Source organism: Azospirillum sp. A29 (assembly GCF_042604625.1).
Classification (GTDB): Bacteria; Pseudomonadota; Alphaproteobacteria; order Azospirillales; family Azospirillaceae; genus Azospirillum; species Azospirillum palustre.
The window spans coordinates 57672-115342 of sequence record NZ_CP170463.1 but is presented as its reverse complement, the minus strand read 5'-3'; the positions used below and the strand labels follow the sequence as shown (position 1 = coordinate 115342).

The 57671-nt window shown below is 67.3% G+C and carries 42 protein-coding genes (2 of these 42 cut by a window edge); 22 read left to right on the top strand and 20 right to left on the bottom strand.

Going from position 1 to position 57671, the window contains the following annotated elements; all coding sequences use genetic code 11:
- Positions 1–517, top strand: partial view of an MBL fold metallo-hydrolase gene (locus ABNQ38_RS09120; protein ID WP_377807159.1) — the 3' portion only. 116 nt of this gene lie to the left of the window's left edge; only the last 517 of its 633 coding nucleotides appear in the window; its start codon lies beyond the left edge, outside the window; its stop codon occupies positions 515–517.
- A gap of 15 nt (positions 518–532) precedes the next feature.
- Here ABNQ38_RS09120 and ABNQ38_RS09115 read toward each other — a convergent pair whose 3' ends face one another.
- Both ABNQ38_RS09115 and ABNQ38_RS09110 read right to left on the bottom strand, forming a co-directional pair.
- Positions 533–1354, bottom strand: a complete 822-nt coding sequence (locus tag ABNQ38_RS09115) for a ParB/RepB/Spo0J family partition protein (RefSeq protein WP_377807158.1) — start codon at positions 1352–1354, stop codon at positions 533–535.
- Between the two features lie 139 nt (positions 1355–1493).
- Positions 1494–3644 (bottom strand): methyl-accepting chemotaxis protein, encoded by a 2151-nt coding sequence (locus ABNQ38_RS09110; RefSeq protein WP_377807157.1) that lies wholly within the window; start codon positions 3642–3644, stop codon positions 1494–1496.
- Between the two features lie 386 nt (positions 3645–4030).
- Between ABNQ38_RS09110 and ABNQ38_RS09105 the strand changes: the two genes are divergently transcribed.
- Both ABNQ38_RS09105 and ABNQ38_RS09100 read left to right on the top strand, forming a co-directional pair.
- Positions 4031–4507 carry a class I SAM-dependent methyltransferase gene (locus tag ABNQ38_RS09105; RefSeq protein WP_377807156.1) on the top strand — a complete coding sequence of 159 codons (477 nt, stop codon included), beginning with the start codon at positions 4031–4033 and terminating at the stop codon, positions 4505–4507.
- A 12-nt stretch (positions 4508–4519) separates the two neighbouring features.
- On the top strand, positions 4520–5842 hold the full coding sequence (locus tag ABNQ38_RS09100; RefSeq protein ID WP_377807155.1) for a class I SAM-dependent methyltransferase: 1323 nt from the start codon (positions 4520–4522) through the stop codon (positions 5840–5842).
- 40 nt (positions 5843–5882) lie between these two features.
- On the opposite strand, the gene ABNQ38_RS09095 is transcribed toward ABNQ38_RS09100, so the two are convergent.
- Both ABNQ38_RS09095 and ABNQ38_RS09090 read right to left on the bottom strand, forming a co-directional pair.
- Complete coding sequence (locus ABNQ38_RS09095) at positions 5883–8042, bottom strand: malate synthase G (RefSeq protein WP_377807154.1); 2160 nt, start codon at positions 8040–8042, stop codon at positions 5883–5885.
- A gap of 159 nt (positions 8043–8201) precedes the next feature.
- Complete coding sequence (locus ABNQ38_RS09090; RefSeq protein ID WP_377807153.1) at positions 8202–9437, bottom strand: hypothetical protein; 1236 nt, start codon at positions 9435–9437, stop codon at positions 8202–8204.
- Between the two features lie 207 nt (positions 9438–9644).
- Between ABNQ38_RS09090 and ABNQ38_RS09085 the strand changes: the two genes are divergently transcribed.
- From ABNQ38_RS09085 to ABNQ38_RS09035, 11 genes are all read left to right on the top strand, one after another.
- Positions 9645–10706, top strand: coding sequence for a hypothetical protein (locus tag ABNQ38_RS09085; protein WP_377807152.1), 1062 nt, complete (start codon positions 9645–9647; stop codon positions 10704–10706).
- Positions 10703–11128, top strand: a complete 426-nt coding sequence (locus tag ABNQ38_RS09080; protein ID WP_109451849.1) for a phage holin family protein — start codon at positions 10703–10705, stop codon at positions 11126–11128. The genes ABNQ38_RS09085 and ABNQ38_RS09080 overlap by 4 nt, the downstream gene beginning before the upstream one ends.
- A gap of 11 nt (positions 11129–11139) precedes the next feature.
- Positions 11140–12129, top strand: coding sequence for a hypothetical protein (locus ABNQ38_RS09075; protein ID WP_377807151.1), 990 nt, complete (start codon positions 11140–11142; stop codon positions 12127–12129).
- A gap of 315 nt (positions 12130–12444) precedes the next feature.
- A complete protein-coding gene (locus tag ABNQ38_RS09070; RefSeq protein WP_377807150.1) occupies positions 12445–12915 on the top strand; it encodes an SUF system Fe-S cluster assembly regulator in 471 nt (156 codons plus the stop codon).
- 45 nt (positions 12916–12960) lie between these two features.
- Entirely contained in the window at positions 12961–14445 is a 1485-nt protein-coding gene (gene sufB, locus ABNQ38_RS09065) for a Fe-S cluster assembly protein SufB (RefSeq protein WP_200193224.1), read from the top strand.
- An 80-nt stretch (positions 14446–14525) separates the two neighbouring features.
- The gene (gene sufC / locus ABNQ38_RS09060; protein ID WP_377807149.1) at positions 14526–15278 is read left to right on the top strand and encodes a Fe-S cluster assembly ATPase SufC; all 753 of its coding nucleotides are present in this window, start codon (positions 14526–14528) and stop codon (positions 15276–15278) included.
- Positions 15278–16645: a Fe-S cluster assembly protein SufD gene (gene sufD, locus ABNQ38_RS09055; RefSeq protein WP_377807148.1), complete on the top strand. Its 1368-nt coding sequence runs from the start codon at positions 15278–15280 to the stop codon at positions 16643–16645. Before sufC ends, sufD begins: the two co-directional genes overlap by 1 nt.
- 2 nt (positions 16646–16647) lie before the next feature.
- A complete protein-coding gene (locus ABNQ38_RS09050) occupies positions 16648–17910 on the top strand; it encodes a cysteine desulfurase (RefSeq protein ID WP_377807147.1) in 1263 nt (420 codons plus the stop codon).
- The gene (sufU, locus tag ABNQ38_RS09045; protein WP_377807145.1) at positions 17907–18374 is read left to right on the top strand and encodes a Fe-S cluster assembly sulfur transfer protein SufU; all 468 of its coding nucleotides are present in this window, start codon (positions 17907–17909) and stop codon (positions 18372–18374) included. The genes ABNQ38_RS09050 and sufU overlap by 4 nt, the downstream gene beginning before the upstream one ends.
- A gap of 15 nt (positions 18375–18389) precedes the next feature.
- Positions 18390–18854 (top strand): iron-sulfur cluster assembly protein, encoded by a 465-nt coding sequence (locus tag ABNQ38_RS09040; RefSeq protein ID WP_377807144.1) that lies wholly within the window; start codon positions 18390–18392, stop codon positions 18852–18854.
- Between the two features lie 22 nt (positions 18855–18876).
- Entirely contained in the window at positions 18877–19221 is a 345-nt protein-coding gene (locus tag ABNQ38_RS09035; RefSeq protein WP_098738185.1) for an iron-sulfur cluster assembly accessory protein, read from the top strand.
- A 211-nt stretch (positions 19222–19432) separates the two neighbouring features.
- On the opposite strand, the gene ABNQ38_RS09030 is transcribed toward ABNQ38_RS09035, so the two are convergent.
- Positions 19433–20326 (bottom strand): pirin family protein, encoded by an 894-nt coding sequence (locus ABNQ38_RS09030; protein ID WP_377807143.1) that lies wholly within the window; start codon positions 20324–20326, stop codon positions 19433–19435.
- 34 nt (positions 20327–20360) lie between these two features.
- A complete protein-coding gene (locus ABNQ38_RS09025; protein ID WP_377807142.1) occupies positions 20361–20687 on the bottom strand; it encodes an antibiotic biosynthesis monooxygenase family protein in 327 nt (108 codons plus the stop codon).
- A 458-nt stretch (positions 20688–21145) separates the two neighbouring features.
- Between ABNQ38_RS09025 and ABNQ38_RS09020 the strand changes: the two genes are divergently transcribed.
- Positions 21146–24169 (top strand): EAL domain-containing protein, encoded by a 3024-nt coding sequence (locus ABNQ38_RS09020; RefSeq protein WP_377807141.1) that lies wholly within the window; start codon positions 21146–21148, stop codon positions 24167–24169.
- 24 nt (positions 24170–24193) lie between these two features.
- On the opposite strand, the gene ABNQ38_RS09015 is transcribed toward ABNQ38_RS09020, so the two are convergent.
- Positions 24194–25303 carry a branched-chain amino acid ABC transporter substrate-binding protein gene (locus ABNQ38_RS09015; RefSeq protein WP_377807140.1) on the bottom strand — a complete coding sequence of 370 codons (1110 nt, stop codon included), beginning with the start codon at positions 25301–25303 and terminating at the stop codon, positions 24194–24196.
- A 309-nt stretch (positions 25304–25612) separates the two neighbouring features.
- Between ABNQ38_RS09015 and ABNQ38_RS09010 the strand changes: the two genes are divergently transcribed.
- Complete coding sequence (locus ABNQ38_RS09010) at positions 25613–26512, top strand: MBL fold metallo-hydrolase (RefSeq protein WP_377807139.1); 900 nt, start codon at positions 25613–25615, stop codon at positions 26510–26512.
- 87 nt (positions 26513–26599) lie between these two features.
- Here the strand turns inward: ABNQ38_RS09010 and acnB are convergent, their stop codons facing one another.
- A complete protein-coding gene (gene acnB / locus ABNQ38_RS09005; protein ID WP_377807138.1) occupies positions 26600–29191 on the bottom strand; it encodes a bifunctional aconitate hydratase 2/2-methylisocitrate dehydratase in 2592 nt (863 codons plus the stop codon).
- Positions 29192–29393: 202 nt separating this feature from the next.
- The gene (gene rraA / locus ABNQ38_RS09000) at positions 29394–29921 is read right to left on the bottom strand and encodes a ribonuclease E activity regulator RraA (protein ID WP_377807137.1); all 528 of its coding nucleotides are present in this window, start codon (positions 29919–29921) and stop codon (positions 29394–29396) included.
- Between the two features lie 206 nt (positions 29922–30127).
- Between rraA and ABNQ38_RS08995 the strand changes: the two genes are divergently transcribed.
- Positions 30128–30502 (top strand): hypothetical protein, encoded by a 375-nt coding sequence (locus tag ABNQ38_RS08995; RefSeq protein ID WP_109050636.1) that lies wholly within the window; start codon positions 30128–30130, stop codon positions 30500–30502.
- Between the two features lie 410 nt (positions 30503–30912).
- Here the strand turns inward: ABNQ38_RS08995 and ABNQ38_RS08990 are convergent, their stop codons facing one another.
- Positions 30913–31821: a MurR/RpiR family transcriptional regulator gene (locus ABNQ38_RS08990; protein WP_377807136.1), complete on the bottom strand. Its 909-nt coding sequence runs from the start codon at positions 31819–31821 to the stop codon at positions 30913–30915.
- A gap of 411 nt (positions 31822–32232) precedes the next feature.
- Here ABNQ38_RS08990 and pflB point away from each other — a divergent pair, with 411 nt between their 5' ends.
- On the top strand, positions 32233–34503 hold the full coding sequence (pflB, locus tag ABNQ38_RS08985) for a formate C-acetyltransferase (RefSeq protein WP_377807424.1): 2271 nt from the start codon (positions 32233–32235) through the stop codon (positions 34501–34503).
- Positions 34504–34626: 123 nt separating this feature from the next.
- Entirely contained in the window at positions 34627–35400 is a 774-nt protein-coding gene (gene pflA / locus ABNQ38_RS08980; protein WP_377807135.1) for a pyruvate formate-lyase-activating protein, read from the top strand.
- 88 nt (positions 35401–35488) lie between these two features.
- Here pflA and ABNQ38_RS08975 read toward each other — a convergent pair whose 3' ends face one another.
- On the bottom strand, positions 35489–37051 hold the full coding sequence (locus ABNQ38_RS08975) for an MFS transporter (protein ID WP_377807134.1): 1563 nt from the start codon (positions 37049–37051) through the stop codon (positions 35489–35491).
- Positions 37052–37189: 138 nt separating this feature from the next.
- Between ABNQ38_RS08975 and ABNQ38_RS08970 the strand changes: the two genes are divergently transcribed.
- Entirely contained in the window at positions 37190–38083 is an 894-nt protein-coding gene (locus ABNQ38_RS08970; RefSeq protein WP_377807133.1) for a LysR family transcriptional regulator, read from the top strand.
- A gap of 30 nt (positions 38084–38113) precedes the next feature.
- Here the strand turns inward: ABNQ38_RS08970 and ABNQ38_RS08965 are convergent, their stop codons facing one another.
- The 6 genes from ABNQ38_RS08965 to nifJ form a co-directional block, all read right to left on the bottom strand.
- Positions 38114–39640 (bottom strand): FAD-binding oxidoreductase, encoded by a 1527-nt coding sequence (locus ABNQ38_RS08965; RefSeq protein WP_377807132.1) that lies wholly within the window; start codon positions 39638–39640, stop codon positions 38114–38116.
- A gap of 83 nt (positions 39641–39723) precedes the next feature.
- Positions 39724–40842 carry a serine hydrolase domain-containing protein gene (locus tag ABNQ38_RS08960; protein WP_377807131.1) on the bottom strand — a complete coding sequence of 373 codons (1119 nt, stop codon included), beginning with the start codon at positions 40840–40842 and terminating at the stop codon, positions 39724–39726.
- Between the two features lie 104 nt (positions 40843–40946).
- Positions 40947–42026, bottom strand: a complete 1080-nt coding sequence (locus ABNQ38_RS08955; protein ID WP_377807130.1) for a LacI family DNA-binding transcriptional regulator — start codon at positions 42024–42026, stop codon at positions 40947–40949.
- 33 nt (positions 42027–42059) lie between these two features.
- The gene (locus ABNQ38_RS08950) at positions 42060–42386 is read right to left on the bottom strand and encodes a hypothetical protein (RefSeq protein ID WP_377807129.1); all 327 of its coding nucleotides are present in this window, start codon (positions 42384–42386) and stop codon (positions 42060–42062) included.
- A gap of 66 nt (positions 42387–42452) precedes the next feature.
- Positions 42453–43958, bottom strand: a complete 1506-nt coding sequence (locus ABNQ38_RS08945) for a tagaturonate reductase (RefSeq protein WP_377807128.1) — start codon at positions 43956–43958, stop codon at positions 42453–42455.
- A 185-nt stretch (positions 43959–44143) separates the two neighbouring features.
- Positions 44144–47662, bottom strand: coding sequence for a pyruvate:ferredoxin (flavodoxin) oxidoreductase (gene nifJ / locus ABNQ38_RS08940; RefSeq protein WP_377807423.1), 3519 nt, complete (start codon positions 47660–47662; stop codon positions 44144–44146).
- An 854-nt stretch (positions 47663–48516) separates the two neighbouring features.
- Here nifJ and ABNQ38_RS08935 point away from each other — a divergent pair.
- Positions 48517–49800 (top strand): MFS transporter, encoded by a 1284-nt coding sequence (locus tag ABNQ38_RS08935; RefSeq protein WP_377807127.1) that lies wholly within the window; start codon positions 48517–48519, stop codon positions 49798–49800.
- Positions 49801–50089: 289 nt separating this feature from the next.
- Here ABNQ38_RS08935 and ABNQ38_RS08930 read toward each other — a convergent pair whose 3' ends face one another.
- A complete protein-coding gene (locus ABNQ38_RS08930; protein WP_377807126.1) occupies positions 50090–50260 on the bottom strand; it encodes a hypothetical protein in 171 nt (56 codons plus the stop codon).
- A gap of 237 nt (positions 50261–50497) precedes the next feature.
- Positions 50498–51196 (bottom strand): HAD family hydrolase, encoded by a 699-nt coding sequence (locus ABNQ38_RS08925; protein ID WP_377807125.1) that lies wholly within the window; start codon positions 51194–51196, stop codon positions 50498–50500.
- A 240-nt stretch (positions 51197–51436) separates the two neighbouring features.
- On the opposite strand from ABNQ38_RS08925, the gene ABNQ38_RS08920 reads away from it, so the two are divergent.
- The gene (locus tag ABNQ38_RS08920) at positions 51437–51931 is read left to right on the top strand and encodes a MarR family transcriptional regulator (protein ID WP_377807124.1); all 495 of its coding nucleotides are present in this window, start codon (positions 51437–51439) and stop codon (positions 51929–51931) included.
- Between the two features lie 50 nt (positions 51932–51981).
- Here ABNQ38_RS08920 and ABNQ38_RS08915 read toward each other — a convergent pair whose 3' ends face one another.
- On the bottom strand, positions 51982–57671 hold the 3' portion of the coding sequence (locus tag ABNQ38_RS08915; RefSeq protein WP_377807123.1) for a tandem-95 repeat protein. 11587 nt of this gene lie beyond the right edge of the window; 5690 of the gene's 17277 nt are visible here — the last part of the coding sequence; its start codon lies off the right edge, out of view — the gene reads right to left on this strand; the stop codon is at positions 51982–51984.

The following is a 57671-nucleotide window of genomic DNA, read 5'->3' as shown; positions in this document are numbered from 1 at the left end:
GGCCGCGGTGAAGGCGAAGGGCGTGACGCTGGAGAAGATCCTCGTCACCCACGGACACATCGACCATGCCGGCGCCGTCGCCGATCTGGCCGACAAGCTGTCGCTGCCCATCGAGGGTCCGCACCGCGACGACCAGTTCTGGATCGACGGCATGCCGATGCAGAGCCAGATGTTCGGCTTCCCGCCCGTGCGCTCCTTCACCCCCGGCCGCTGGCTGGAGGAGGGCGACACGGTGACCGTCGGCAACCAGACGCTGGAGGTGCGCCACTGCCCCGGCCACACCCCCGGCCACGTGGTGTTCGTCCATGTGCCGTCGAAGCTCGCCATCGTCGGCGACGTGCTGTTCCAGGGCTCGGTCGGCCGCACCGACTTTCCCAAGGGGAACCACGGCGACCTGATCGCCTCGATCCGCGACAAGCTGTTCCCCTACGGCGACGACATCGCCTTCATCCCCGGCCACGGCCCGATGTCGAACTTCGGCGAGGAGCGGCTGTACAATCCCTTCCTGAACGACTGAACCGGCAGCGCTCTCTCAATCCACCGCCGGATCGTCGCCCAGCAGCAGGTCGATGCGCCGGCGCAGGCTGATCAGCTCACGCCGCTGCATGTCGTCGACATAGGCGCGGTGCTCGCGCGGATCGCCCAGCCGGGCGGTCGCGCGGCGCAACGCGTCGAGGAAGCGGCCGACCGCCGACATGGTGCGCAGCGACGGTTCCTTGGCGGCGTCCTTGCGGCTGCGCGCCGCCTGGACCGTCCCGTCGCCAGCCTTCACCTGCTCCCACAGGGCGATCTGTTCGTCCAGATCCTTGATCCAGGCGATCTCGATCAAGGTGGAGCGGGACACGTCATGGTGGGCGGCGGCATATTCCCGCTTGATCGTCTCCGGCAGGCTGTTCAGCCGCAATGTGTGGCTGACGTTGCTCTGGCTCTTGCCGATGATGCGGCCCAGCTGTTCCTGGGTGTAGCCGAAGCGGTCGATCAGCCGCGCCAGCGCCTCCGCCAGTTCCAGCGCGTCCAGGTCGACGCGCTGCACATTCTCCACCAGCGTCAGCTCGTCCGGGTTGCCGGAGGTGACCAGCGCGTAAATGGTCGCTAGCCCCAGCATCTCGTGCGCCCGCAGCCGCCGCTCTCCGGCAACCAGACGGTGGCCGCCCACCACCTCCTGCACCAGCACCGGCTGCTTCAGCCCGTAATGCGCAATCGAGTCGGCCAGCCCCTGCATTTCCTGCGGATCGAAATGGCGGCGCGGCATGCTCGGGTTGCGCATGATCCTGGCGACGTCGAGTTCCAGCAGCCGGGGCGGCTTTCCCGTATCGTCGAACAGATCCGAGTGATCGGGTGCGAGCGTCGGCATGTCCTGGTCTGGTCCCCTGGTTCCCGGTCCTTCCGGCTCCGCAACGGTGCCCCGGCCGTTGCGGCTCTGTCAACGGCACAATGAGAAGAAAAGGAGAACAGGCCCTGCCGGCTTCGCTGCCGCCGGCAGGGCCGGTCCCTCAAGCGGCCTTGATGTCGGTCAGGAAGCGTTCGATCTCCGCCTTGAGATGCCCGGCCTGCCGGGTCAGATCCTGCGACGAGACCAGCACCTCGCCGGCAACCGTCTTGGTCGTGTCGGCGGACCGCGCCACCCCGTCGATGATCGCGGTGACCGATTGCGTCGCCTTGGCCGCCTGTTCGGCGTTGGCGGCGATGTCCATCGTCGCCGTGCCCTGCTCCTCGATGGCTCCGGCGACGATGCTGGAGATGCGGCCCATGTCCTCGATCACCGTCGCGATCTGGCCGATGGAGGCTGCGGCGCCGTCCGTCACCGACTGCATGGTGCCGATCTGGCTGCCGATCTCGTCGGTGGCCTTGGCGGTCTGCGCGGCCAGATGCTTGACCTCGTTAGCGACGACGGCGAAGCCCTTCCCCGCCTCCCCGGCCCGTGCCGCTTCGATGGTGGCGTTGAGCGCCAGCAGGTTGGTCTGCGCCGCGATGTCGTGGATCAGCTGAACGACCGTGCCGATGCGGCCGGCGGTCTCCACCACGGCGCGCATGGTTTCACCAGCCTGCGCGGCGGCGCCGATGGCGGCCTGGGTGATGCGGCCCGACTCCTCGATGTGGCGGCCGATGTCGCCGATGGAGGCGCGCAGCTGGTTGGCCGCCGACGCCACCGTCCCGACATTGCTCGCCGTCTGGTCGGCCGCCGCCGCGACGCTGGTCGCCTCGTGCAGCGTGCGGTCGGCGCCGTCGCTCATCGATCTGGCCGTCACCTCCAGCCCGCCGGCGGCGCTGGCCACCGCACGGACGATGCCGCCGACCCGAGCATCGAAGCCGTCGGTGACCCGTTCCAGCTGGCGTGTGCGTTCCTCGCGCAACGCGCGGACCCGCTCCTGTTCGGCATGAAGGTCGTCGGCCTTGATCAGCGCCTCCTTGAAGATCTGCATGGCCCCAGCCATCCGGCCGATCTCGTCATGGCGCTCCTGCGCCGGCACGGCCAGCGCACGCTCGCCCTGGGCCAGCCGCTGCATGGCGTCGCACATCGACGACAGCGGGCGGGTGATGCCGCGGGCGAACAGAATGCCGCCCAGGCAGATGACCAGCAGCAGAGCGGCCCCGGCGCCGATCATGTTGTCGCGCATCGACCTGACCGGCGCCAGAATCTCGTCAACGCCGGCCTCCGCCAGCACCAGCCACTGGATGCCGTTGTGCGTCATCGGTCGGTAGGCGGTCAGAGCGGGACCGTCGCCGGAGATGTTGGTCGCCTCGACCACGCCGGTGTGGTCGGGATCGCTTTTGATGACGCCCATGGCGCCGCCCTCATAGGGCTTCTGCACTGCCGGCCCCGTCGCGAATCGCGGCGTGCTGCGCAGCTTGCCGTCCTCGCCGACTAGGAAGGTGTCGCCACTGTCCCCCATGCCGCCGGTGGCGCGCATGATGCGGTCGAGCCCGCCCGGCTCGATGCGGAAAACCAGGGTCACCAGCATCTGCACGCTGCCGTCCGGCTGGCGCAGCGCCACCGGGGTGGCAAGGAAGGCCGAGGGGGCGCCGCCGGCCGGCGCATAGGCGCTGAAATCGGCGGCCCGCGCCTCGTCCGGCTTGGGATCGCGCTTCACCGAGTCGGCCAGCGCGGCAAGCGGACCGTCGGCGGCCGGCTTGCCGAAGTCGCCGCCCTTCGCGGCGCTGTAGAGCACCGTTCCATCCGGCGACAGCAGCAGGACGTCGGCCAGCCCGCGGCGCAGCATCAGGTCGGTCATCCAGGAATGGAGCCGCAGATGCGCCATGTCGTACATGGTGCTGCCCTCCGGCTTCTCCATCTTGTAGCGCTCGGCCGGCGGGTTGGGGTTGTCGTCGACATAGCGCTTGCGCAGGAGGGTGCCGGGGTCGCCGCGGTCGCCCTCGATCCGCCAGCCGTTGCCCAGCGCCACCGCCGCGTCCCGCATCGACCGTGTGTTGGCGGTGAGGACGATGTCGCCCTCCAACCCTTCCAGATAGGACTGGACGCTGGCGGCGCGGGCATCCGCCAGCGCCACCAGCTTGTCCTGTGCCGCGGTGCGCAGACGGTCGGTGGCCGCGGAATAGGCGAAGCTGCCGAGCAGCAGCGCCGTCAGCACCGCCGATCCGACCACCGCGCCGGGAATCTTGTGGCGCAGAAGCAATCTATTCAAGGTTGTGCTCCTCCCGTACAGTCCAAGGTGCCGGTTGGCCCGGCTTACTGGCGCAACAAGCGGCCGCTCCGTCCCGCGGGATGGTTCCCGACCGATGGAGCAGCCTGCCATGGCGCCGTACACATACAATCCTATTGGCGAACTGTTAACAAACAGACACACAAGTTTAATCGTTTTGTTAAACGATCGTTCAAAATCCATTCGGCTGGCGCAATGAAACGTAACTTAGTAGAAAGGGGTTATGCAGAGCCGAGGATTTTATCGGGCGTCTGTTGGGAGGTCGGTCGATGTCACTTGCTGAGCGCAAGCTTTTTGTCGAGCGCTGGATTCGCTCACCACTGAAGGTCGCGTCGGTAACTCCAAGTGGACCTGAACTGTGCCGGACGATGGCGAAAGCCGCCCAGTGCAGCCCCACACGGCGGGTGGTGGAGCTGGGGCCGGGCACCGGTCCGGTCACCTCGGCGCTGCTGGCCCATGGCGTCACGCCCGACAATCTGCTGATGGTGGAACTCGATCCCGCCTTCGCCGACCATCTGTCGATGCTGCACCCCAGCGCCACGGTGGTGCGCGGCGACGCGACGCGGGTTCACCGCATCGTCCAGGCCCATGGCTGGGAGAGCTGCGACGCTGTGGTTTCCGGCCTGCCGCTGATCGCCATGCCGCTGTCGGTGCAGGCACGGATCGTGCGCGGCGCCTTTTCCGTGCTGGCGCCCGACGGCGTTTTCGTGCAATTCACCTACGGTCCCTTCGCCCCGGTCAATCCGGAATTGATCCGGCGGCTGCGGTTGAAGCCGCGGCGCCATGCCTGGATCGCCCGGAACCTGCCCCCGGCGTCGGTCTGGACCTTCCGCAGGCTGCCCTGACGACGAGTCATTTTGACCGCTGATACCGTACTGGACGAGGCGCGCGCCCTGATCGACGCGCGCCGTTACCGCCCCGCCCTGCGCCTGCTTCGCGGCGCACCCGCGTCCTCCGGGATCGAGCGGCTCCATCTGCTGGGGCTGGCCCATCTCGGCCATCGCGGTCCGGCCGCCGCCGTCGCCTGCCTGCGCCGGGTGCTGGCCGACAGCCCCGGAGACGCCGACCGGCTGGCCATGCTCGCCAAGGCCCATCAGGCCGACAACGCCCCCTTCCCCGCCGTTACTTGGCTGGAACGCGCGCTGCGCGTTGCCCCCGGACGCCCCGATCTGACGGCGGCGCTGGCCGGAGCCTTGCGCCGCGACGCCCGCTACAGCGACGCGATTGCCGTGACGCGCGAGGCGTTGGCCGCCGGCGACCTTTCCCTCGACATCCGCTTCGAGGCTGCCACGGCCGCCGCCTATCTCGGGCGCGACGGGGAGGCGCTGGCCCATTTCGACGCGCTGCTGGCCGACGATCCCGAACATGCCGCGGCATGGTTCGGCAGCCATGCCCAGGCCCTGCACGATCATGGCCCCGACGAGGCCCTGCGCCGCCTGCGCCGCGCCACCCGCTGCGGCGGCGCCGCCGGCAAATACTGGGGCTATCTCGCCGCCACCCTGCGGCTGCTCGGCCGCGATGCCGAGGCCGACGCGGTGGAGGCGGCGGAGGTCGGCGACAACCCGAAGCGCCGCCCGCTGCCCAACGGGGTCAAGGCGCTGCTGCCGAAGCTCTCCGCCGACTTCCGGCTGTTCGGCAACAGCGGCCGGCTGTTGCGTCACGCGGTCGCATGCGCAACCACCCCCGGACTGGTGCTGGAGTTCGGCGTACGGCGCGGCACCTCGCTCGACCACATCGCCGACGCCGCAGGCCAGGAGGTCCACGGCTTCGATTCGTTCGAGGGCCTGCCGGAGGGATGGGTCAACTCTCCCCGCGGCGTGCTGACCACCGGCAGCCAGCTGCCGCCGGTGCGCGACAACGCCCGCCTTCATGTCGGCTGGTTCGAGGAGAGCCTGCCGCCGTTCCTGTCAGCCCATCCGGGGCCGGTGCGCTTTGTCAATGTCGACAGCGACATCTACGCCTCGGCCCGCACCGTGCTGACCGCGCTGGCGGACCGGGTGCGTCCGGGAACGATCGTCGTCTTCGACGAGTATATCGGCAACCGCAGCTGGCGCGACGACGAGTACCGGGCGTTCCAGGAATTCGTCGCGGAGAACGCGGTGCGCTACGAGTATTTCGCCGCCAGCCCCTACACCAAGCAGGTGGCGGTGCGGGTGCTGGGCATCGGCCACTCGGAATAAATGCTGCGGGGAGCGATGCCCCCCGCAGCGAAGACCGACCTCAACCGGCCGCCTTCACCTGACGGCGACGCGCATGCAGGACCGGCTCGGTGTAGCCGTTCGGCTGGACGCGGCCCTTGAACACCAGATCGCAGGCGGCCTGGAAGGCGATGCTGCCGTCGAAGTTGCCGGCCATCGGCTTGTACAGCGGGTCGCCGGCATTCTGCTTGTCGACGACGGCGGCCATGCGCTTCATGACCTCCATCACCTGGGCCTCGGTGCAGATGCCGTGATGCAGCCAGTTGGCGATGTGCTGGCTGGAGATGCGCAGGGTGGCGCGGTCTTCCATCAGCCCGACATCGTGGATGTCCGGCACCTTGGAGCAGCCGACGCCCTGGTCGATCCAGCGCACCACATAGCCGAGGATGCCCTGGGCGTTGTTCTCCAGTTCCTGCCGGACCTCGTCCTCCGACCAGTTGGGACGGTCGGCGAGCGGGATGGTCAGGATGTCGGACAGGGCGGCGGCCTGCCGCTTGGCCAGCTGGTCCTGCACCTCGGCCACATTCACCGCGTGATAGTGGGTGGCGTGCAGGGTGGCGGCGGTCGGCGACGGCACCCAGGCGGTGTTGGCGCCGGCCTTCGGATGGCCGATCTTGGCGACCAGCATGTCGGCCATCAGGTCGGGCATCGCCCACATGCCCTTGCCGATCTGGGCGCGGCCCTTCAGACCGGCGCGCAGCCCGACATCGACATTGTTGTCCTCATAGGCTGAGATCCACTTGGTGGCCTTCATCGCCGCCTTGCGGACGACCGGGCCGGCCTCCATCGAGGTGTGGATCTCGTCACCGGTGCGGTCCAGGAAGCCGGTGTTGATGAACACCACCCGGTCCTTGGCGGCGCGGATGCACTCCTTGAGATTGACGCTGGTGCGGCGCTCCTCGTCCATGATGCCGACCTTGAGGGTGTTGCGGGCGATGCCCAGCAGATCCTCGACGCGGCCGAACAGCTCGTCGGCGAAGGCGACCTCCTCCGGCCCATGCATCTTCGGCTTCACGATGTAGACCGAGCCGGCGCGGCTGTTGCGCAGCCCACCCTCAGCCTTCAAGTCGTGCAGCGCGATCAGCGAGGTGAAGACGCCGTCGAGGATGCCTTCCGGCGCCTCGCTGCCGTCGGACAGCTTGACCATGTCGATGGTCATCAGATGGCCGACGTTGCGGACCAGCAGCAGGCTGCGGCCATGCAGGGTGACGCTGCCGGTCGGCGTGGTGTAGACGCGGTCGGGATTCAGCTTGCGGACGACGGTCTTGTCGCCCTTGGGGAAGCTGGCCTCCAGCGTGCCCTTCATCAGGCCCAGCCAGTTGCGGTAGGCGACGACCTTGTCCTCCGCATCCACGGCGGCGACCGAATCCTCGCAGTCCTGGATGGTCGACAGCGCGGCTTCCAGCACGACGTCGGCGACGCCGGCGGCATCGTCCTTGCCGATCACGCTGCTGCGGTCGATGCGGATTTCGATGTGGGTGCCGTTCTGGACCAGCAGCACCGCCGACGGCGCCGACGCCTCGCCCTGCCAGCCGACGAAGGCGGCCTTGTCCTTCAGGCCGGTCTTGCGCCCGTCCTTCAGCGTCACCGCCAGCGCCTCGCCCTCGACCGCATAGCCGGCGGCGTCGGCATGGCTGCCGTCGGCCAGTGGAACGCTCTCGTCGAGGAACTTGCGGGCCCAGGCGATCACCTGCGCGCCGCGGGCGGCGTCATAGCCGCCGGCCGCCGGGGTGCCGGGGATGGCGTCGGTGCCGTACAGCGCGTCGTACAGGCTGCCCCAGCGCGCGTTGGCGGCGTTCAGGGCATAGCGGGCATTGGTGATCGGCACCACCAGCTGCGGGCCGGCGAGATAGGCGATCTCCGGATCGACGTTGCCGGTGCCGACGGCGAAGTCGCCGCCCTCCGGCACCAGATAGCCGATCTCGCGCAGGAAGGACTCGTATTCGGCCTGATCGAAGATCTTACCGCGGCGGGCGGTGTGCCAGCCGTCGATCTGCGCCTGCAGGCTGTCGCGCTTGTCCAGCAGAGCCTTGTTGCGCGGCGCCAGATCGTGCAGGAGCTGGTCGAGGCCGCTCCAGAGACGGTCGGCGTCGACACCGGTCCCCGGCAGCGCCTCGTCATTGATGAAGTCGTACAGCGGGCGGGCGATTTCGAGGCCGCCACGGCGGATCCAGTTGCTCATCTCGTTGCGTGTCCCATTCTCTTGCGCTCGGTTCGCAGACTCCTCTCCGGGAGTCTTTGTCATCGGTTATCGCGTCTTCCGCGCGAGCCGGTCAACACAATGTCGCACCGCAGCGTATGGAGAAATGGTAGCAGGCGGCCGGCACCGGACCGGCCGCGCTCACGCCAGCAGATTCAGCACCGCAGCCGATTGGGGGGCGGGCTGGGCAGCCGAGGCGGCGGCGGTCGACAGGGTCGGAACCTCCGCCCCCTCCGCGCTGCCGCCGAGCGCCTGCCCGAGTTCCTTGCTGGACCCGAGTGCTGCAACGCGCAGGGCGTTGACCTCCTTCTGGGCGGCTTCGACCATCTTGTCGTCGGCCTTGAAGCCTTCCCGCCGTTCGCGCCGCCGTTTTTCCGACTCGTCCAGCATGTTGGCGGCCTTCGCCTCACCGATGATGCGCTTGGAGGTGGCGAGCACCCCCTCCACCCGCTGGCCGAAGGTGTCGGCCTCGCGATAGCGCGACATCTTCGTGGCGTTGTCGGCCATCAGCTGCTGGATCATCGCGCTCCGCCCGCCGGGGCCGGCCGTCGGAGCGGCGGCCTGGCCGGCAGCGGAGTGGCCATCGGCCGGCTGGCCGGCAGCGGACGGATCTGCCCCTGACGGATCGGAGCCAGACGGGCTGGCCGCGGTCATCCCACCGTTGCCCAGGCCCGACAGCACATCCTCCACCATGCGGGCGATATCGGCGGGCAGTTTACCGTCCCGCATCTCCGCCGCGCCCGTGGACTGGGCGTCCGCATCGGCGCTGGCATCGGCCGCCATCAAGTCGGCGGCGCTCTCCGCGGAACCGGCGGCAGCCGACGCCCCCTCCCCCGTCGAGATGCCGATGGTCAGCGTCACTTCGGTCTGTTGCAGGGTCAGGCTGGTGGTGGTGCGGGTGATCGTCGTCTCCGACGACAGCATCGTGCCGCCGCCGGTGGCGGCGCTGCTGTCACCCGGCAGCCCCAACTCCGCCGCGGCCTTGATGCCGGCGCCATATTCCTTGGCGGCGCGCCCGGCCTCGCGCGCCAGCAGCGCCGCCTCCCGCGCCAGCGTCGCCAGCTTCTGCGGATCGCCCTGGGCAAAGCGCATCGCCAGCTTCAATTGCTCGATCTTGCGTTCGACCTGCTCAAGCCGCGCGGCAGCCGCCTGCTTGGGCCCGCCGACCCGCCTCGCCTCCTCCAGCGCCGCCTGGGCGCTGGCATGGTCGCTCTGCCATTTGGCGGCGGCCTGGGTCAGCGCCTGTGCGCGCTCCGACTTGTGGGCGAGCTGGCCGTGGGCGTCCTTGGCCTGCAGCTCCTTCTCCCACGGCTTCTTCGCTTGCTGCAGGCGGAAAAGTCCGGCCTGACCGTCGGCCACCACGCTGAAGACGCTCATGCCGCCACCCCCCGGTCCGGCCGAACCAACTTGTTCGCGGCAAAGTTTAGCACAATCGAAGAAACTGTCCATTTCGCGCGGTGCCTGCGTGGAACCCCGAAGGCTTGGGCGGTGTTTCACTTCCCGACACCCGCTTCCGCAACGGGCGGTTCGATACCGCAGGCGCGGAGCCACGGACTACCGGAATCCCCGAGGAGGAAAGACAAGATGCCGAACCGCGACATGACCGGCACCGGCGGACCGACCCCGACCGGCTCCACCACCGGAAGTTCAACCGCTGGAAGCTCGCCGACCGGAAATTTCGCTGCCGGCAGCTCCAGCATCGGCGGCAGCGTCGATGAGATGAAGAAGACCGTCAACCGCGCGGCCGACGACGTGATGTCCACCGGGCGCGAGACGCTGGGCAACGCCCAGGGCCGTATCCGCTCGCTGCTGGAACAGCAGACCGGCCGCGCCGCCGACCAGTTGGGCGGCGTCGCCCAGGCCCTGCACAAGGCCGCCGAGCAGCTGAATGAGGAAAATGGCGGCGTGGTCGCCGATTACGCCGAGCAGGCGGCCAGCCGCGTCGAGCGTGTCGCCGACATGCTGCGCGACGCCTCGGTCGACGACATCGTCGGCGAGGTCGAGGGCTTCGCCCGCCGCCAGCCCGAGGTGTTCATCGGCGCCGCCTTCGCCGTCGGCTTCCTCGCTGCGCGCTTCCTCAAAAGCTCCAACGACCGCCGCATGCACCGCGCCTCGACTTCGCTTCGAGGCAATGCGCACCCGTCGCAGACCGTGCGCACCGCCCGCGGCGCCTCCTACGACGCCGGTCGCGATACCGGCCGCGACCGCAATCGCGACATGAACCGCGGCGCCACCCCCAGCCGCGGCATGGCTGGCGGCATCGGCGAGTCCGTCAGCCGCAGCACCCCGTCCCACAGCGCCGACACCCCGACGACGGGTTCGTCCGGCGTGAACACCGGCCATCTGGCCGGCCGCATGGAGTCCGAACGCGGGTCGGAGCGTCTGGGTGAGCCGAAGCAGGCCGCCGGCCGCATCGGCATGCCGCTGTCCACCGCCCCGGCCTCGGTCACCGGCCACGGCGCCTCGCCGTCGGCGGACACCGCTCTCGGCACCAGCACCATCGGCGCGCCGGCCGGCGTGTCGGGTGCCGCCGGCGGCGGCGTGAACTCGGGCACCACCGGAATCGGCAGCGTCCAGGGCGGTAGCCAGGGCGGCCCTGCCGGGGCCACCTCCTCCACCTCCAAGCCGCAGGGTCAGCGTCCATGAGCGCCGCCGAGAACCGCTATGACGAGCCGCGGGATCCGCGGCAGGACCGGCCCCTCGCCGGCCTGTTCGCCGATCTCGCCCGCGAATCCGCCAACCTCGCCCGATCCGAGATCGCGTTGGCGAAGGCCGAACTGACCGACAAGGCCACCGAGGCCGCCGGCGGCGTGGCCTTCATCGCCGTCGGCGGACTAGTCGCCTTCGCCGGCGTCCTGGTCCTGCTTGCCTCCGCGGTTCTCGGCCTGTCCAACGTCCTGGCCCCGTGGCTGTCCGCGCTGATCGTCGGCGTGGTGGTTCTGGCGGTGGGCGGCATCCTGGCTTACGTCGGCAAGAACCGGCTGAGCCCCGCCAACCTCCGCCCCCGCCGCACCATGAACACGCTGGACGAGGACAAGCGCTGGGCGAAATCCCAGCTTGCCCGCTGAGGGGCCGGCCGATGACGGACGACGATCGTCAAACCAAGGATCTCGACGCCCTTGAGGGCGACATCCGCGCCAGCCGCGCGCGCATCGGCGGCACCGTCGATGCGCTGCGCGACCGGACATCCCGTCTGCGCGACAGTCTGACGCGGTGGTCTCCCCAATCCCTGATGGAGAATTCCATGAAGCACACCTATTCGCCGTCGACGCCGGACACTCCGTCCCAGCGCGCCAACCTGCACCAGACCGACCGTTACGAAAGCGGCCAGACCGTCCATTACAATCGCCGGCAGTCCCAGTCCTCAGGGTCAGTGCTTGACAGCGTCACCAGCAACCCGATTCCGCTGGCACTGGTCGGCATCGGGCTTGGCTGGCTGGCCCTGTCCAGCACCGGCTACGACCGCCGCATCGCCCGGTCCAGCACGGTCCGTTCCGCCCGAAACCGCATGGGCGACGCCGTGGACTATGCCCGTGAAACGCTGAGCGACGCCGGCGAAAGCGTCCGCAACGCCGCCAGCTCGGCCTATGATAGCGCATCCGGCACCGTCAGCGGCATGGTGGGCGGCTCGGACAATGACCATGGGTCTGGCCGGGGCGACCTTCATACCCAGCGCCAGTCGCAGGGTTATGTCAGCCGCGGTGTGTCGCGGCTGTCCTCGATGGCCCCGTCGACCGACCATCTGCGCCATCGTGCGCACGACATGTCGACCGGCTTCTGGGACCTCGTCGAGGATCATCCCATCGTCGCCGGCGCCATGGGCGTGGCGCTGGGTGCGGCCATCGGCGCCGCCCTGCCCGGCACCCGCTATGAGAAGCAGTGGGTCGGCGATTATGCCGACGAGGCGACCGAGCGGGCCAAGGCCATCGCCATGGACGCGCTGGACCGCGGCACCCGCGCCGCCCAGGCGGCCGCCCAGACGGTGGTCGAGTCGGCCAAGGAAGACGTCCGCGACGTCGTCACCGAAGCCACCAACGCCGCCCGCGAGGAAGTGAAGAAGCCCGGCTGACCGCCGCTTCCATCACCACAGGACCGACCCCGCGCCGCTCCCGGCGCGGGGTTTTCCGCATTGGAGGTCTCTCTTTCGCCACCCTGCGGCAAACCGCCGCATCCCGTCCCCTGACCTGCGGCTTCGCTGTAGCGTGGGGACAATCGCGACGCTATAACCGAGCGGCGTTGACGGGTATTGCCGGCACATCAGCCATGCAAACCCGCGAAAGCCGCGGAAACCCTGCACTTTTATCGACAAACGCCCCTTGCCCCCCGGAGCAATCAGGACTAAATTGGTCCTGTATTCGAAACCGGGGTGAAACGGGGTGCGGGCATGATCCGGCTGAGCAAGCTGACCGACTATGCCATCGTCGTGCTGAGCGAGATGGCGCGCCAGGTCGGCACGGTCCATACCGTCGCCCATCTTGCCGACCGCACCGGCGTTCCCGCCCCCACCGTCGCCAAGCTGATGAAGGCGATGACGCCTGCCGGGCTCACCACCTCGCAACGGGGTGCTGCCGGCGGTTATGCGCTGAGCCGGCCGGCCGATGCAATCTCCATCGCGGAAATCATCACGGCGCTCGACGGTCCCATCGCGCTGACCGCCTGCGTCGACGGCGCCGACAGCCAATGCGGAGTGGAGCAACTTTGCCCCATGCGCGGCGGTTGGGAAAAGGTGAACCGCGCCATCCGCGGCGCGCTGGAGGAGGTGTCGCTGGCCGACATGATGGTCACGATCACCTTCCCGGCTCCGGCAGCCACAACTAATTCCACAGCCGCCCAGCCGGCCCGCCCTGCGCACTGAACGGCGCGCACCGAACAGCATTCTTGAGAAGGACGAGGCAAAGCCATGGCCGCCCAACCGGAAACCGTCGAGCAGGTCCGCGCCGTCACGGAGCAGAAGTACAAGTACGGCTTCACGACCGACATCGAGGCCGACGTCGCGCCGAAGGGCCTGAACGAGGACATCGTCCGCTTCATCTCCGCCAAGAAGGAGGAGCCGGAGTGGCTGCTGGAGTGGCGCCTGAAGGCGTTCCGCGTCTGGCAGACGATGGAGGAGCCGCAGTGGGCCGCCGTCAGCTTCCCGCCCATCGACTATCAGGACGCGCATTACTATGCGGCGCCGAAGAAGAAGGCCGGTCCGAAGTCGCTGGACGAGGTCGATCCCGAACTGCTGAAGACCTACGAGAAGCTGGGCATCCCGCTGCGTGAGCAGGAGATCCTGGCCGGCGTCGAGGGGTCGGAGGGCAAGAGCCCGGCCATCGCCGTGGACGCCGTGTTCGACAGCGTGTCGGTCGCCACCACCTTCAAGGCGAAGCTGGAGGAGATGGGCATCATCTTCTGCGCGATCTCCGAGGCGGTGCAGAAGCACCCGGAGCTGGTGAAGAAGTATCTCGGCTCGGTGGTGCCCTACACCGACAACTATTATGCGACGCTGAACTGCGCGGTCTTCACCGACGGCAGCTTCGTCTACATCCCCAAGGGCGTGCGCTGCCCGATGGAGCTGTCGACCTACTTCCGCATCAACCAGGCCAACACCGGCCAGTTCGAGCGGACGCTGATCATCGCCGACGAGGGCGCCTATGTCAGCTATCTGGAAGGCTGCACGGCACCCCAGCGCGACGAGAACCAGCTGCACGCCGCGGTGGTCGAGCTGGTGGCGATGGACGACGCGACGATCAAGTATTCGACTGTCCAGAACTGGTACCCCGGCAATGCCGAAGGCGTCGGCGGCATCTACAACTTCGTCACCAAGCGCGGCGCCTGCCGCGGCAAAAATTCCAAGATCTCCTGGACGCAGGTCGAGACCGGCTCGGCGATCACCTGGAAGTATCCGAGCTGCATCCTGCAAGGCGACAATTCGGTGGGCGAGTTCTATTCGGTCGCCATCACCAACAACTTCCAGCAGGCCGACACCGGCACCAAGATGATCCACATCGGCAAGAACACCCGCAGCACAATCGTGTCGAAGGGCATCTCGGCCGGCAAGGCTCAGCAGACCTACCGCGGCCTGGTGAAGATCCTGCCCAGGGCGGAGGGTGCGCGCAACCACACCCAGTGCGACAGCCTGCTGATCGGCGACCAGTGCGGCGCCCACACCGTCCCCTACATCGAGAGCCGCAACCGCTCCGCCCGCATCGAGCATGAGGCGACGACAGCGAAGATCAGCGAGGACCAGCTCTTCTACTGCCGCCAGCGCGGCATCTCGGAAGAGGACGCGGTGTCCCTGATCGTCAACGGCTTCTGCAAGGAGGTCCTGAAGGAACTCCCGATGGAATTCGCCGTGGAGGCGCAGAAGCTGGTGGGCATCAGCCTGGAAGGCAGCGTGGGCTAAGGACACGTCCCACCCACCGACGAGAACGTGAAGACCGGACGGCGTGCCGGCGGCCTGAAGAAGACAACGAGGCGAAGACGATGATCGAAATCAAGAACCTGCACGCCACCGTGGACGGCAAGGAAATCCTCAAGGGCGTCGACCTGACCATCCGCCCGGGCGAGGTCCATGCCATCATGGGGCCGAACGGCGCCGGCAAGAGCACCATGTCCTACGTGCTGGCCGGCCGCGACGGCTACGAGGTCACGGAAGGTTCGGTCACCTATTACGGCAAGGACTTGTTGGCGATGGAGCCGGAGGAGCGGGCCGCCGAGGGCGTCTTCCTGGCCTTCCAGTATCCGGTGGAAATCCCCGGCGTCGGCAACACCACCTTCCTCAAGACGGCGATCAACGCCATCCGCAAGCATCGCGGCGAGAAGGAACTCGACGCCATGCAGTTCCTCAAGCTGATCCGCGAGAAGACCAAGGCGCTCAGCATGAGCGACGAGATGCTGAAGCGCGCTGTAAATGTCGGCTTCTCCGGCGGCGAGAAGAAGCGCAACGAGACGCTGCAGATGGCGGTGCTGGAACCGAAATTCGCCATCCTCGACGAGACCGACAGCGGCCTCGACATCGACGCGCTGAAGATCGTCGCCGAGGGCGTCAACGCGCTGCGCTCGCCGGAGCGCTCGATGCTGGTCATCACCCACTACCAGCGCCTGCTCGATTACATCATTCCCGACCATGTCCATGTGCTGGCCGCCGGCCGCATCGTGAAGTCGGGCGGCAAGGAACTGGCGCTGGAGCTGGAGAAGAACGGCTACCGCGACTTCGGCGCGAGCGAGGCGGCGTGATGACGGCCCACCACTCCCCCCTTCACCCGATGACCTACTCGACGCGCGGCGCCGATCCGGCGACGGCGCCGGCCTTCCTGGCGCCGCTCGACGAGGTGGGTGCCGGCCTGCCCGGCAGCGGCCTGTCCTGGCTGACCGAGCTTCGCGCCGCCGGCCGCGAGCGCTTCGCCGCCGTCGGCCTGCCGACGATCAGGAACGAGAGCTGGCGCTACACCAACCTGCGCGACCTCGCCAAGACGAATTTCCAGCCGGCTGCCCCCGCCGCCGCCGTGATCGATTTTCTGCCGACGGTGCGGGCCGAGGGGCAGGACGGTCCGCGTCTGGTCTTCGTCGACGGCCGTTTCCGCGCCGACCTGTCGTCGGTCGACGGGCTGCCGCCGCGTGTCGATCTGCTGAGCCTCGACGCCGCGCTGACCACCCATTCCGGCCTGCTGGCCGACCATATCGGCCGCCTCGCCGCGGCGGACGACCGCCCCCTGGTGGCGCTGAACAGCGCCTACCTTGCCGACGGTGCCGTCCTGCATGTGCCGGCCGGCGTCCAGGTCGAACGCCCCATCGAGCTGGTCTTCGTCTCCGTCGGGTCGGAGGCGCAGGCGACCACCTGCCACCCGCGCAGCCTGCTGATCGCGGAGGCTGGCTCCAAGGCGGTGGTGGTCGAACATCATGTCGGCCGCGGTGCTGGCACCACGCTGTCCAACTATGTCACCGAGGTCTTCGTCGGCGAAGGCGCCACGCTGCACCATTACAAGTCGCAGCGTGACGGCGGCGGCGCCATCCACCTGTCGCACATCGCGGCGACGGTGGCGACCGGCGGATGCTACGACAACTTCATCCTGACCACGGGTGCGAAGCTGTCGCGCAACGAGGTGGTCAGCCGGCTGGACGGCACCGACGCGCGGACGCATGTCAGCGGCGGCTATCTGGTCCGCGGCAGCCAGCATGCCGACACCACCACGCTGATCGTCCACGCCCAGCCGAACGGCACCAGCCGCGAGGTCTACAAGGGCGTCATCGACGACACCGCGCGCGCGGTGTTCCAGGGCAAGATCACCGTCTGCCCCGGCGCGCAGAAGACCGACGGCTACCAGCTGAACCGCGCCCTGCTGCTGTCGGACGGGGCCGAGATCGACAGCAAGCCGGAACTGGAAATCCACGCCGACGACGTGAAGTGCAGCCACGGCTGCACGGCGGGCGAACTGGACGACGACGCGCTGTTCTACCTGCGCGCCCGCGGCATCGACCGCGACACCGCCCAGGGCCTGCTGGTCGGCGCCTTCCTGTCGGAATCCCTTGAGGAAATCGCTGAAGAGTCGATCCGCGACGCCTTCCAGGGGATCGTGGCCGGCTGGCTGGAGGAGCAGAAGTAACCATGTCCGATGCCATCCTGAACCAAGCCTACGACGTGCAGCGGGTGCGGGAGGATTTCCCGATCCTCGCCCGCAGCGTCCACGCCAGGAAGGGAAAGCCCGGCAAGCCGCTGGTCTATCTGGACAGCGGGGCATCCGCCCAGAAGCCGCGTCAGGTCATCCAGGCCATGACCCGCTTCCTGGAGGAGGATTATTCCAACATCCACCGCGGCGTCCATTTCCTGTCGCAGACCGCGACCGACCAGTTCGAGGCGGTGCGCACCAAGGTCGCGCGCTTCCTGAATGCGCCGAACGACCGCTGCATCGTCTTCACCCGCAGCTCGACCGAAGCGATCAACCTCGTAGCCAGCAGCTATGGCCGGACCTTCCTGACCGAAGGCGACGAGGTCATCCTGTCGATCATGGAGCATCACGCGAACATCGTTCCGTGGCAGCTGCTCCAGGCCGAGAAGAAGATCGTCATCAAGGTCGTGCCCTGCGACGAGGACGGCGTCCTCGACATGGATGCCTATCGCAGCCTGCTGTCCGACCGCACCAAGCTGGTGGCGATCACCCACTGCTCCAACGTGCTGGGCACCGTCACCCCGGCCAAGACCATCGCGACGCTGGCGCATGAGCGTGGCGTCCCGGTGCTGTTCGACGGCAGTCAGGCAGTGGTGCACGGCACGGTCGACGTGCAGGACATCGATGCCGACTTCTACGTCTTCACCGCGCACAAGCTCTACGGCCCGACCGGCCTCGGCGTGCTGTACGGCAAGTACGACCTCCTGAAGAAGATGCCCCCCTACCAGGGCGGCGGCGACATGATCGAGAGCGTCAGCTTCGAAGGCACCACCTTCAAGGCGCCGCCGTCGCGCTTCGAGGCCGGCACGCCGCCGATCACCGAGGTGATCGGGCTGGGTGCCGCCGTCGATTATGTCGAGGCTCTCGGCCGCGACGCCATCGCCGCGCACGAGCACGATCTGCTGCAATACGCCACCCAGCAGCTGTCGCAGATCGACGGCCTGCGCATCGTCGGCACCGCGCCCGACAAGGGGCCGATCGTCTCCTTCGCGCTGGAGGGCGTGCACCCGCACGACGTCGGCACCATCGTCGACCAGTATGGCGTCGCCGTGCGCGTCGGCCGCCATTGCGCCGAGCCGCTGGCCGAGCGGTTCGGCGTCGGACCGACCGTCCGCGCCTCCTTCGGCCTCTACAACACCCGGGAGGAAGCCGACGCCCTCGTCCAATCCATCCAGGCGGTCAAGGAGTTCTTCGGAGCATGATGGACGATCTGCGCGAGCTGTATCAGGAAGTGATCCTGGACCACGGCAAGCATCCCCGCAACTTCCGCCATCCCGACGACGCCAACCGCGAGGCGAAGGGCGAGAATCCGATGTGCGGCGACCGCTTCATGGTCTATCTGACCCTGAAGGACGGGGTGGTGGACGATGTGGCCTTCCAGGGCCGCGGCTGTGCCATCTCAACCGCCAGCGCCTCGATGATGACGGAGCTGGTGCATGGCAAGACGGCGGCGGAGGCGGAAACGCTGTTCCACGCCTTCCACGAGCTATGCACCCAGGACGAGCCCGATATCCCCGAAGGTGTCGACGACGAGACGATGGAAAAGCTGATGGTGATGTCGGGCGTGCGCCAGTTCCCGGTGCGGGTGAAGTGCGCGACGCTGGCCTGGCACGCCATGAACGCGGCACTCCATGGTGAGGCTTCGGCCTCCAGCGACCAGTTTTGACGGAAGGGGATCGAAATGCCCGATGAAGCCCTGACCCAGCGCCCGATGGCTCCCAATCCGGCCGAAGCCGAGGCGCAGTTGAAGGCGCAGACCACCGCCGAGACTGCTGCCGAAACCGCCGAAGCCAAGTCGGAATTCGCCCCGATGCCCCAGCCGCCCGAGGGTTACGACCCGCGGGAGGAGATCATGGATCGCGTCGTGGCGGCCATCAAGACCTGCTACGATCCCGAGATCCCGGTCGACATCTGGGAACTGGGGCTGATCTACCGTGTGGACATGGATGGTCAGCGCAATGTCGAGATTGATATGACGCTGACCAGCCCCATGTGTCCGGTGGCCGGCGAACTGCCCGAGCAGGTCCGTCAGGCCGTGCTGGGCGTCGAGGACGTCAACGAGGTCAAGATCGAGCTGGTGTGGGAGCCCCCGTGGCACCAGGGCATGATGTCCGAGGAAGCCCGCCTGCAACTGGATATGTTCTGAGCCGCATTAGGAGACCGTCACCATGGCCCGCCCCCTGCCCAAGGCGCTCACGATCACCGACGCCGCCGCGGAGCGCGTCAAGGCGCTGATGTCCAAGGCCACCGACGACATGGTCGGCCTGCGCATCGGCGTGAAGGCGCGCGGCTGCTCCGGCCTCAGCTACGACGTTCAGTATGCCAAGGAGAAGATGAAGTTCGACGAGGTGGTGGAGGACAAGGGCGTCACCATCCTGATCGACCCGGCCGCCGTCATGTTCCTGATCGGCAGCGAGATGGACTATGTCGACGACAAGTTCCAGACCGGCTTCGTCTTCAAGAACCCCAACGAAAAGGGCCGTTGCGGCTGCGGCGAGAGCTTCCACGTCTGACTGGCCTTAAGAGGACGGGGGAAAAGCGCTCTCTCCCACGCTCCAAAGTCCCCTCTCCCCCCTGGGGAGAGGGTTAGGGTGAGGGGGTCGCGCGGCGATGATTCTCAAGCATCCAGCCCCCCCCCCGCTCCCTACAGAATCCAGCCCACGCATCCCCCTCACCCCGACCCTCTCCCCAGGGGGAGAGGGAGAATCGAGAGGGTAAGCTCCCTCACGACATCGGATTCGCCGGCGGCTTCGGCATCTCCGGCAACGGGATGAACTCGCCGTTGTCGAGATCCGGCAGCTTCATCCGCCCGGCCCGCCAGTCCGCCTTGGCCTGCTCGATCCGCTCCTTGCGGGACGACACGAAATTCCAGTCGATGTAGCGCTGCCCCAGCGGTTCACCGCCGACCGCCATGACGATGGACTGGGTGGCGGCGGTCAGCTCCGCCGGATGGCCGGGGGCGAAGACGATCATCCGCCCCGCCTCGAACAGCTGCCCCTCCACCTCCACGCTTCCCGCAACCACATAGGCCGCGCGCTGCCATCCGTCCTCCGGCAAGGCGACGCGGGCGCCGGGGGCGAGGTCCCAATGGATGTAGAACAGCGGGGAATGGGTCTTCACCCCCGCCTTGGCCCCGAACGCCTCGCCCGCCACCAGCCGGCCGCGCACGCCGCCGTCCTCGAAGACCGGCAGGTCGCCGGTGCCGTAATGGGCGAAGGCCGGGTCGGTCTCCTCGTCCGCTTCCGGCAGGGCGACCCAGGCCTGGATGCCGTGCATCGTCCCGCCCTCCATCCGGGCACGCTCGAAGCGTTCGGAGTGGGTAATGCCGCGGCCGGCGGTCATCCAGTTCACCTCACCCGGCCGGATCGGCTGTTCGGAGCCCACGCTGTCGCGGTGCATGATCTCGCCCTCGAACAGGTAGGTCACGGTGGACAGGCCGATGTGCGGGTGGGGACGCACGTCGACGTCGCGGGGAAGGCCCGGCTGGAAATCGACCGGCCCCATATGGTCGAAGAAGACGAAGGGGCCGACCATCCGCCGCTCGACGAAGGGCAGAACCCGCCCCACTTCGAAACCGCCAAGGCTTTTGCGGCGCTGCTCGATCACCAGGTCCAGCATGGGTCTTCCTCCCGAGGATTGAGGTTCGTATCGTTCAGGCGTTCGGATCGCGCGGCACGGTCTGGATGACCTCGAATCCCTCGAACTCCGGCGGCCCGACATAAAGCGGCTTGCGGGCACCGGCATTGCCATGGGCGTTGCGGAAGGCTTCCGACCGCGTCCAGTCCTGAAAGGCGCCTTCGGACTCCCAAACCGTGTGGGAGGAATAGAGCCGGTGATCGTCCCGGTCGGGCCCCCGCAGCATGTGGAACTCGACGAAGCCCGGCACCCTGTGCAGATGCACTTCGCGGTTCAGCCAGACCTCCTCGAACTCCTGCTCCGCCCCATGGCGGACCTTGAAACGGTTCATCGCGATGAACATGCGGCATTCCTTTCCGGCGTGGTCGACGGGCCCGACCCGGTCGAGGATAGAGGTTGGCAGCAGCGCGGGGCAATCAACCTGACGCGCCGTCCCTTATGACCGCGCCATGCCGGACCGGGAACGCCGAATCCGCAAATCTCTCATACGCTTCAAAGCCTTGATGTCCGTTTTTTCCAAGCGCCCACATGCGGCCCGACCGATGGGATAAAATGCGCACGCCTCCCTCGTTTTGGAGAAGCCGCCATGCACGTTCTCCGCAAGTCCATCGCGACCTCCACACGCCTCGGACGCACTGGACAGTGGAACAGCTTCCGAAATCTGTTTCACGGTGTTCCAAACGTCCGGTTCGGTAAGGGTTGTCCGCGTATGGCTGCCTAATGCCGTTAAGCCCTAATATAGGCATAAGAGGTATAAGGTCCGCGGACCGGGGGACCGACCCAGTGGCCGGGGGGAGCGAAATGACTGCAACAGTCCCAAAGCAGACGGGGACGGTGCAAGGCCGTGCCAGGACTCCTGGTGCCATCGGCACGCTCGTTACCCTCTCCGTTCCCTTCCTGCTCGTGCTTCAGGGCGCCCGTGTTCCGGGGTCGGTGGAACTGGCCGATTACCTGCCGCTGCACACCTTCTTCGAAACCTTCGCCATCGCCGTCGCCACCCTGATCTTCGCCATCGGCTGGCACTCCCGGAACGACGACACCCCACCAGCCCTGCTGGTGCTGTCCACCTGCTTCCTCGGCGTGGCGCTGCTCGATTTCGGGCATCTGCTGTCCTTTGCCGGCATGCCTGACTTCGTGACGCCGGCCGGCCCGGAAAAGGCCATCGCCTTCTGGCTCGGCGCCCGGCTGATGGCGGCGCTGGCCCTGCTGACGGCGGCCGTCCTTCCCTGGAAGGTCGGAGCGGCGAACCCGGCGGCCCTGCGCTATCCGCTGGTCGGCGGGGTGCTGCTGTCGAGCGCCGCGATCTTCTGGGCGGTCCTGTGGCACCCCGACCTGCTGCCGCGCACCTATGTGGACGGGAAAGGGCTGACGCCGCTGAAGGTCGCGGCTGAATATCTGCTGGTCCTTCTCTATGTCGGGGCCGCAGTGATCTTCCACCGCCGCCGGCGCGCGGCCCGCATGCTCGACGTCCGCCGCATGGTGATCGCCGCCATCGCCATCGCGATCAGCGAACTGTGCTTCACGCTTTATCTCAACGTCCACGACCTCGCGAACATGGCCGGGCACGTCTACAAGGTCATCGGCTATTGGTATCTGTACCGCGCGGTGTTCGTCACCGCGGTGCATCACCCCTATGACGCCCTGCACCAGTCGGAACGCGACCTCTGGCGGGAAAAGGAGCAGGCCCGCGTCACCCTGCTGTCCATCGGCGACGGGCTAATCGTCACCGACACCGCCGGACGCGTCAGCCTGATGAACCCGGTGGCGGAACGGCTGACCGGTTGGACCCTGGGCGAGGCCGCCGGCCGGCCGGTGACCGAGGTGTTCGACATCGAGAATGCGGAGACGGGGCGGCGGGTGCCGGTGCCGGTCGAGCAGGTGCTGAAGAACGGCGACATGGTCGGCCTCGCCAACCACACCGTTCTGGTGGCATGCGACGGAACCCGCAGCCACATCGCCGACATGGCCTCGCCCATCCGCGACCGGGACGGCACGCTGCACGGTGTCGTCATGGTCTTCCAGGATGTGACCGAGACCTACGCCAGCCGCGAGGCGTTGAAGGACAGCCTGTCGCTGAACACCGGAATCCTCGAAAGCGCCGCCTGCGGCATCATCGCCACCACGCTGGACGGCGTCGTCCGTGTTTTCAACCGCGAGGCAGAGCGCATCTTCGGCTACCCGGCGGCGGAGATGATCGGCAGCGCCGACCTGCCGCGCCTCTATGACCCGGACGAACTGCGCGCCCACGCCGACGGGCTGTCCATCGAACTCGACCGTCCGGTCAAGGCGGATTTCGCGGCGCTGGTCGCCCACACCCGGTGCAGCGGCCGGCCCGAGCGCGGCGAATGGACCGGAGTGCGCAGGAACGGCGCCCGCATCTCGATTTCCACCGTCACCAGCGTGCTGCGCGACAGCGGCGGTGCGGTTCGCGGCTATCTGACCGTGGTGATCGACGTCACCGAACGGAAGCAGGCGGAGCGGCAGATCGAAAATCTCGCCTTCTATGACCCGCTCACCAACCTGCCGAACCGCCGCCTGCTGATGGAGCATCTCGACGTCCATCTGCGGGCGGCCCGGCTGGGCGCGCGCTGCGGTGCGCTGATGTTCCTCGATCTGGACGATTTCAAGGGGCTGAACGACGCCCGCGGCCATATGGTCGGCGACATGCTGCTGCGCGAACTGGCGGCGCGGCTCAACGCCACCCTGCGCAAGGGCGATCTGGTCTGCCGGCTGAGCGGGGACGAGTTCGTCATCCTGCTGCCCGACATTGGCACCACGCTGGAGGAGGCGACCGCCATCGCCTCTAGGGTGGCGGAAAAGCTCCGGCTGGCGGTGGCCCAACCCTTCCAGCTCGACTGCTGCGAGCACAGCATCTTCGCCAGCATCGGCCTGACCGTCTTCCCCAAGACGCCGGACGAGTCGGTCGAGGATCTGCTGAAGCAGGCCGACACCGCCATGTATGCCGCCAAGGACGGCGGGCGGAACACCATCCGCGACTATGACCCGGCCATGCTGATCGAGGCCCAGGCCCGCCTGCTGCTGCTCCAGGATTTGCGCAAGGCGGTCGATGCCGGGGACTTCACCCTGTTCCTGCAACCGCAGACCAGCGCCGATGGCACGCTGGTGGCGGCGGAAGCGCTGATCCGCTGGCAGCATCCGCAACGCGGTTTCGTCGCCCCCGGCGCCTTCATCGCGGAGGCAGAGGAATCCGGCCTGATTCTGCCGATCGGCGATTGGGTCCTGATGGAGGCCTGCCATGTGCTTCGCCGGCTGGCCGATGCCGGCAGCGACTGCCACCTGTCGGTCAACATCAGCCCGCGCCAGTTCCGTCAGCCGAACTTCTGCGCCGGTGTCATTGCCGCACTGCGCGCCACCCGGACCGACCCGCGCCGCCTGACGCTGGAGATCACCGAGGGCATCGCGGTCGGCGACTGCGCCGACACCGCCGCCAAGATGTCGGAGCTTGCGGCTCTCGGCATCTCCTTCTCGCTGGACGATTTCGGCACCGGCTTCTCGTCGCTGTCCTACCTGAAGCGGTTGCCGGTGCGGGAAATCAAGATCGACCGCTCCTTCGTCCAGGATGTCGACAGCAACAGCCACAATGCGGTTCTGGTGGAAACGATGCTGTCGATTGCCAGCCGTCTCGGCCTGAAGGTGGTGGCGGAAGGGGTGGAAACCGCGGCCGAACGGGACTTTCTTGAGGATCGTGGCTGCGCAGTTTTCCAGGGTTATTACTTCGACCGCCCAATGCCGGTCGAAGACTTCATCACAAAATACATGAAAAAGCCCGAAATTATAGAAATGGAAGAGCCGGCTCACGCATGACGGTGAGCCGGCTTCCTGCTCTGGTTACTTCTGGGCCACCATTTTGGGCTGGCCGTTGTTCCAGACATACATGACATAGTTCGGCTTGGTGATGTCGCCCTTCTTGTCGAATTCCACCGAACCGACGACCGTGTCATAGCTGCCGGAATGCAGGGTCTTCGCCAGCTTGCCGCTGTCCGTGCTGCCGGCCTTTTGCAGGCCCTCGGCGATCACCTGGACCGCGGCATAGCTGTAGAAGGCGAAGTTGCCCGGTTCCGGCAGGCCGGCCTTTTTGAAGGAGGCGATCAGCTCCTGCGCCTTCGGATCGCTGGCCGCCGACGCGCTGTCGGTGTACAGCGTGCCCTCGCCGGCCGGGCCGGTGATCGACCAGTATTCCTGGTTGTTCAGGCCGTCGCCGGCGATGAACTGCGGCTTCATTCCCTGTTCCTGCGCCTGACGGACGATCAGGCCCAGTTCCGGATGGTAGCCGCCATAGTAAACGGCATCGATGTTCTTGTCCTTCAGGCTGGTGATCAGGGCAGAGAAGTCCTTCTCACCCGCCGTGACCGACCCGCGATAGGCGACCTTGCTGCCGGCCTTCTCCAGCGTCTCCACCACGACGTCGGCCAGTCCCTTGCCGTAGGCCTGCTTGTCGTCCAGCACCGCGACGTTCTTGCCCTTGAAGGTCTGGGCCAGATAGGTGCCGGCAACCACGCCCTGCTGGTCGTCACGGCCACAGACGCGGAAAATGTTCGGATGGCCCTTGGCGGTCAGCAGCGGGTTGGTGGCGGTCGGGGTGACCATCACCACGCCTTCTTCCTGGTAGACGTCGGCCGCCGGGATGCTGGCGCCGGAGCAGAGATGGCCGACCACCGCCGTCACTTTCTCGCGCACGAACTGGTTGGCGACGGCAACCGCCTGACGCGGGTCACAGGCATCGTCGCCCACCTTCAGCACCAGCTTCTGCCCCAGCACGCCGCCCTTGGCGTTGATGTCCGCGACCGCCTGCTTGGCTCCGTACACCGACTGCTCGCCCAGCGCTGCGACCGGGCCGGTCGTCGCCGTGCCCAGGCCGATCACGATGTCGGCCTGCGCCGTGCCGAAGCCGGCCAGCAGCGCCGTCGCGCTGACGAAGGAAAGGACGGTGAGACGCATGATTGGTTCTCCCAGGATGACCATTTTGTGCCGGACCATATCCGCCGGCCACGGCATGTTTCCTTTTCTGACCGATACGACAGGATTTTAAAAGCGCGATCATGGGTTTCGCAGCGCTCCGACGGAAACCGCGACCGTTCGCCGCCATCGCCAGCTTCGCCACTATTTGAGATGATCATCAACGATACTTGCCGGACAGTCCATGGACCGGTGAGTGGCAGCCACAGGGACGGAGAGGCGAAGCCGGAAAAACAGGACGAGCGCCGCTCCGTGCTGTTGTCGAAGGACACAGGTGGGAGATGGACAGCCATGGCCTCGCAGATTCCATTGTCGGAGGACAGCAGCGCGATCGATCCGGCGCTCGACGCACTGCGCAACGACCACACGCACGAGATCGCGCCCGACCTCGCCTATCGGCGGCTTGGCATCGTCAATGTGGTGTTCTGGGGACCGCCGGGAGCCGGCGACCGCGGCTGGGTGCTGATCGATGCCGGGTTGATGGGCACCAAGGGCTTCATCCGCGCCGCCGCGGCGGAACGGTTCGGCCGCGATGCCAGACCCGCTGCCATCGTCCTGACCCACGGCCATTTCGACCATGTCGGGGTTCTGGAGGATCTGGCGGAGGAATGGGACGCCCCGGTCTACGCCCACCCGCTGGAGCACCCCTATCTGAACGGTCAGGCCGCCTACCCGCCCGGCGACCCGTCGGTCGGCGGCGGAGCGATGGCGGCGATGGCCCGCTTCTACCCGCGCAAGCCGGTGGATGTCGGATCGCGCCTGCATGCTTTGCCCAACGACGGGTCGGTGCCGGAAATGCCGGGTTGGCGCTGGATCCACACACCGGGGCACAGCGTCGGCCATGTCTCTTTCTGGCGGGAGCAGGACCGCTCGATGATCGTCGGCGACGCCTTCGTCACCACGGGCCAGGAATCGGCCTATGCCGTTGCGGTGCAGCGGGCGGAGATGCACGGACCGCCGATGTATTTCACCGTCGAATGGGACAAGGCGCGGGAGTCGGTCGCCCGACTGGCGGCCCTGGAACCGGACCTGGTGATCACCGGCCATGGCGAGCCGATGCAGGGAGCCGAGATGCGCGCAGCCTTGCACCAACTGGCAGACGAATTCGACAGGATCGCCATCCCACGGCAGGGAATTTATCTGGAAAAGCCGGCCCGCGCGGAGGACCGCAGCGCCTACTGCGCGCCCTGACCTCGGCCTCATTTCGATGCCGGCAAGAAAAACCCCCGCCGGATCGCTCCGGCGGGGGTTTCCTTTACCGACCGCTGCCTGCGGCTATCAGGCCGGAACGGCGACCTTGTCCGCGACTTCCTGGAAGGCCGGGATCTGGTCGAAGTTCATGTAGCGGTAGATGTCGGCGGCGGACTTGTTCACCACGCCGACCTGGGCCAGATACTCCTCGGTGGTCGGGATCTTGCCCAGCAGCGCCGCGACGGCGGCCAGTTCGGCCGACGATAGGTAGACGCGGGTGTCGATGCCCAGACGGTTCGGGAAGTTGCGGGTCGAGGTCGAGACGGCGGTCGAGCCCTTGCGGACTTGCGCCTGGTTGCCCATGCAAAGCGAGCAGCCCGGCATTTCCATGCGGGCGCCGGCCTTGCCGAGGGTGGCGTAGTAGCCTTCCTCGGTCAGCATCATCGCGTCCATCTTCGTCGGCGGGGCGATCCACAGGCGGGTCGGGATATCCGAATTCCCGTTCAGGATCTTACCGGCGGCGCGGAAGTGGCCGATGTTGGTCATGCAGGAACCGATGAACACCTCGTCGATCTTGTCGCCGGCGACCTCGGACAGCGTCTTCACGTCGTCCGGATCGTTCGGGCAGGCCAGGATCGGCTCCTTGATGTCGGCCAGATCGATCTCGATCACCGCGGCATAGTCGGCGTCGGCATCCGGACGCAGCAGCTGCGGATCGGCGATCCACGCCTCCATCGCCTTGATGCGGCGCTCCAGGGTGCGCGCATCGGCGTACCCGTTGGCGATCATCCACTTCATCAGCGTGATGTTGGAGGTCATGTACTCGATGATCGGCTCCTTGTTCAGGAGCACGGTGCAGCCCGCCGCCGAGCGCTCGGCCGAGGCATCGGTCAGCTCGAACGCCTGCTCGACCTTCAGTTCCGGCAGACCTTCGATCTCCAGCACGCGGCCGGAGAAGATGTTCTTCTTGCCCTTCTTCTCGACCGTCAGCAGGCCGGCCTTGATCGCGTAGAGCGGGATGGCGTTGACGAGGTCACGCAGGGTGACGCCCGGCTGCATCTCGCCCTTGAAGCGGACCAGGACCGATTCCGGCATGTCCAGCGGCATGACGCCGGTGGCGGCGGCAAAGGCGACCAGACCGGAGCCGGCCGGGAAGCTGATGCCGATCGGGAAGCGGGTGTGGCTGTCGCCGCCGGTGCCGACGGTGTCCGGCAGCAGCAGGCGGTTCAGCCAGGAATGGATGACGCCGTCGCCCGGACGCAGCGCCACGCCACCGCGGGTGGAGATGAAGTCCGGCAGCTCGTGGTGGGTCTTGACGTCCACCAGCTTCGGATAGGCGGCGGTGTGGCAGAAGGACTGCATCACCAGATCGGCCGAGAAGCCCAGGCAGGCTAGGTCCTTCAGCTCGTCGCGGGTCATCGGGCCGGTGGTGTCCTGCGACCCCACCGTCGTCATCTTCGGCTCGCAATAGGTGCCCGGACGCACGCCCTTGCCTTCCGGCAGGCCGCAGGCGCGGCCGACCATCTTCTGGGCCAGCGTGTAGCCCTTGCCCGTGTCGGCCGGGGAGGCCGGCTGGCGGAACAGCTCCGACGCCGGCAGGCCGAGCGCCTCGCGGGCACGGGCGGTCAGGCCGCGGCCGATGATCAGCGGGATGCGGCCGCCGGCACGTACCTCGTCGAAGATCACCTCGGAGCGCACGGTGAATTCGGCGATGACCTCGCCATTCTTCAGCGCCTTGCCCTCATAGGGGCGCAGCTCGATGACGTCGCCCATCTCCATCTTGTTGACGTCGAGTTCGATGGGCAGGGCGCCGGCGTCTTCCATGGTGTTGAAGAAGATCGGGGCGATCTTGGTGCCGAGGCAGACGCCGCCGAAGCGCTTGTTCGGGACGAACGGGATGTCCTCGCCGGTGAACCACAGCACCGAGTTGGTGGCGGACTTGCGCGAGGAGCCGGTGCCGACCACGTCGCCGACATAGGCGATCAGGTTGCCCTTCTGCTTCAGCGCTTCCAGCTGCTTCGTCGGGCCGCGCTGGCCCGGCTCGTCGGCGTCGATGCCCGGACGCGGGTTCTTCAGCATGGCAAGCGCGTGCAGCGGGATGTCCGGACGGCTCCAGGCGTCGGGGGCCGGCGACAGGTCGTCGGTGTTGGTCTCGCCCGACACCTTGAAGACGGTCAGCGTCATCGACGCCGGGACTTCCGGACGCGAGGTGAACCACTCGGCATCGGCCCAGGACTGCAGCACTGACTTGGCGTTGGCGTTGCCCTTGTCGGCCAGCTCCTTGACGTCGTGGAAGAAGTCGAAGACCAGCAGGGTCTTCTTCAGGCCTTCCGCGGCGGCGGTGCCGCACTCGGCATCCGACAGCAGGTCGATCATCGGCTGGACGTTGAAGCCGCCGAGCATGGTGCCCAGCAGTTCGGTGGCCTTGACCTTGGAGATCAGCGGCGAGCTGTCGGCGCCCTTGGCGACGGCGGCCAGGAAGCCGGCCTTGACGCGGGCGGCATCGTCGACGCCGGCCGGAACGCGGTGGGTGATGAGGTCGAGGAGGAAGGCCTCCTCACCCGCCGGCGGGGCCTTCAGCAGGTCGATCAGCTCCGACGTCTGCTTCGCGGTCAGGGGCAGAGCCGGGATTCCGAGGGCGGCACGTTCGGCCGCGTGCTGGCGATAGGCTTCGAGCACGGCAGGGTTCCTCATAAATGAAAGGCCGGCCCTTGGATGGGAACCGTGAGACGGCCCGCTTGAACTCAGGTCGGGTTTATATGCCTGCTAAAGTGAAAGTGCAAGGGGGCGCCCCGCTTACGTGAAGCGGACAGGACGAAGCTGCCATTCTTTTTGCACTGGTATTACCGGCGCTTGGTATGACCACTTCGTCGTCCCCGCTTTACTTCAGCGCGGCCGCCTGCTCCGGTGCCAGCAGCACGATGCCGTCCTCGTCGGCGAACAGGATGTCGCCGGGGCGCACCGCCGCGCCCGGCAGTTCGACGGCCACGTCCACCAGCCCCTGGTCGCGGCGGGTGGAGGCCCGCGGGATCGAGGCCAGCGCCTTGATGCCGAGCGGCAGGGCCGCCAGCTCCGTCACGTCGCGAACGCAACCCCAGATCACCACCCCGGCCCAGCCGTTCTTCACCGCCGACGCGGCGATCATGTCGCCCATCAGGGCGCAACGCAGGCTGCCGGCGCCGTCCACCACCAGAACGCGGCCGGCGCCGGGGGTTGCCAGCAGCTCCTTGACGCGGGAATTGTCCTCCAGGCACTTCACGGTGACGACCGGACCGGTGAAGCGGGTGACGGCGCCGAAGTCGCGGAAGCCCGGCAGGACATAGCGGGCTTCGTCCTTGAAGCGGTCGAACAGGTCGCAGGTGGGGGTGAAGGCGGCGGCTTGATCGGCGGCGGTCTGGTCAATCGTCATGGGGCTTTGAACTCCACAGCGTGAACGGTGCAGGGACTTTCTCGCCCCCCTCTTGCGCCAAAGGCGGGCGGCAGGCAAGAGGCGCGCGCCGCGATGGCGGCAGGTCGGCGAACGTGACGCAGGAGACTTGCCGAACGTGCAATCGACGCCAGCGCAACCGCACCCATATTTCCAGAAAGACGAAGAAAACGGATGGTGCCTTCCCCATGAAAACGCCGAACTTCGCGGCTTTCGCTGCGGCCGGTGCGCTGACCATGCTGGTCTCCGCCTGCGCCTCCACCCTTTCGCCCCCGCCGGTGGCACAGCCCGATCCGGCGCTGCTTTCCATCATCAACAGCAACGTGACCAACGACTGCAACCCGCAGACCGCCGCGGTGCTGACCGGCGTGGGCCTGCCTGCCAGCAATGTGCGCGGCGTGAATTACGGCATCTATCGCGACGAATACCGCGACAAGATCGTCCGCTGGGACGCCTGGGTGTATCTGAAGGACCAGCCGGGCTCGCTGGTGGTCACGCTCGACGAGGATTGCCGGCCGATCCAGATCTATGCCCGCGAAGGGGCGAAGCTGCCGGGCAGGTGATGGATTAGCCATCCGGGGGGGCATGGAGATGGAACGGCGTGGAACAGGGTCCTGGCATCCGTTCCACCCTCAGGCCGCGGTCCATCCGGGACGGACGCCTGCCGGGACGGTGGAACGGCGTGGAACAGTTTCCCGGCTGTTGTTCCATGTCGCACCGCTTCCTATCGCGTTCTGCCCCCGGTTGCGACAGGGCCCCGCCGGGACGGTGGAACAGCGTGAGACAGTCCTCCGGCCGTTGTTCCATCCGCTCGGGCGAACCGGCCCAATCGGCGGTCTGACTGTCGAACGGCATGGCGGGCCTCCTTGAACGAGTTCAACCTGCCGCAGTTTATAGGACTTTCATCCTTTTTCGGGGTTTTTGTCGAAGGGGCCGAATTGCGGTTCCAGTCCGCAAAAACCTCTGACCTGTCTTAACTATCCCCCTGCCGCCCGGACAACGTTGCCGACGCGCCCTCCGACACATGGGCATCCACCGCACGGTCGTGGCGCTTCAACCGTTCCTGAAGCGTGTCGCCCATGCGCAGGGCCACGGCGATGGACAGGATGTCGCCCAGCACCAGATGGGCGATGCGCACGGTCATCGGCGAGTGGATGTCGAAATCGTCGGCCACATCGGCGACGAGGCTGACCGTCGCCATGTCGGCGAGCGGCGAACCGGATCGGGTCAGCGCCACCACGTCGGCCCCGGCCTTGCGGGCATTCTGCACGGCGTCGAGGATGTCGCGGGTGCGGCCGGTGCTGGACACCGCGACCACGGCATCGCCCTTTGCCAGGGTCAGGGCCGAGGCGAAATAGACGTGGGAGTCGGTGTAGGCGACGGTCGGCATGCCCAGCCGGAAGAACTTGCGCTGGATGTCCTCCGCCACCGTGCCGGAGTTGCCGGAGCCGTAGAACTCGATCCGGCGGGCCGCGGCCAGCACGTCGGCGGCGCGGTCCACCGCGTCGGCCGACAGGTTGTTGCGCACCTGCATCAGCGTGGCGATGGTGCGGTCGAACAGCTTGCCGGCCAGCACCGCTCCCGGCACACCCCCTGGAACATTGCCATCCGCGTCCGGCTCCCCGCCCACCGACAGGTCCTGATGCAGGAACGGCATGCCGCCGGCGATGTCCTGCGCCAGCTTGATCTTGAACTCGCGGAAACCGCGGCAGCCAAGCGCCGCGCAGAAGCGCGCCACCGTCGGCTCGCTAACCCCGACCCGGTCGGCCAGTTCGGCCATGGACAGGTTGATCACGTCGCCCGGATGGGCCATCGCATAGTCGGCCAGCTTGCGTTCCGACGGACGGATCTGGTCGCGGACGGCGGCGATTCTCGCCAGCATGTGGGGGGCTCTCCCTTCTGATTGTGGGTCAGCCTAGCACATGTAGCAAAGCTACATATACAGCGCTGCGAACGACCGATTCCGTCGCGGGCGCGGCCTGCCCTTTCCAAGCGTTTCCAACCGCTCCAGCCCTGCCCTGCGACAAAATGCCGGGACTGTCCGCCTTGTCCGGAAGCCCGTCCGGGAGTATGTAGTAAAACTACAGAGCGGGCGCAACGCACGGCATCGGTCACCGCACCGGCCGCCCCGCGCCCGGTCTGAAAATATGACGTGTATCAACGAATCCGGCGCCGATTGCGCCTACGCTTCCAATCGTCCCGCGCGGTTCGCGGGCACCACGAGACCGCCGACACGGCCATTGACCCGCGCCGACGGCTATATCTCTGAGGAGTCATCATGGACACCCTGCTGATGGACGGACTTGCCCAGGCCACGGAGCAGCAGTCCGCCGCCGACCCCTGGCGCGGCTTCGCCCCGGGCGTCTGGCGCCGCTCGGTCGACGTCCGCGATTTCATCCAGCGCAACCTGACCCCCTATGAAGGGGACGCGGGCTTCGTCGCCGGTCCCACCGCCCGCACCACCGCGCTGTTCGCCAAGGTCACCGACCTGCTGAAGCAGGAACGCGCCGCCAAGGGCGGCGTTCTGGACGCCGACACCGAAGTCTTCGCCTCGATCACCTCGCACGCCGCCGGCTATATCGACCGCGAGCTGGAAGTGATCGTCGGCCTGCAGACCGACAAGCCGCTGAAGCGCGCGATCATGCCGTTCGGCGGCTGGCGCATGGTCAAGACCGGGCTGGAGGCCTACGGCTATACCCCGTCGCCGAAGCTGGAGGAGGTGTTCCCGGTCCTGCGCAAGACGCACAATGACGGCGTGTTCGATGTCTACACGCCCGAGATGCTGCGCTGCCGCAAGTCCGGCGTCATCACCGGCCTGCCCGATGCCTATGGCCGCGGCCGCATCATCGGCGACTATCGCCGGCTGGCGCTGTACGGCGCCGATTTCCTGATCAAGGACAAGAAGGCCCAGCTGGCCTCGCTGGAAGTCAGCCGGATCGACGAGGACGTACTGCGCCTGCGCGAGGAGATCTCCGAGCAGATCCGTGCGCTGAAGGAGCTGGTCCAGATGGCCGCCTCCTACGGCTTCGACGTCAAGCGTCCGGCCGCCACCGCGCGGGAAGCGGTGCAGTGGACCTATCTGGCCTATCTGGCGGCGGTCAAGGAAGCCAACGGTGCGGCGATGTCGCTGGGCCGGGTGTCCAGCTTCCTCGACATCTACATCGAGCGCGACCTCAACGACGGCGTCATCACCGAGGCGGAAGCCCAGGAGATGATCGACCATTTCGTCATGAAGCTGCGTCTGGTCCGCTTCCTGCGCACGCCGGAATACGACCAGCTGTTCTCGGGCGACCCGACCTGGGTGACGGAATGCCTGGGCGGCATGGGGCTGGACGGCCGGACGCTGGTCAGCAAGACCAACTTCCGCATGCTGCAGACCCTGCACAACCTCGGCCCGGCGCCGGAGCCGAACCTGACGGTCCTGTGGTCCGAACAGCTGCCGGACGGCTTTAAGCGTTTCTGCGCCGACACCTCGATCAGGACCTGCTCGGTCCAGTACGAGAACGACGACCTGATGCGCGGCTATTGGGGCGACGATTACGGCATCGCCTGCTGCGTCTCGGCCATGCGCATCGGCAAGCAGATGCAGTTCTTCGGCGCCCGCGCCAACCTGGCCAAGACGCTGATGTACGCCATCAACGGCGGCAAGGACGAGGTTTCGGGCGAGCAGATCGGCCCGGCCTTCGCTCCGGTCACCGGCGACGTGCTGGACTATGACGAGGTCATGGCCCGCTTCGAGCCGATGATGGAGTGGCTGGCCAAGGTCTACATGAACGCGCTGAACGCCATCCACTACATGCACGACAAGTACATGTACGAGCGGATGGAGATGGCGCTCCACGACCGCGACATCCTGCGCACCATGGCCTGCGGCATCGCCGGCCTGAGCGTGGTGGCGGACAGCCTGTCGGCGATCAAGCACGCCAAGGTGAAGGTCATCCGCGACGCCAAGGGTCTCGCCACCGACTTCGAGATCGAGGGCGACTATCCGGCCTTCGGCAACAACGACGCCCGGGTCGACGACATCGCCATCTGGGCGGTCGAGCGCTTCATGACGGCGCTGCGCAAGCAGAAGCCCTACCGGAACGCCATGCCGACCCAGTCGGTGCTGACGATCACCTCCAACGTGGTCTATGGCAAGAAGACCGGCAACACGCCGGACGGCCGCAAGGCCGGCCAGCCCTTCGCGCCGGGCGCCAACCCGATGCACGGGCGGGACAAGAAGGGCGCCATCGCGTCGATGGCCAGCGTGGCGAAGCTGCCCTATTCCCATGCGCAGGACGGCATCAGCTACACCTTCACCATCGTCCCCGGCGCTCTCGGCCGGACCGAAGACGAGCGGGTGAGCAATCTGGTCGGCATGCTGGACGGCTATGCCGCGCAGGGCGGTCACCACATCAACGTCAACGTCTTCGACCGCGAGACGCTGCTGCACGCCATGGACCATCCGGAGCTGTATCCGCAGCTGACCATCCGGGTGTCCGGCTATGCCGTGAACTTCATCAAGCTGACGCGCGAGCAGCAGCTCGACGTCATCAGCCGGACGTTCCACGACAAGCACTAAGACCGTCCGGACAGCTCGTCCAACGGTCAAGGCCCCTGGCCCGTCATCCCCGCTTTCCGCGGGGGTGACGGATCGGGAATGCGGTCCCATGTGGACGACAGGTTTTCGAACGGACGTTTTGAGATGACGAACGCTTCCCCCCTTCCCCGCGCTCCAAACGGTCTGGGGCCGGTTTCCGGCTGGATCCATTCGGTCGAGACCGGCGGCACCGTCGACGGGCCGGGAATCCGCTACGTGCTGTTCATGTCGGGCTGCCCATTGCGCTGCCTCTACTGCCACAATCCCGACACCCAACACATGCATGACGGGACGCGGACGACCTCGACCGAAATCCTCGACGACATCGCGCTCTATGCCACCTTCCTGAAGCGCGCCCATGGCGGGCTGACGCTGAGCGGCGGCGAACCGCTGGTGCAGCCGGAATTCACCGCCGCCATCCTGCGCGGGGCGAAGGCGCTGGGGCTGCACACCGCGCTCGACACCTCCGGCTTCCTCGGCAACCACGCCGACGACCATCTGCTGGAGGACGTCGACTTGGTCCTGCTCGACATCAAGGCCTTTTCGGAAAAGACCTACCGTCACCTGACCGGCGTGCCGCTGCGCCCGACGCTGGAGTTCGCCGAACGGCTGGCCGGGATGAACAAGCGCATCTGGCTGCGCTATGTGCTGGTTCCCGGATTGACAGACAACACGGCCGAGATCGACGGGCTGGCGGAGTTCGTCACCGGGCTGGGCGTGGTCGACCGGGTCGACGTGCTGCCCTTCCACAAGATGGGCGAGCACAAATGGAAGGCGTTGGGGCGCAAATACATGCTGACCGACACCGAACCGCCGTCGCGCGAGCTGGTGGAGCGGGTGCGCAAACAGTTCCAGGCGCAGGGGCTGCGGGCCGACTGAGCCCCTTTCGAAAACGCCATCGACACGAGGACTCCCGGCGGCACGGCATCATGTCCGCCCTGGAAAGATCCGGAGCACATCCGGACCGTCAGACTTCGGCTCTCCTCGCCGGTTGGCGGTCGGGGAAATCCTCCTCGTCGGCATTTTCGACCTGCGAAGCGCGCCGGCCGAGCAGGACGAGGATGACAAGGGCCGACAGCACGGTGATGGTGACGAGCATCATGCTCAAATGCCGGAAGGCGACCGCATAGCTTTCGTGGATCTCCGATACGGTCAGGGTGGGCAGGATTGACGATGCTCCCCGGACATCGCCTATCGCCAGCCTTTGGGCAGCCTGCGACACATCCTGCCCATGTTGCGGGGCGGTGGCGGCCAACTGGGCCTTGGCAAGCGCGGCGAGGACGGCATTCACGATCGCCAGCGCGATCCCTTCTCCGGCCACCCGTGTCGTGCTGAAAATCCCGGTTGCCATGCCTGCGCGCTCCTTGGGAACGACGCTGACGGAAAGCCCGTCCATCAATCCCCATGGCAGGCCGGTGCCGATGCCGATGACGAGCATCGGCAGGATCACGTCGATTCCGCCCGACGCGGGATCGACGCGGCCGAGCCAGAACACACCGATCGCCGCCGTCAGCAGGCCGGCAGCGGAAAGAATGCCAGCCGGTAACCAGCGGACAAGGTACGAAGCCGCGAGAGGCACGACCAGCATCGGGGCGGACAGGGCGACGAGCAGCAGGCCGGCATCGACCTCGCCGAGCCCGGCCACGCCGATGAAGCGCAGCGGCAGCAGGACGAGAAGGACGACATAGCAATAGCAGGTGGCGACCGGCAGAACCTGCACGCCGACAAAGCGGGGATAGCGGAAAAGCGACAGGTCGAGCATCGGCCTGTCGGACCGTGCTTCGACAAGGATGAATGCGGCAAGCATCACCGCCGAACCCACCAGCGACGTCATCACGATCGGATGGGTCCAGCCGAGCTCGGGGGCCTCGATCACGCCATAGGTGAAAAGGCCCAGCATCGCCGTGAAGATGAGCGCGCCGGCACGATCGAGGCCAACCGCGTCGGGATCCCGGCTTTCCCGCAACCTCCCGACGGTGAGGAGCAGCGCGAGCAGGCCGATGATCGTGCCCGACAGGAATATCGCCCGCCAGCCGAAGGCGGCGATCAGGACGCCGGCTAGAAGGGGGCCGAAGGCCAACCCGATACCGAACGTTGTGCCGAGCAGGCTGAAGGCCCATGTCCGCGCTTGGCCTTCGAACTCCTGCGCGAGTGCCGCCGTTCCGCCCGCGAGCGCGGCAGCCGCCGCGAAGCCTTGCCCGGCGCGGAGAAGATCCAGAACAAGGATCGACGGCGCCAGACTCAACGCAAGCGAGAGGCTTGCGAATGCGACGATGCCCATCATGAACAGCCGCTTGCGGCCGAACTGGTCGGCCAAGGCTCCCGCCGCCATGAGCGAGCTGCCGAATGTCAGCATGAATGCGTTGGTGATCCAAGTCAGTGCGGCAGGACCGCCACCAAGATCGCCGCCGATCGCCGGCGTCGCGACGGCTCCGCCGGCGAAGCCGAGCGGCAGGGCCAGCGCGGCCAGACAGACCGCCATCAGGACCGGCATCTTGCCGGTCGGAGTTTCAGCCGGGACAGTCGACATATAAGGGTCTCCATCGCAGGGGTGGGAGCGCGACGCAGACACCGATGCAGCCGCCAGCCAGACCTATCGCCGAACGACACCGCGATAAACGGCCCGGAGGTTCATTGATTACGGAGCTGAATTCCTTAATATGTTGGAATGGAAAGCTTGAGCAGCCTTATCGCCTTCGTGCAGGCAGCGGAAGATCTGAGCTTCGCGGCCGCCGGCCGCAAGCTTGGGATCTCCGCCTCCGCCATTGGCAAAAGCATCGCGAAGTTGGAGGAGAGCGCCGGTACACGACTGTTTCATCGCACGACGAGGCGTGTTTCGCTGACGGAGGAGGGCGCGGCCTTCCATGAGCGTTGCCGCCGCATTCTCGATGATCTTCGCGATGCCGAAACGATGCTGTCGAATGCGACAGTCACCCCGCGCGGCAGGCTGCGGGTGAGCGTGCCGACGATCGGCTACCATTTCCTTCTGCCGGTCATCCCCGGGTTCCGTCGCCGTTACCCCGATATCGAACTCGACATCGACTTCAACGATCGCATCATCGATGTTGTCGAAGAGGGGCTGGATGCGGTGATCCGCAGCGGTCCCCTGACGGATTCAAGCCTGATGTCGCGCCGCCTCGGGCCGTTCCGTTTCGTCCTCTGCGCCTCCCCGTCCTATCTGGAACGGAAGGGCGTTCCGCGAAGTCCCCACGACCTGGAGGAGCATGACTGCCTCCGGTTCCGCTTTCCGACCTCGGGCAAGATCCAGGCGTGGCAGCTCAGGGATTCGGCCGGGGTCGATCCCTTCCGCCGTCCGTCGCCACTGACCTGCAACAACATGGAGGCTTTGCGCGGAGCGGCGACCGCCGGTTTGGGAATCGCCTACATGCCGGATTTTCTGGCAAGAGACGATGTGGACGCCGGCCGGCTCCACATCGTGCTCGACGCACATTTGGTCGATCAGGGACAGTTCAGCATTCTGTGGCCGTCCAACCGCCTCGTCTCACCCCGCTTGCGCGCGTTCATCGACCACACGGCGGACACGCTTTTTCGCTCCCCCTGAAAATGGAGGGGCCGTGCCGCCCCGGCAGGCTCAGGCCGGGCGGATCGCCTGGGCGAAGGTGAACAGCATGGCCGGGTCGACCGCCTTCTTCACCTCGACCAGCTTGGCGAGATTCTCGCCGTAATAGGCCCGCTGCCAGTCGGCGAGCGACGGGTCGGGGAAGTTCTGGAACGCTCCCTGGGCCCTGGTCCGGCGGTTCACGTCGTCGTAGAAGCGTTGTTGCCACTCCAGCGCCTGCTCGATCAGCAGGACCGAATCCGTCGGCCGCCACCAGTTGGCCTCGACCGAGAACAGCCAGTCGTAGCCGCGGTGGACATAGGCGGTCTCCGTCGGGCCGACGCGGTTGATGGCGCCGCCGACCTGGAAGAATTTGAAGGCGACCGGCATCGAGGTGGCGGGCATCCTGGCCGCCCAGTCGAACATCGTGGCGATGGCCTCGTCGCCGATGTTCGCCGCCGTCATGTAGCTGGATTTTTCCTGGTAGTAATAGGGGAAGGTGGTTTCGGTCAGGAAATCCTGCCCCGTCCAGTAGGGCACATTTTCCTCAAGCTTGGACTGGCTCCAGTCGATCGACTCCCAGGTGGACTTGAAGATTTCCTTCAGCGTCACTCTGGATTTGTGCAGCTGGCCGAGGATCGACAGCTTCAGCGGCACGTTGGCGCAACGCTCCTGCCAGCTCGGGATGGTGACGTTGATCTTGCTGCCGAACTCGTCGGGGGCCGCCGCCAGCTCGGTCAGCAGGAGCTTCAGGATCTTCGGCAGATCCTTGCCGGTCCAGACCAGATTGAACACCGTCACCGGCTCCGCCGGGCGGGTTTCCAGGGTGAAGGAGGTGTTGATGCCGAAATTCCCGCCGGCACCGCCGCGGCAGGCCCAATAGAGGGCGGATTCGCTGTCCGCATTGGCGTTCACGTGGCTGCCGTCGGCCTTGACCAGCTCCGTCGCGCGCAGCAGATCGGACGCCATGCCGAACTTGCGCATGTTGAAGCCGATGCCGCCGCCGAGCAGGAATCCGGCGGCACCGACCGAATCGCAGCGCCCATGGGTGATGGTGCGGCCCAGCCGCTCCATCTGCTTGTAGACGTAGGAGTTCAGCGTACCGCCCAGCACCCGGACCAGCCCGTCGGATCCCTTCACCGGCTCCGCCCCCGCCATCAGCGTCATGTCGATCAGCAGGCCGGGCGTGGTGGAGAAGCCGGCGTAATTGTGGCCGCCGGAGCGCACGGCGAAGGGCATGGCCTGCTGCTTCACCCAGGCGATGCAGGCCTGGACATCCTCCGGCCGCGAACAGCGGGCGATGCCGGCCGGAAGGGTGGCGCCATAGCGCAGGTTGTTGGGCCGGCAGATATCGGCGAAGAACGGATCCTCCGGCCGCAGCACTCCGCCCTTCACCCCCTTCGCCAGATCGGACCAAGCCGACGGCGGCGGGCAATAGGCCCCGCCGGTCTCGGCCGCGAGGGCGGAGCCCGGCATCAGCCGGACCGCGGCGGCGGCACCGGCGAACCGGCCGGCGCCGACAAGGAAATTGCGGCGGGAAGCGTGCAGTCCGAGCGCCATGAGCCTGTCCATCCTGTTTTATAAATTGTGTTTTTCTATGTTTACTATCCTATTGATAATAATTTCCGTCAACTGTACCCGGATCAGGGGCCGAAAACCTCCTCGGCAACCGCATCCAGCAGGGCATCGTCGCTCTGCTGGTTGCCGTTCGTCAGGAAGATCAGCGCGGTGCGGCGGCCGGGGTAATAGCGCACATCGGCCTCGAACCCGTCATAGCGCCCGTCATGGCCGGCGCCGCGTCCCCAGCGGTCCTTCCACAGCGCCACACCCAGCCCCTGCCCGTCCTCATTCTCCGATGGGGTCAGCATGCGGCGGACCGTCGCCGCCCCCAACAGCCGGTTGTCGCGGAACAGGGCGAAGACGAAGCGTTCCAGATCGCCGGCGGTGGTGACCAGCGGCCCGTCGCCGGTGGTCGCCGCCCAGGACCGCCGGCTGACGTCGCCCTCCCCAGTGTAGCCATGGGCGAGGCTGCGGTCGCGCGGATCGGCGCCGACGCTGGTCGAAGCCATCCCGGCCCGCTCCAGCACCCGGTTCCGCAGAACCTGCGCGAAGGGAACGCCGTCGCGCCGCGATGCGATGTGACCGAGCAGGACATAGTTGCTGTTGGAGTATTCGTAATGCCCCCCGACCGGACCGGTCGCCTTCTCCCCCGCCGCATAGGCGAGCAGGGTGCCGTCGCGCGGCAGCCGTTCCGGCCTGGCCGCCTCGTCTTCCTCATACTCATCGGTGATGTAATCGGGAATGCCCGAGCTGTGGTCGAGCAGATGGACCAGACGCGCCCGGTTGGCGTTGGCGATCCTGTCCAGCGGCAGGTCGGAAGCCAGCTCCCGCACCGGCTGGTCGAGCGAGAGCAGCCCCTCCTCCACCTGTTGCAGCACGGCAGCGGCGGTCGCCATCTTGCCGACGGAGGCGACATAGAAGCGGGTGTCCTCCGTCACCGCCCGCCCGCCCTTGCGGTCGGCGATGCCGGACACCACCACCCGCCGCCCGTCCGGACCCGACACCAGCAGGATGCCGCCGTCCAGTTCCTCGTCGGCGAGGAAGCGGTCGAGCAGCCGTTGCAGCCGGTCGGGCTTGGCGGCTGCGGCATCGGAGACTGGGATCGCTAGAGCCAGCATCAGCGCCAAGCCCGGCATCAGCCGGAGCAGACTCCCGGTACGGTTCAGAAAGCGGCCGGAGTTGTCCCGTTCTTGCGTCCGCATGCACCCTGCCCCCCGTCCAGTGAGCGGCCCGGCGGGATTACGCCGAAAGCCATAACCGGAATCGAGGGTATGACTCGCAATCGGAAAACGGCAAGGCGCGGACGCTAGCGCTTTTCAACCGGCCCCTTTACCACCGGCCGGGTGCTGCCGCGGACCACCAGCTCGCAGTCGAGATTGTGGTGCTTCGACGTGACGCGGACGCCGTCGAGCGCCGCCAGGATCTGCGTGGCGCTGAGGCGGCCGATTTCGCGCTGGGGCGGGCGGACGGTGGTCAGCGGCGGCGGGCAGGAGCTGCTGAAGGGAAGGTCGCCGAATCCCACCACCGCCAGATCGTCCGGCACCTTCAGGTCGCGGCGGGTGACCTCGAACAGCACGCCCAGCGCCAGCGCGTCGTTGGAGCAGACCACGCCGTCGATATCGGAATGGCGGGTCAGGATCTCGTCGATCAGCCAGCGCCCGACTTCCGTCGTCGCGGCGTCGGGAACGGTGAAGTCGATGGGATCGTGCAGGCCGCGGCGCATCACCTCCGCCTCGTAGCCGTCGGTGCGGCTGCGGACGCGCAGATCCTGGTGGGCGGCGGCGCCGATGTAGGCGACTTTGCGGCTGCCCTGGTCGTAGAGGTGGCTGGTCTGCATGCGGCCAACCTCGAAATGCGAGAAGCCGACGCTGATGTTGACCGCCTCGCCGGGGTGGCCGGGCATGTCCCACATCTCCACCACCGGCACGCCGCAGGAGGCCAGCATGGCGCGGGTCCGTTCGGTGTGGTGGAAGCCGGTCACCACCATCGCCGCCGGCGACCAGGCGAGGAAGGCGCGGATCAGGCTTTCCTCCTCCTCCGGGCTGAACTCGCTGACGCCGAGCAGGGTCTGGTAATGCGCCGCCTGAAACATGCCCTGAAGCGTGTTGTAGGTCTCTGCGAAGAAGGAATTCAGGATGGACGGCAGGATGACGCCAACGGTGCGGCTGCGCGCGGCGGCAAGGCTGCCGGCGACCAGATTGGGCACATAGCCCATCTCGTCGATCACGCGCGCGATGCGTTCGGCAAGGTGGCGGGACACCGCCTCCGGCCGGCGGAGATAGAGCGAGACGGTGCTGGCCGACACATCGGCGGCGGTGGCCACGTCGGTCATCGTCACCCGCTGGGTGCCGCGGCGTGTCCGCTTCCTGGTTTCGGTCGTCTGCATCGTCTGTCTTCCTCACGCATCAGGTGCGGCGCATCAGTGCCGCGTCGGCGGGTCGGCATGGGCCATGTCGCCATGGTCCGGGTTGGCGAGCGCCAGTTCGGACAGCGCCAGGATCGCGTCGTGAACGAGCTGATAGGCGGCCTCGATCCGGCCGAGCGCCGGATCGCAATCCTCCCCGCTGTCACACGTCTCCTGGCGCACCGCCCGGAACAGGCTCAACGCCTCGCGACCGATGATCCTATGGCTTGCCCACAGACCGCAATCCTCTTGCAGTGCGAGCGGGATATGCAACAGGCGATGGCGCAGCACGGCCGCGTCAAGCTCCAGTTCGGCGATGCGCCGGCTGAGAAGGGGTGTCATCGATGTCATGCCTTCGGGGCGCGCCCCGATGGACGCGCCCCGCTTTCCCACAATAAAGCTGCCGGATCAGCCGGCGACCAGATCGGCCATGGCCGCCTTCATGCCCTTCGCCTCGATGGCGGCGAGGCTGTCGGCCACCCGCGCGGCGAGACCGGGGACGGCGGTCAGATCCTCCTTCCACAGACGGACGTCGGACAGGATGGCGGCAACCAGCGCCTTCGGATCGCTGCCGTTGGCCGCCCAGGCGGCGCTCATGGCGGCGATCACCTCGGCATTGTCGCTGATCGGGTAGGACCCGGCCTCGCGCTTGCCGGCATAGGCGCCGCCGGCCAGCTCGCCGCGGTAGAAGCGCAGCAGCGCCGCCAGTGAGAAGGACAGGCCCGCCGGGGCCGAGCCGTTGCGGACCACCGCGTCCTTCAGGCTGGGCAGGACACGCACCTGCCACTTCGACACCGAGTTCAGCGTGATCGAGATCAGCTCGTGCCGGATATAGGGATTGCCGAAGCGCTCCATGATGGTGCGGGCGTAATCCTGCCGCTCGGCCTCCGGCAGGGGCACGTAGGGGACGATCTCCTCGAACATGACCTTGTTCAGGTAGGCCGAGACGGTCGGGTCGTCCATCATCGACTTGACGGTGTCCAGCCCGGCGCAATAGGCGGCCAGCGCGCTGGCGGTGTGGGCGCCGTTCAGGATGCGGACCTTGCGGGTGCGGTAGGGCTGGAGATCGTCGGTCCACACCACGTTCAGGCCGGCCTTGTGCAGCGGCAGCTCGTCCGCCAGATGGGCCGGCCCCTCGATCACCCAGACATGGAAGGGCTCGGCGGCGACGGCCAGCCTGTCCTCATAGCCCCACTTGGCGCTGAGGGCCGCGGCCTCGTCCTTCGGATAGCCGGGGACGATGCGGTCGACCAGCGTGTTCAGGAAGTGGTTGTGCGTCTCGATCCAGTCGGCGAAGCCGGCATCCAGGCCCCAGCGCTTGGCATGGGCCAGGACGATGCGCTTCAGGTTGGTGCCGTTGGCCTCGATCAGTTCGCAGGGCAGGAAGACCAGACCGCTGTCGGCCGTGCCGCCCAGCGCCTTGTAGCGGGCGTGCAGCAGGGCCGCGACCTTGGCCGGGAAGCTGTCCGGGCAGGTGCCGGGCGCATAGGCGTCCTCACGGTCGGCGATGCCGGCCTCGGTGGTGTTAGAGACGAAGAAGCGCAGCGCCGGCGACACGGCCAGCTCGACCATCCGTGTCCAGTCGGCATAGGGGTTCAGCGCCTCCGACACGCAGGAGACGACGCGGCGGGATTCGACCTCCTGCCCATTCTCGATGCCGCGCAGCAGGACGGTGTAGAGGTTGTCCTGCGCCTTCAGCAGCGGTGCGATGCCCTGGTCCAGCGGCTGGGCGATGGCGACGCCGGCATTGGTCAGCCCCTGCCCGTTGGCGACATCGACCATCCAATCGACGAAGCCGCGCAGGAAATTGCCGTCTCCCACCTGAAGAATGGTCACGGGCAGGGTCGGAGCGCCGTCGGTGTGAGCGACGTCGAACGCGCCGCCGGCAAGCTGGTCACGGGTCAGGGAACGCATGACTGGGCATCCTTAAGGGGAGCTGAAAATCCGGGCCCGGCGCCAGGAGGGCAAGCACGGGCGATAGGTTCAATATACTAATATATTAATGGGCCGAGCAAGGGGAAAAGGGTGCGGCATTGTGGTGGGGAGAGGACGACCCTCGGCGGAAGTCCCCTCTCCCCCCAGGGGAGAGGAAGTCCCCCTTACTCCTTGAACCCCGCCATATGCTCGAACAGGTGGCGCTTGCGGCGGATCTCGGCTTCGGCCTCGTCCAGCAAGGCATGGAAGCGCTCGGGGTTGGCGCGCTCCACCGCGCTGAAGCGGGACTCGCCGGCCATGAAGGCGGCAAGACCGGCCGATGGGGCGCCGCTGTCCAGTTGCAGTGCGGTCTTGCTCTCGGCCAGCCGGCGCGGGTCGCGGCGGTAGAGCGACCAGTGGCCGCTGTCCACCGCCAGCTTCTGGTGCTCCAGCCCATGCGACAGCTCGAAGCCGTGGGCGACGCAATGGCTGTAGGCCAACACCAGCGACGGGCCGCGGTAGGCTTCGGCCTCCGTCAGGGCGTTCAGCGTGTGGCTGTCGCGGGCGCCGAAGGCGGTGCGGGCGACATAGACATGGTCGTAGGCCATCGCCATCAGCCCCAGATCCTTCTTGGCCGCCGACCGGCCGGCGGTGGCGAACTTGGCCGAGGCGCCGATGGGCGTCGCCTTGGACTGCTGGCCGCCGGTGTTGGAATAGACCTCCGTATCCATCACCAGGATGTTGATGTCGCGGCCCGACGCCAGCGCATGGTCAAGACCGCCATAGCCGATGTCGTAGGCCCAGCCGTCGCCGCCGACGATCCACACGCATTTGCGGACCAGATAGTCGGCCAGCTGTTCCAGCCGGCGGGCCAGCGGGTCCTTCAGCGGGGCGAGCTGCGTCCTCAGCGTGGCGACATGGGCGCGCTGGGCGGCGATGCCGGCGGCGTCGGTCTGCCCGGCCTCCAGCAATGCCGTGACGAGGCCGGGCTCCAGTTGGGCCGACAGCAGCGCCAACGCGTCGCGCGCCTGTTCGGCCATCCCGTCGATGGCGACGCGCAGGCCGAGACCGAACTCCGCATTGTCCTCGAACAGCGAGTTGGCCCAGGCCGGGCCGTGGCCGCTGGCGTCGGTGGTGTAGGGGGTGGTCGGCAGGTTGCCGCCATAGATCGACGAGCAGCCGGTGGCGTTCGCCATCACCATGCGGTCGCCGAACAGCTGGGTCAGCATCTTGATGTAGGGGGTCTCGCCGCAGCCGGCGCAGGCGCCGGAGAACTCGAACAGCGGCTCCAGAAGCTGGCTGTGCTTGACGGTGACCGGCACCGATTCGCGCGGGATGGCGGGCAGGCTGCGGAAGAAGTCGAAGGCCTCCTGCTGGCCGGCAAGCGCCTGGATCGGGCGCATCTCCAACGCCTTGCGGCCGGAACCCGCCTTGTCTTCCACCGGACAGGCGGCAACGCAGAGCGTGCAGCCGGTGCAGTCAGCGGGAGAGGCTTGCAGGCGGTAACGGCCGCCGGGGAACTCGCGGCCCTTGTAGGGGATGGTCTCGAAACCGGCCGGGGCGCCGGCCAGCGCCGACTCCGGCACCACGGTGGCGCGGATGGCGGCATGCGGGCAGACCAGCACGCACTTGTTGCACTCGATGCAGATATCGGCGTTCCAGCCCGGCGCCTCCGCCGCGATGTTGCGGCGCTCATATTTCGAGGTGCCGGTCGGCCAGGTGCCGTCGACCGGGAAGGCGGACACCGGCAGCCGGTCGCCATGGCCAGCGATCATCATGGCGGTGACGCGCTTGACGAAGTTGGGAGCGGTCTCCGGCACCGGGGCTGGGCGGACATGGTCGGCAGTGACATGGTCGGGCACCGGGACGGGATGCAGATGGGCCAGCGCCTGATCGACGGCGGCGATGTTGCGCGCCACCACCTCCTCGCCGCGGCGGGAATAGGTCTTGGCGATCGCCGCCTTGATCTCGGCGATGGCGTCCTCGACCGGCATGACGTTCGACAGGGCGAAGAAGCAGGTCTGCATGATGGTGTTGACGCGGCGGCCGAGCCCGGCCTCCCGCGCGACGGCGCCGGCATCGATGGCGTGCAGGGACAGCCTGCGCTCGATGCAGAGCCGCTGGACCTCGGCCGGCAGGGCATCCCACACCTGCTGCGGCGTGCCGGGGGCGTTCAGCAGGAGGGTGGCGCCGGGGGCGGCCATCTCCGCCACCTCCACTCGCTCCATCAGCGGCAGATGGTGGCAGGCGACGAACTGGGCCTGCCCGATCAGGTAGGGCGCGCGGATCGGCTCCTTGGAAAAGCGCAGGTGCGACACGGTGGTCGAGCCGGACTTGCGGCTGTCATAGACGAAATAGGCCTGGGCGTGGCCGCCGCTGCGCGACTGGATGATCTTCAGCGAGTTCTTGTTGGCGCCCACCGTGCCGTCGGCGCCGAGGCCGAAGAAGACGGCACGGGACACGCCCGGCTCCTCCACGGCCCAGTCCGCATCCCAGGGAATCGAATGGTGGGTGACGTCGTCGGTGATGCCGATGGTGAAGCGGCGTTTCGGACGGTCGCGGCCAAGCTCGTCGAACACCGCCTTCGCCATGGCGGGGGTGAATTCCTTGGACGACAGGCCGTAGCGGCCGGCAATCACCACCGGATCGATGGCAGCCGTATCGGTGGCGCGGGCTTCGGCCAGGGCGGCGACCACGTCGAGATAGAGCGGATCGGCGACGGCACCGGGCTCCTTGGTGCGGTCGAGGACCGCGATGCGCCGCACCGTCGCCGGCAGGGCCGACACGAAATCGGCGATGGCGAAGGGACGGAACAGGCGGACGATCAGGCAGCCGACGCGCTCCCCCTGCTCCAGCAACCGGTCGACCGTGCCGTTGCAGGTCTCGGCACCCGATCCCATGACCACCACCACCCGCTCCGCCTGCGGATGGCCGTGATAGTCGAACAGGCGGTAGGCCCGCCCGGTGCGGGCGGCGAGCCGGTCCATCATCTCCTGCACGATGGCCGGGCAGGCGTCGTACCAGGGGTTGGCGGCCTCGCGCGCCTGGAAGAACACGTCGGGATTCTGCGCCGTGCCGCGCACGACCGGATGGTCCGGCGTCAGGCCGCGGCGGCGGTGGGCATCGACGCAACGGTCGTCGATCAGGGCGCGCAGATCGTCGTCCGCCAGCGGCTCGATGCAGTTGAACTCGTGCGAGGTGCGGAAGCCGTCGAAGAAATGCAGGAAGGGCACCCGCGCCCGCAAGGTGGCGGCATGGGCGACGAGCGCCAGATCCTGCGCCTCCTGCACGTTGGCCGAGGCCAGCATGGCGAAGCCGGTCTGACGGCAGGCCATCACGTCGGAATGGTCGCCGAAGATCGACAGCGCGTGGGTCGCCAGCGTGCGCGCCGCCACATGCATGCAGAAGGGCGTCAGCTCTCCGGCGATCTTGTACATGTTGGGGATCATCAGCAGCAGGCCCTGCGAGGCGGTGAAGGTCGTCGCCAGCGCGCCGGCCTGCAAGGCGCCATGGACCGCTCCGGCCGCCCCGCCCTCCGACTGCATCTCCACCACCTGCGGCACGCTGCCCCACAGGTTGGGACGGCGCGCCGCCGACCATTCGTCGGCGAATTCCCCCATCGGTGAGGACGGCGTGATCGGGTAGATCGCGATGACGTCGCTGGCGCGATAGGCCACGGAGGCCGCCGCCTCGTTGCCGTCCATGATGCGGGCCATGATGCGGACGGAAGAGGCGGACCTGATGGGGGCGGTGGAGGTCGGGCTTTGGGTCATGCCGGAAAAATCCTTTGTGCTGGCGACAGTCGTCTCCCGAGGGGGCGTCTTCGATGACGGGGCCGGCGGGTCTTTCAAAAGCCGGCGCGGATTGCGGCAGAAAACGGCGGTCGACCAGGGCGAATGGTCGTTCCGAAGCGGGTCGGACACATTGACGTCGGTCAGTCCGGCGCGGAATTTCCGGGTACCGCTGCTCTGCGCTGCACAACTGTCTGATATATTACTTTTGCAAGGAAGGCCCCAGATTGTCGCACTGCAGCAATTGGCAAGGACCGAGCGTTTCCGCAGAGATGGCAGCGGCATGGCGGCCCTCCCCCCTTGCCGGCAGGATGGAAACGGCGCATAGCCCGTTGATCCAGGTCATTTATGGCGAGCCGATGCTGTGGCTTCCTACAGGCGGATGAACCGGACAGACCGGCCCGCCTTTAAAATCCGAACAGCAAAACAGGCCTTTCAACCTTCAATAATATTGCATTGCAGCAAGTAACCGTTCTCGGGAAACGGGCGGATTTTTGCTGCGACTGCGAAGAAATCAGCGCATCGCATCATTGGAGTGCGACATTTTCGCAAGAGCCGAAGGCGGCACCGGAAAACCGCTTGCACCCAACACTGATATATTAATATAACTCCGTCAGCGATGCTCCCGCCCCTCTTGAAGCAGAGCGGAAGCGACCCATTCGCCCGGCACCGAACACCCGCCGGCCAGGCGTCCCGCCCGAGGACCGCCGCCAGAAGGGCCTGTACGTGCGCACCGGCGCCTGCCGTGGCAGGCATGTGAGGAAAAGATGAACAAGATCCGTGGTTTGCGGTGGCAAATCCTTGCCCTGATGATGCTGGGCACCGTGGTCAACTACATCGACCGCAACACTCTGGGCATCCTGGCGCCGACGCTCAAGGAGCAGCTCCACTTCACGACCGAGCAGTATTCCTTCATCGTCAGCGCCTTCCAACTCTGCTACAGCCTGATGCAGCCGGTCGCCGGCTACATCACCGACCTGATCGGGCTGAAGCTGGGTTATGCGATGTTCGCCGGCGTCTGGGGCATCGCCGCCGCCATGCACGCGCTGGCCGGCAGCTGGCAGTCGATGGCCTTCTTCCGCGGCCTGCTGGGCGTCAGCGAAGCGGCGGCCATGCCGTCGGGCGTCAAGACCTCCACCCTGTGGTTCCCGGCCAAGGAACGCTCCATCGCCACCGGCTGGTTCAACACCGGCAGCTCCATCGGCGCGATGATCGCCCCGCCCTTCGTCATCTGGCTGTCGCTGACCTATGGCTGGCAGGAAGCCTTCCTCGTGACCGGTCTGCTGGGTGTCGGCATGTCGGCCCTGTGGTACATGCTGTACCGCAACCCGGAGAACCATCCGCGCCTGACCAAGGAAGAGCACGCCTATATCCTGGACGGCCAGGAACAGGTCGAGCTGCCGAAGCCGTCGATGAAGCGCGTGCTCGGCAAGGGCAAGTTCTGGAGCATCGCCGCCGCCCGTTTCCTGACCGAGCCGGCCTGGCAGACCTTCAGCTTCTGGATCCCGCTGTACATGGTCTCCACCCGCGGCATGGACATCAAGCAGTTCGCCCTGTTCGCCTGGCTGCCGTTCCTGGCCGGTGACATCGGCTGCATCCTCAGCGGTTACCTGTCGCCCTTCTTCGTGAAGCGCTTCAAGATGTCGCTGGTCAATTCCCGCATCGCCGGCGTCGGCGTGGGTGCGGTCTGCATGATCGGCCCGGCGCTGATCAGCTTCACCGTCAGCCCGATCGCCGCGATCTTCCTGTTCTCCCTCGGCGCCTTCGCCCACCAGATGCTGTCGAGCCTGCTCTATGCCCTGGTCACCGACACCTTCGAAAAGCAGGACGTCGCCACGGCGACCGGTTTCGGCGGCATGGCCGGCTACTTGGGCGGCATGATCTTCTCGCTGATGATCGGCCAGCTCGCCACCACCATCGGGTACGAGCCGCTGTTCGCCTGCCTGACCGTGTTCGATCTCGCCGCCTTCGCCATCATCGCCCTGGTGCTGGGCCAGCGCGGTCCGAAGTCCGCCGCCGCCGTCCCGAACGCCACGGCCGGCGCCGACTGACGGTCCGCCCGTCCCTGAAACGCCCCTTCACTGTGATCGAGACGCCCTCCGGCTCACCGCCGGGGGGCGTTTTCGTTCCGGTGATACTGGATAAAAAATACGAGCGTAAGAAGGAAAGCCGCTTGCCAGACCGATGAGATATTAATATATTAGTCCTGTACCGCTGGATGCGCCGTGGGTTGACCCGGCACAACTTGTTGGACGTTCCTCTCGGACTTCAAAGCCGCCGGTTTTCCGGCGGCTTTTTTTTGCCCATCCGATCAGAGAATGCCCGGTCTGGAGACGGCGGTCAGTTGAACAGGAAGGACTGGCTGTCGATGGCGGTCGGAGGGACCGGGCGTTCCGGCGTGGCGGTGACGGCCGCCGCCGCCGCGACGGACAGCAGCGAAGCCAGCGCGAAGGCGGAGGCGACCAGGGCGCGGGCGACGGTGTGGCGGCCAGTGAACTGATGGGCGGGCATGCGGCTGCTCCTGATCGGGGGGTTCGATGATCGGGGCGTCGGGGAGCGGCGTCACCATCATCGGTAAACCCATGCTGCCACCGCTCCGCCCCTGTGAAACGCACCGTTACCGCATGTCCTGCATGATCATGTTGCACTGCATCACAGCGCTGTGACTGTGCATAATCCGTAATACGGCAACAACTCGCAGCGCTCCGATTTCATCGTTTGGGCAGGATACTTACCCACAACGTAGTTTTACTGCGCCAGCCCGCGGCGTCCGCCAACTTCGTCCAGATGATCGAGCATGTCGGCCGGGTCCTCATAGACGCGCAGCGCGCCGGAGCGTTCCAGCTCCTCCCGGCCATAGCCGCCGGACAGCAGACCGATCCCCAGCGCCCGTGCCCGCTTGGCGGCGATCATGTCCCAGATGCTGTCGCCGACCACGAAGGCGCTGGCGATGTCCACGCCGATGCGCGCGGCGGCGGCCAGGAACAGGTCGGGATCCGGCTTGGCATATTCGACTTCGTCACGGGTGACGACCGCGGCCTTCGAGGGATCGACGCCCAGCTTCTCCAGCGCCGGCCGCGCCGTCTCCATCCGGCCGCTGGTGGCGATGGCCCAGGGAATCTTCAGCTCCGTCAGCGTGTCCAGCAGCGCGCGGGCACCCGGCAGCGGAACCACGCCGGGAGCCAGCCGCCTGTAGGCCTGCGCATGGCGGTGGCGCAGCCGGTCGAGAAGAGCCTGGTCGGCGCCGAGACCGGTTTCGCGCAGCAGCATGTTGGTGAACAGCCCGCCGCTCATGCCGATCTTGCGGTGGATGCGCCAGACCGACAGGGCGATGCCCTCCTCGTCCAATGCCTCCTTCCAGGCCAGCACATGCTGGTAGACCGTGTCGGTCAGCGTGCCGTCGAGGTCGAACAGGAAGGCGTTGGTCAGACGGGGGGTGCCGGTCATGTCCAGTATCCGCGATTTGTGGTGGTTGGACCACAGATGGGGCGGGCCGGCTGCTTTCGCCAAGCTTTTGCCGCGGACGGCAATGGATTTCCCTCAACGATAATCCACGCGAATCGTCGCGGCACTTTCACCACGCAGACGCGAAGACTGCCGCTTCCGCTGGCGCGTTGACTTCGCTACAGTCCACCGCCAAGCTTGCCGCCGGTTGGCTCGGTGCAGTGTCGGGAGGGAGAAAAGCGCGTGTCGGAAAGGCCGGAGGATGGCGACAACCCGTCGACCGACGACGATCTGGTCACCTTGCTGGACCAAGTCAGCCGGCTTGTCTATGGCATCAGCTTCACCGATGGGCTTTTCCCGGCCCAATGGGTGGCGCTGCGCTATTTCCATGACGCGCCGGAGCCGGCCCGCACCCTGACCGCACTGGCGCGGTTCCAGAAAATCCACTTGGCACCGGTGTCGCGCACCGTCTCCACCCTGGTGGACAAGGGGCTGCTGACCCGGCGCCCGCACCCCGGATTCAAGCGCGGCTGGCTGTTCGACCTGACCGATGACGGCCGGATCCTGCTGGAGCGCGACCCCCTGCGCCAGTCGCTGAGCCCGCCCATTGCCGCCATGGCGGCCAACGAACGGGCGATGCTGGGCCGGTTGATGAAGCGGATCATCACCCACATGCAGACGGGCAGCGGCGAAGGCGAAGCCGAAGGGGAGAAGACGGACGGCGCGCCGGTCGCCTGACCCCGCCTGCCGCCTCTTCTGCCCCTGCCCCGCCATTCCGCCCCATCCCATCAGAACGTCAGCCGCTCGATGTTCTGCAGCACCAGCTGGTGATGGTTCTGGTCCTCCAGCGTGACGGTCGTCTCCTGGGTGAAGGTCAGGCCGTGGCCTGACGGATCCGCCGTGTAGGCATGCCCGTCCAGCTGCTGCATCCAGTTGGTGCCGGCATTGGCGACGAAGGCGCCGACCTCCACCACGTCGGTCCAGCCCGCCCCGCCGTTGATGGTCAGGTCGCCGCCGCGCGGGGCGAAGATGAACAGATCGTCGCCGGCCCCGCCGGACATGCTGGTGGTGCTGCTGCCGGCATGCAGGATGTCCGCACCCGTGCTGCCGGTCATCGTCGCGCTGTTCGAGACCAGCACCTGCACCGCCAGCGGGTCGCTGGACAGCCCCTGATCGTCGCTGACCGTCACCTCCAGCGTGCGGGCGCCGCTGCCGTTGGGCGTCAGGGCCAGATGGTGGAGGATGTCGGTGTAGGTCGCGGTGGAGGCCGTGCCGGACAGCGACAGCTGGTGGTTGGCATCGTCCCAGCTGACTTCGATCCCGGTGCCGGCCACCGTCTTGCGCCCGGTCGACGGATCGGTCGCGATGGTCAGGCTGTCGAGGTTCAGCGTGTCGCCGGTCTGCGACCCGGCGGCGATGCGGATCGACATGCCGGACATGACGCTGCTGTCCACATCGGTGATCGTCGCATCGGACACCACGGCCGGATGGTCGGTCGCACCGGCGGCGATCACGGTGGTGGGGTGGGCGGCGGCCAGCGTCGGCTTGTCGTTCACCGGATCGACGGTCACCGCCAGGGTCTGGGTGACCGCCGCGGTGCTGGCCCCGTCCTGGGCGGTCGCGGTGACCGACAGGGTGACGGTGCCGTTGGCGTCGGCCGGCGGGGTGTAGGTCAGGCCGGTCAGGTCGGCCGCGCTGAGGGTCCAGCTGCCGTCGCTGTTGTGCGTGCCGTGGTTCAGGCTGGCACCCGCCGGCATGCCGGCGATCCGCACCGTCACCGTCTCCGACCCGTCGGTGTCGGTGGAGGCGGCGGTGATGGTCAGCGGGATCGCCGTGTCCTCCGACCCATGAACGGCCGGGGTGGTCAGCGTCGGGGTGTCGGCGATCGGCGTCACCGTCACCGCGAGCGAGCGCGACAGGCTGGCCGGCGTGGCGGTGCCGTCGGTCGAGATGGCGGTGACCGACAGGGTGAAGCTGCTGCCGCTGTCGTGGGGCGGCGTGATCGACAGGCCGGCCAGCTGGGCCGGCGTCAGGGTGATCGAGCCGTTGCTGACCGTCAGCGCGTCGCCCGCCGTGTTCGACAGGTGGGCGCCGGTCGGGATGTTGGCGATGGTGACGCTCAGCGTTTCCGACAGGTCGGTCAGGGCCGGGGTGATCGACAGGGCGACCGTGCCGTCCTCCGCCACCGTCGCCGGGTTGACCAGCAGAGTGGGCGTGTCGGAAACCGGCAGGACCGTAACCGCCAGCTGCGCCACGGTGGAGGCGGGAGCGGCGCTGCCGTCGGTCGAGGTCGCGGTGACGGTCAGGGTGAAGTCGGCGTCGTCGTTCAGCGGCGGCGTGATCTTCAGCCCGGTCAGCTGGGCCGGCGTCAGGGTGATCGAGCCGTTGCTGATCGTCAGGGTGTTGCCGGCGCTGTTGGTCAGCTTGGCCCCGGCCGGGATGCCGGCGATGGTGATGCTCAGCACCTCCGACGTGTCGGTCAGGGCCGACGTGATCGACAGCGGGATCGCCGCGTCCTCGTTGCCCGTCGCCGCCGACACCGTCAGGGTCGGGGCGTCGGACACCGGGTTGACCGTTACCGCGAGCGTCGAGGACACCGACACCGCAGCGGCGCTGCCATCCTTGGCGGTGGCGGTGACGGTCAGGTTGAAGTCGGCGTCGCTGTTCGACGGCGGCTTGATCGCCAGCCCGGCCAGCTTGTCCGGCGTCAGGGTGATCGAGCCATTACTGACCGTCAGCGTGTTGCCGGCGCTGTTGCTCAGCGTGGCGCCGGTCGGGATGCCGCTGATGGTGATCGTCAGCGTCTCCGAGCCGTCCAGATCGGTCAGGGCCGGCGTGATGGTCAGGGCGATGGGCGTGTCTTCGTTGCCGGTCGCGGGCGTGACGCTCAGAGTCGGCGTATCGGTGACCGGATTCACCGTGACCAGCAGCGGGGCGCTGGTGCTGGCCGGTGCCGCCGTGCCGTCGGTGGCGATGGCCGTGACGGTCAGGGTGAAGTCGTCGTCGCGGTTCAGCGGCGGCGTGATCTTCAGCCCGGCAAGCTGCGCCGGGGTCAGGGTGATCGAGCCGTTGCTGATGGTCAGCGTGTTGCCGGCGCTGTTGCTCAGGCTGGCCCCGGCCGGGATGCCGCTGATGGTGATCGTCAGCGTCTCCGACCCGTCGGTGTCGGTCAGTGCCGGGTTGATCGTCAGCGCGATGGCCGTGTCTTCATTGCCCGTCGCGGCGGACACGGTCAGGGTCGGGGTGTCGGACACCGCGGCCAGGGTGATCGGCACGGTGACGGTTCTGGTCGCCGTGCTGCCGGTGGACTCGATGCTGACGGCGGTGACGGTCAGGGTGATCGCCGCATCGCTGTTGGCGGGCGGGGTCAGGGTCAGGCCGGTGAGCTGGGCCGGCGTCAGTGTCCAGCTGCCGTCGGCGTTCTTCGTTCCGGCCGACAGCAGCGCGCCCGTCGGCACGCCGGCAATCGTCAGCAGCCCCAGCCGCTCCGACCCGTCGGTGTCATACAGCGCCACCGAGAGGTTCAGCGGCACGGCCGTGTCCTCGGTGCCGTTCAGCGGCGCCCAGGTGACGATGGGCTGGTCGGCGACCGGATCGACGCTGACCCGGAACAGCTGGCTGGTGGTGGCGGTGGCGCCGGTGGAGGCTTCCGTCGTCGTCGCGGTCAGGGTCAGGTTGAAGTCGGTGCCGGCATTGGCCGGCGGCATCAGCTTCAGCCCGGACAGCTGGGCGGCGGTCAGCGCGACCGAACCGGCGGTGGGCGTCAGAGTGGTGCCGTTGGCATCGATCAGCACCGCACCGGCCGGCAGGCCGGACAGCACGATGGCCATGGTCTCCGACCCGTCGGTGTCGACCAGCGCCGCCGTCAGGTTCAGCGCGATGGCGGTGTCCTCACTGCCCGAGGCGTTGGCGACGATGACGGTCGGCGCATCGGCGACCGCCGTCACGTCGATGTGGATGGTGGCGGTGGTGCTCGCCGTGTCCTTGTTGGAGCTTTCCAGGCTGGTGGCGGTCAGCGTCAGGTCCATGCCGCCCGAATAGTTGCGCGGCGGCGTGACGGTCAGGCCGGCAAGCTCCGACGGTTTCAGGGTCCAGGATCCGTCGCCGTTGTTGGAGCCATGGTTCAGCACAGCACCGGCCGGCAGGCCCGACAGGATGACCGCCATCGTCTCCGACCCGTCGGTGTCGACAAGGCTGGCCGACAGGTTCAGGGCGATGGCGGTGTCCTCGTCCCCCGTCGTGTCATGGACCGTGACGTTCGGCGCGTCGGCGACCGCGGTGTAGGTGACAGAGAAACTCTTGGTCGACCAAGCGGGGGCCGCCGTACCGTCCTGGGCGGCCGCCTCCACGGTCAGCGTCACCGTGCCGGCATAGTTGGCGGGCGGCGTCAGCTTCAGGGCCGCGCGGTCGCTGGCCGACAGGCCGGTCAGATCGTAGACGCCGTTGCCGAGCGACGCACCGCCCGACAGGGTGAAGCCGGCCGGAACCGTCACCCGCAGGGCGGTGATCACCTCGCCGGTGCCGACCAGATCGGTGACCGCGGCGTCGATGGACAGGTTGGCGGCATGGTCCTCCAGCGCCGTGGCGGCGCTGACGGAAATGGCCGGGGCGTCGCTGACCGGCGCCACCTCGACGGTCAGCGTCTTGGTCGTCGTCGCCCGGTCGGCGTTGCTGGTTTCGCGCGAAACCGCCGTCACCGTCAGCTGGAAGGTGCCGCTGGCATCGTGCGGCGGGGTGAATTTCAGCCCGGCCAGCTGACCCGGCGTCAGCACCCAGCGCCCGGTGGTGGAGTCGAGATAGCCGGCCGACAGCGAGGCACCGGCCGGCACCCCTTCGATGATGATGCTGGCGAGCGTTTCCGACCCGTCGGTGTCGGCCAGCGCGGCGGTGACGTCCAGCGCGATGGCGGTGTCCTCGTTGCCGGACGCCGTCTGCACGGTCAGCAGCGGGCTGTCGGCGACGGCGGTGACGGTCACGGCCTGTGTCAGCGTGGTGTGGGCGTTGCTGCTGCCCGACACCACGTCGATGGAGAGGGTGAAATCGGCATCGCTGTTCACCGCCGGGGTCAGCTTCAGGCCGTCCAGCTGCGCCTTGGTCAGCGTGATCGAGCCGCCGGTGACGGTCAGCGTGTCGCCGGCCGTGTTGGTCAGGCTGGCGCCGGTCGGGATGCCCGACAGGGTGACGGTGGAGACGTCCTGCCAGTTCGCCAGCCCGTCCTTCAGGCCGAGCGCGACCGACGTATCCTCGGCGGTGGTCACGGCATGCGGCCGGTCGCTGCCGACGCTGGGGTCCAGCACCGGGGGCGGGGGCGGAGGCGGCGGAGGGGGCGGCGGAGGCGGAGGCGGGCTGGTGCCGCCGCCGGTGTTGCCGCCATTGCCCGGATCGGTGGAACCGCCGCCCGAGGAGGCCGTGGTGGTCCAGCTCAGCACGAAGCTGTCTGACACGCTGGTGTTGCGGTCGCCCTCGCTCTCGATGCTGTAGGGGTTGACCGTCAGCGTGACGCTGGCGGTGTCGACGCTGCCGGCCACCGTGTGGGTGATGCCGGTGGCGTTCGCATCCTTGACGGTCAGCTTCAGGCCGCCCTCGGCCAGCGCCGCGGTATAGTCCTCCGCCGTCAGCGTCCAGGTGCCGTTGCCGTTGTCGATGCCGCGCGACAGCACCGTGCCCTTCGGCACGCCGCCGATGGTGACCGCCAGCTTTTCCGACCCGTCGGTGTCGGCCAGGAAGGCGTTCAGGTTCAGCACCAGCCCGTCCGGCACGCCGGTCGTCGACTGGTCGTCGACATGGTAGGGCACCGCCGAGCCGTCGGCGGCATGCGACACCGGCGCATCGGCCACCGCGGTGATGGTGACGGTCGGGGTGTAGGTCCTGGTCAGGGTGTCGGTGCCGTCCATCGCCGTCACCTTGACGGTGATGGTGAAATCGTCGGCGTTGTTGGCCGGCACGATCAGGCGCAGGTTGCCGAGCTTCGCCGGATCGACCGTCCAGCTGCCGTCGGCATTCGCGGTCAGCGCGCCGGCATCGGTGCTGGTCAGCGTCACCCCGGCCGGCAGGCCCGAGATGACGATGGAGGAGATGTGCTCCGACCCGTCGCTGTCGCCGGTCAGGGCGGAGATGGTCAGCGGAATGCCGCCGACGGCATCCTCCAGCCCGCTGGCGCCGATCGAGACGACCGGCTCGTCCGCCTTGGGATCGACGGTGACCGTCAGGTCGCGGGTGTCCTTCAGCATCCCGCCGGAGGTCACGCCGTTCACGGTGACGATCGGCGCGCCGTTGCTGTCGGTGGTGATGACGTCCACCTTCAGCGTGATGGTGCCGGAGAAGTCCTTCTTCGTCGTCAGGGTCAGTTCGTTGCGGTACTCCGCATCGACCGACCAGCGGCCGTTGCCGAGATAGACCAGACCGCTCTCGTGCCCGGCCGCCAGCGACAGCCAGGAGCCCGACGGCAGGTTGCTGACGACCAGCGACAGGCGCTCCG

Excerpts from the sequence above, each read along its gene's own strand:
- sufB (WP_200193224.1), top strand. The coding sequence starts at position 12,961 with ATGGCCGCCCAACCGGAAACCGTCGAGCAGGTCCGCGCCGTCACGGAG.
- ABNQ38_RS08965 (WP_377807132.1), bottom strand. The coding sequence starts at position 39,640 with ATGGCGCTCGGACTGCACGCTTCCCGCCGCAATTTCCTTGTCGGCGCC.
- ABNQ38_RS08975 (WP_377807134.1), bottom strand. The coding sequence starts at position 37,051 with ATGTCGACTGTCCCGGCTGAAACTCCGACCGGCAAGATGCCGGTCCTG.
- ABNQ38_RS09070 (WP_377807150.1), top strand. The coding sequence starts at position 12,445 with ATGATCCGGCTGAGCAAGCTGACCGACTATGCCATCGTCGTGCTGAGC.
- ABNQ38_RS08935 (WP_377807127.1), top strand. The coding sequence starts at position 48,517 with ATGAACAAGATCCGTGGTTTGCGGTGGCAAATCCTTGCCCTGATGATG.
- ABNQ38_RS08970 (WP_377807133.1), top strand. The coding sequence starts at position 37,190 with ATGGAAAGCTTGAGCAGCCTTATCGCCTTCGTGCAGGCAGCGGAAGAT.
- ABNQ38_RS09115 (WP_377807158.1), bottom strand. The coding sequence starts at position 1,354 with ATGCCGACGCTCGCACCCGATCACTCGGATCTGTTCGACGATACGGGA.
- ABNQ38_RS08950 (WP_377807129.1), bottom strand. The coding sequence starts at position 42,386 with ATGACACCCCTTCTCAGCCGGCGCATCGCCGAACTGGAGCTTGACGCG.
- ABNQ38_RS08995 (WP_109050636.1), top strand. The coding sequence starts at position 30,128 with ATGAAAACGCCGAACTTCGCGGCTTTCGCTGCGGCCGGTGCGCTGACC.
- ABNQ38_RS09030 (WP_377807143.1), bottom strand. The coding sequence starts at position 20,326 with ATGCTGGACCTGGTGATCGAGCAGCGCCGCAAAAGCCTTGGCGGTTTC.
- ABNQ38_RS09010 (WP_377807139.1), top strand. The coding sequence starts at position 25,613 with ATGGCCTCGCAGATTCCATTGTCGGAGGACAGCAGCGCGATCGATCCG.
- sufC (WP_377807149.1), top strand. The coding sequence starts at position 14,526 with ATGATCGAAATCAAGAACCTGCACGCCACCGTGGACGGCAAGGAAATC.
- sufU (WP_377807145.1), top strand. The coding sequence starts at position 17,907 with ATGATGGACGATCTGCGCGAGCTGTATCAGGAAGTGATCCTGGACCAC.
- pflB (WP_377807424.1), top strand. The coding sequence starts at position 32,233 with ATGGACGGACTTGCCCAGGCCACGGAGCAGCAGTCCGCCGCCGACCCC.
- ABNQ38_RS09095 (WP_377807154.1), bottom strand. The coding sequence starts at position 8,042 with ATGAGCAACTGGATCCGCCGTGGCGGCCTCGAAATCGCCCGCCCGCTG.
- nifJ (WP_377807423.1), bottom strand. The coding sequence starts at position 47,662 with ATGGACGGCAACGAGGCGGCGGCCTCCGTGGCCTATCGCGCCAGCGAC.
- ABNQ38_RS09025 (WP_377807142.1), bottom strand. The coding sequence starts at position 20,687 with ATGTTCATCGCGATGAACCGTTTCAAGGTCCGCCATGGGGCGGAGCAG.
- ABNQ38_RS08960 (WP_377807131.1), bottom strand. The coding sequence starts at position 40,842 with ATGCGGACGCAAGAACGGGACAACTCCGGCCGCTTTCTGAACCGTACC.
- ABNQ38_RS08945 (WP_377807128.1), bottom strand. The coding sequence starts at position 43,958 with ATGCGTTCCCTGACCCGTGACCAGCTTGCCGGCGGCGCGTTCGACGTC.
- rraA (WP_377807137.1), bottom strand. The coding sequence starts at position 29,921 with ATGACGATTGACCAGACCGCCGCCGATCAAGCCGCCGCCTTCACCCCC.
- ABNQ38_RS08930 (WP_377807126.1), bottom strand. The coding sequence starts at position 50,260 with ATGCCCGCCCATCAGTTCACTGGCCGCCACACCGTCGCCCGCGCCCTG.
- ABNQ38_RS09050 (WP_377807147.1), top strand. The coding sequence starts at position 16,648 with ATGTCCGATGCCATCCTGAACCAAGCCTACGACGTGCAGCGGGTGCGG.
- ABNQ38_RS09085 (WP_377807152.1), top strand. The coding sequence starts at position 9,645 with ATGCCGAACCGCGACATGACCGGCACCGGCGGACCGACCCCGACCGGC.
- ABNQ38_RS09035 (WP_098738185.1), top strand. The coding sequence starts at position 18,877 with ATGGCCCGCCCCCTGCCCAAGGCGCTCACGATCACCGACGCCGCCGCG.
- ABNQ38_RS09080 (WP_109451849.1), top strand. The coding sequence starts at position 10,703 with ATGAGCGCCGCCGAGAACCGCTATGACGAGCCGCGGGATCCGCGGCAG.
- ABNQ38_RS09015 (WP_377807140.1), bottom strand. The coding sequence starts at position 25,303 with ATGCGTCTCACCGTCCTTTCCTTCGTCAGCGCGACGGCGCTGCTGGCC.
- ABNQ38_RS09105 (WP_377807156.1), top strand. The coding sequence starts at position 4,031 with ATGGCGAAAGCCGCCCAGTGCAGCCCCACACGGCGGGTGGTGGAGCTG.
- ABNQ38_RS08925 (WP_377807125.1), bottom strand. The coding sequence starts at position 51,196 with ATGACCGGCACCCCCCGTCTGACCAACGCCTTCCTGTTCGACCTCGAC.
- ABNQ38_RS08990 (WP_377807136.1), bottom strand. The coding sequence starts at position 31,821 with ATGCTGGCGAGAATCGCCGCCGTCCGCGACCAGATCCGTCCGTCGGAA.
- ABNQ38_RS09020 (WP_377807141.1), top strand. The coding sequence starts at position 21,146 with ATGACTGCAACAGTCCCAAAGCAGACGGGGACGGTGCAAGGCCGTGCC.
- sufD (WP_377807148.1), top strand. The coding sequence starts at position 15,278 with ATGACGGCCCACCACTCCCCCCTTCACCCGATGACCTACTCGACGCGC.
- ABNQ38_RS09040 (WP_377807144.1), top strand. The coding sequence starts at position 18,390 with ATGCCCGATGAAGCCCTGACCCAGCGCCCGATGGCTCCCAATCCGGCC.
- ABNQ38_RS08955 (WP_377807130.1), bottom strand. The coding sequence starts at position 42,026 with ATGCAGACGACCGAAACCAGGAAGCGGACACGCCGCGGCACCCAGCGG.
- ABNQ38_RS09090 (WP_377807153.1), bottom strand. The coding sequence starts at position 9,437 with ATGAGCGTCTTCAGCGTGGTGGCCGACGGTCAGGCCGGACTTTTCCGC.
- pflA (WP_377807135.1), top strand. The coding sequence starts at position 34,627 with ATGACGAACGCTTCCCCCCTTCCCCGCGCTCCAAACGGTCTGGGGCCG.
- ABNQ38_RS09075 (WP_377807151.1), top strand. The coding sequence starts at position 11,140 with ATGACGGACGACGATCGTCAAACCAAGGATCTCGACGCCCTTGAGGGC.